The sequence below is a fragment of the Halorubrum salipaludis genome (assembly GCF_002286985.1).
Lineage (GTDB): Archaea > Halobacteriota > Halobacteria > Halobacteriales > Haloferacaceae > Halorubrum > Halorubrum salipaludis.
Window position 1 is genome coordinate 1 of record NZ_NSKC01000005.1, and the last position, 56,417, is coordinate 56,417.

Genomic DNA, 56,417 nt, shown 5'->3' on the forward strand with positions numbered 1-56,417 from the left:
AAGGGCAGCTTACGCTCGCTGCGCGCCTCGTTCAGTCGCTGTCGCTCCTTCACTGCGGTGCTTAGCGTCGCCTAAGCTGCCCTTGCGACTGCCCCTTTGAGTCCCACCCAACCGCAGACCGCAGCCTCACGCCTCCCCAGCCTCGTCGGCGGCTCCCGTTAGTCGCCGCCGACTCCCTCGCGCGTGCTCCTCGCGGCCGCCAGTGGCGGCCACTCGGAGGCACGCGCCACCGCGTTGTTTTATAAGTGGTCGTCGCCGTCGCTCTTGGATGTTTAAATACCGGATCGCCGCTATCGATCTGCAAGACCTACTCCCGATATCAATTACTACAGTACCTGTATTGACCGCAATAGGGACAGAGTGTGTCTCTTCTGAGGGTTTCAACAGGTTCATTTTTCGCGTTTCGATTACCCCGCTAGTGACGGCGGAATCACTTATAAAGACGCGCCGCGTCAGACGGAACCACTTTTCACTAACCACCCGAAGGTACCACTAATGAATCCCACCGAGTGGCGGGCGTATCTCGTGACGCAGGCGAGCCGGTCGGCCGGTCGAGAGACGGAAGCGATCGTGGAGGCGGCGCTCGACGGCGGCGTCGACGCCGTGCAGCTCCGCGAGAAGGGGCGGTCGGCGCGCGAGCGGTACGAGCTCGGGCGCCGGCTCCGCGAGCTCACCGCCGACGCCGGCGTCGCCCTGATCGTCAACGACCGGGTCGACCTGGCCGCCGCGGTCGACGCCGACGGCGTCCACCTCGGGCAGTCGGACCTGCCGGCTGCGGTCGCCCGCGAGCGCCTCGGCGACGAGGCGATCGTGGGCGTCTCGGCGTCGACGGTCCCGGAGGCGCGGGCGGCCGCCGACGCGGGCGCGGACTACCTCGGCGTCGGCGCGGTGTACGAGACGGACACGAAGGACGTGGCGTCGGAGTCGAACGGCGTCGGCCCCGAGCGCGTCGCGGCGATCGCGGAGGCGGTCGACCTCCCCGTCGTCGGGATCGGCGGGATCGACGCCGGCAACGCGGGGGCGGTCGCGGCGGCGGGCGCGGCCGGCGTGGCGGTCGTCTCGGCGATCACGGCCGCGGACGATCCGCGCGCCGCGACCGCGGAGCTCCGGGAGGTGGTCGGCGATGGGCGATGAGCCGGTCGACGACCTGCCGGCCGAGAACCTGCCGGTCGGGGAGACCCTGGCGGCGGTCGAGGCGACCCCGCCGCTGGTCCACCACCTGACGAACGACGTGACGACGAGCGAGACCGCGAACGTCACGCTCCACTGGGGCGGGCTGCCGGTGATGGCCGACGCCCCGGCGGAGGCGGGCGACATGGCCGCCGGCGCCGACGCGGTCGTGATCAACACCGGGACGGCGTCGACGACCGACGTCGACGCCATGGTCGACGCGGGCCGGCGCGCCAACGAGGCGGGCGTCCCGGTCGTGCTGGACCCGGTCGGGTACGGGGCCACGCCGCACCGCGTCGAGTCGGTCGGGCGGCTGCTGGACGCGGTCGCGTTCGACGCCATCAAGGGCAACGCCGGGGAGGTCCGCGGGCTCGCGGGCGAGGAGGCGACGGTCCGCGGCGTCGAGTCGGTGGGCGAGCACGACGCCGGCCTCCCGGACGCGGCGCGGGCGCTCGCGGCGGAGACGGGGGCTGTCGTCGTCGCCTCCGGGCCGACCGACGTCGTCGCCGACGGCGAAAGGGCCTACGAGGTGTCGGCCGGCCACGAGCGCATGGGTTCGTTCGTCGGCTCGGGCTGTATGCTCGCGAGCACGCTCGGGACGTTCGCGGCGGTCGTCGGCGAGGGTGCCGAGCCGCCGTCGTCGACGACAGAGGCCGCGCTCGCCGCGTGCGTCGCGTACGGGATCGCCGGCGAGCGCGCCGCGGAGCGCGACCCCGCGGGGCCGGCGAGCTACCGGACGGCGTTCATGGACGCGGTCGCCGCGCTGGCGTCGGAGCGCCCGGCGCTCGACGCCGCCTCGCGGATCGAGGAGGTCTGACTCCGGCGACTGCGGTCGGATTCGGTCGGTCGCTCACCGTGTCGCCGACTTCCACTCGCGGAGCCCGAGGCGCTCGCCGTTCAGGTCCTCGGCGGGCGCCTCGGTCGCGGCCCAGACGAACAGCGGCGCGACGCTCTCGGGGTCGCGGGCGCGCTCCTTCCCGGTGAGGTCGGTCGCGACGAGCCCGGGATCGACGACCCCTACGGCCGCGTCGAGGTCGGCGGCAAACCCGCGCGCGACCGCCTCGGCCGCCGCCTTCGAGGCGGCGTACGCCCCCATCCCCGGTCGGGACTCGTGGGCGACCGCCCCGGAGGGGACGACGACCCGCGCGTCCGCGGTGAGGTGCGGGACCGCCTCCGCGACCGTCGCGAAGACGCCGCGGGCGTTGGTCCGCATGGTGTCGTCGTAGTCGGCGTAGCTCGTCTCGTCGATCGGGCGCTCGCCCGGGCCGCCGTGGAAGACGGCCGCGTTCGCGAACACCGCGTCGATCGGCCCGGCCTCCCGGGCGACGCCCTCGAAGAACCGCTCTAAGTCGTACTCGTCGCGGACGTCGACGCGGGCGCCCCAGGCGGTTCCTGGCGCGTCGCCGCCGTCTCCGTCCCCGTTCAGCGCCGCGACCGTCCGGTCGACCGCGTCGCCGTCGCGCCCGGAGACGGCGACGAACGCCCCCTCGTCGACGAACGCCTCGGCGACGGCCCGCCCGATCCCGCTCGTTGCGCCGGTGATCGCGACCGTGGGATCCATGTGGGGATCGGTAGGGCGGTCGCCGACTTAGGCGTACTCACTCGCGGTGGCTCGGCCCGCGGTCTCCGCGGCACCCGCTGCCGTCTGGCCGGTATTTATACCGCTGCCGCCGTACGATCGGACATGGACGTGGCCCCGGATATCGACGCCGTGGCCGGCGAATCCGTCGTCGTGATCGGCGGCGGGTTCGGCGGCCTCTCGACCGCGTGTTACCTCGCCGACGCCGGCGCGGACGTGACCCTCTTGGAGAAGAACGAGCAGCTCGGCGGGCGGGCGAGCCGGCTGGAGGCCGACGGCTTCCGGTTCGACATGGGGCCCTCGTGGTACCTCATGCCGGACGTGTTCGAGCGGTTCTTCGGCCACTTCGGCCGCGAGCCGTCCGACTTTTACGAGCTGGAGCGGCTCGACCCCCACTACCGGGTGTTCTGGAAGGACGGAGACAAGGTCGACGTGCTCCCCGACCGCGAGGCGAACAAGGCCCTCTTCGAGGAGTACGAGCCCGGCGCGGGCGAGGCGTTCGAGGCATATCTGGAGGAGTCCGAGCGCACCTACGAGATCGGGATGGAGCACTTCGTGTACGAGGACCGCCCGCGGCTCCGCGACTACGTGGACAGGGACGTGCTCCGCTACTCGTGGGGGCTCTCGCTTTTGGGCAAGATGCAGGGACACGTCGAGGACTACTTCGATCACCCGAAGCTCCAGCAGCTGATGCAGTACACCCTCGTCTTCCTCGGCGGCTCGCCGACGAACACCCCCGCGCTGTACAACCTGATGAGCCACGTCGACTACAACATGGGCGTCTACTACCCCGAGGGCGGGATCGGCGCCGTCGTCGACGGGATCGTCGAGCTGGGCGACGACCTCGGCGTCGAGTACGTCACCGACGCCGAAGTGACCGCCATCGAGGGCCGCCGGGGAGCGTTCGCGGTCGACACCGCCGACGGCGAGCGCTACCTCTCCGACCTGGTCGTCTCCGACGCCGACTACGCGCACACCGAACAGGAGCTGCTCCCGAAACACAAGCGGCAGTACAGCGAGGAGTACTGGGAGTCGCGGACGTACGCCCCCTCCGCGTTCCTGCTGTACCTCGGCGTCGAGGGCGACGTGCCGAACCTCGAACACCACACGCTGGTGTTGCCGACGGGCTGGGACGAGCACTTCGAGCAGATCTTCGATGACCCGTCGTGGCCCGACGACCCCGCCTACTACCTCTGTGTCCCCTCCGAGACCGACGACACGGTCGCGCCCGAGGGGCACAGCAACCTGTTCGCCCTCGTGCCCATCGCGCCCGGACTGGAGGACACCCCCGAGCTGCGCGAGGAGTACCGCGACCTCGTGATAGACGACATCGCCGAGAACACCGGGACGGAGCTGCGCGACCGGATCGTCTTCGAGGAGACGTTCTGCGTCGACGACTTCGCCGACCGGTACAACAGCTATCAGGGGAGCGCGCTCGGGTTGGCCCACACCCTGCGACAGACCTCGCTGCTCCGGCCGTCCCACCGGTCCGACGCGGTCGACGGGCTCTACTTCACGGGGTCGACGACGACCCCCGGTATCGGCGTCCCGATGTGTCTCATCAGCGGACAGCTGACCGCCGAGGAGCTGTCGAAGACGGCGTGACCGGAGCCGTGACCGACACCGCGACCGACCCCGGCCGACGCTCGCTCCCAGACCTCTGCCGGTACCTGCTGGTGCTGTCGCGGCCGCGGTTCTGGCTGTACCTCGCCGGCCCCGTCGCCGTCGGCGTCACCTACGGGATCGCCGACGTGGGCGGGCTGTTCACGCCGATGACGGTCGGGCTCGCGGCGTACTTCCTCGTGCCGGCGAACGTCTTCCTCTACGGCGTCAACGACGCCTTCGACGCCGACATCGACGAGCTGAACCCGAAGAAGGAGGACCGCGAGGCGCGCTGGCGGGGCGACCGGCTCGTCTCGCTCGCGGTGGTCGCCTCCGGCGCGCTCGGGCTCGCCGCGTTCGCGGTCACGCCGCGGGTCGCGTGGCCGTACCTCGCCGGTTTCCTGCTGCTCGGCGCCGGCTACAGCGCGCCGCCGCTCCGGTTCAAGACGACCCCGCTCCTCGACTCCGCCTCGAACGGGCTCTACGTCCTGCCGGGCGCGGCCGCGTACGCCGCCGTGGCCGGGACGCACCCGCCGCTCGCGGCGCTCGCGGGCGCGTGGCTCTGGGCGATGGGGATGCACACCTTCTCCGCGATCCCCGACATCGAGCCGGACCGCGCCGCCGGGATCCGGACGACGGCGACGCTGCTGGGCGAGCGCCGGACGTACGCCTACTGCGCCGCCTGCTGGGTCGCCGCCGCGGTCGGGTTCGCCGCGGTCGACCCCCGGCTCGGCGCGCTGCTCGGCGTCTACCCCGTCTTCGTCGCGTGGGTCGCCCGGTCGTCGATCGCGGTCGACCGCGCCTACTGGTGGTTCCCGGCGCTGAACACCGCCGTCGGCACCCTGCTGGCGATGGGCGGGCTCTGGCGCGTCTACCCGATCACGGAGGCGCTCGCGTGAGCGACTCCCCTCCACCCTCCGCCTCGACGGCGGGCGGACTCGACGCGCTCCGCGCACGGCTCCCCGACACCCGCCGCGAGGCGGAGCGCCTGCTCGACCGGATCGTCCGCGAGAACCGCTTCACCATCGCCGTGCTGTTCCCCCTCGTCGGCGCGCTCGCGCTCGTCGGCAGCGCGGAGGGGTGGGTACCGGAGCCCCTCGCGTTCAACCCCTGGTTCGTCCTCTTCGGCGTGTTAGTGATGCGCTCGCCGCTCGTCGTCGGGGTGTTGCCCGCGGTCGACCGCCGAGCGGTCGGATGGATCGGCGCGCTCGTCGCCTACACCTACGCGATCGAGCTGTTCGGCGTCGCCACGGGGTGGCCGTACGGCACCTTCGAGTACACCGTGAGCCTCGGCCCGATGCTCGGCGGGGTGCCGCTGGCGCTCCCGGTCTTCTTCATCCCGCTCGTGGTGAACGCCTACCTGCTCTGTCTCCTGCTCCTCGGCCCGCGGGCGTCGAACGGCTGGCTCCGGCTCGCGACCGTGATCGCCGCCGTGGTGGCGATGGACGTGGTGCTCGACCCCGGCGCGGTCGCGCTCGGCTTCTGGACGTTCGGCGGCGGCGCCTTCTTCGGCGTCCCCCTCTCGAACTACGCCGGCTGGGTGTTGTCGGCGACGGTCGCGGTGGTCGCGCTCGACCGCGCGTTCGCGGGGACGACGCTCGCCGACCGCCTCCGCGACTGCGAGTTCATGCTCGACGACATGGTGAGCTTCGTGATCCTCTGGGGCGGGATCAACCTCTGGTACGGGAACCTGCTCCCCGCCGCCGTCGCCGTCGCGTTCGGCGTCGGGCTCGTCCGCGCCGACCGGTTCGACGCGAGCCTGTTCACGCAGTGGCGGCGGGCGTGAGCCTGGGCGATTCGCGACCCCTTATGTACGCCCCGTCCGTTTCCGAACGCATGCGCGTTCGCGCCGCCGACACGAGTACCACGGTTCGAGCGGAGGAGACCGAATGAGCGGGCTCGCGATCGAGTACGGCACCCACGAGCGGGTCCGGGAAGTCGTCGACCGGCTGACCTACTGCGCCGAGCACGTCAGCCTCGCGTTCGACGGCTGGGACGAGCCGCACGTCAAGGGGCCGGGGCTCTACTTCGCGGTCGTCGCCGACCGGGAGTACGGCGACTACGCCGACCCGATGGGCGAGAACCGGTGGCCCCGGGAGAGCTGTCCGACCGCGTTCGCGGAGGACGCCTTCGTGGAGGCGGTCGAGTCGGTGAGCCGCGAGCAGGACGGCGGGGTCGTCGTCGCGGTCGACGGCGAGATCGAGGCGCAGATGGTGCGGTTCCGGGACCTGGGCACCCGCAGCGAGGAGACCGATCTGGTCGACGACGTGAGCTACGAGCCGTGGATGGGCTCGCGGCACATGAGCGCGATCGAGACCTCGGTCCGGCCGGAGGTCGTGGCGACCGTGACGCTGAGCGAGGAGACCGGACGGGTGAGCCTGTTCCGCGACGGCGACGCGGAGTCGATGGAGCGCGACGAGCTCGGCGGGGAGTGGCGCGCGGAGTGACGCGCGGAGTGACGCGTCGGCCTCAGTCGTCGTCGATGATCCCCTCCGCGACGGCCATGTCGTCGATCGTCGGGTCGTCGGCGGAGCTCCGCAGGACGAACCGCTTGCGGATCAGGTCCGCGAAGTAGATCGCGGTCCCGAGGATGAGCAGGGTGTCGCCGGGCAGCCGCGCCCAGAACAGCGTCTGGACGAGCTCGCCGTTGTAGAACGCGAGGCTGCGCGCCGCGGCGTAGCTCTCCGTGAACGCGACCTCCAGCTGGAGGAAGCCGACCGGGAGCAGCGAGATGCCGACCATCAGCGCGAGCCCGACGTTCCACAGCCAGAAGGACGCCCGGAGCCACGAGCCGTCCCAGCGCTCGGGGTCGATCGACAGCTGGAGCATGTACGCCACCATCCCCAGCGCGAGGAACCCGAACGCACCGAACATCGCGGCGTGGGCGTGCGCGACGGTGAGGTAGGTGCCGTGCTCGTAGTAGTTGATCAGCGGGAGGTTGATGAAGAAGCCGAGCACCCCGGCCCCGACGAAGTTCCAGATCCCGCTGGCGACGATGAACATGAAGGGGAGCTTGTAGGGGAACCCGCCGGTCTCGGTCATCGCCCGGTACTGCCCGATCGCCTCGTAGAGGATGAAGATTAGCGGGAGCAGCTCCAGCGTCGAGAAGACGCTCCCGATCGGGACCCAGTAGTCGGGCATCCCGACCCACCAGTAGTGGTGGGAGACGCCGATGACGCCCGTGCTCATCACGAGCAGCGCCTGTAGTGCCACCGCCTTCTCGGCGCTGCGGCGCGTGAGGAGGTTCATCGAGACCAGCGTGAGCCCGATGATCGCGACGATGAAGAACTCGAAGGCGCCCTCGACCCACATGTGGACGACCCACCACCGCCAGAACTCCGTGACGGCCATGTTCGTCGTGGGGGTGAACATGAACCCGGCGACGAACAGCAGGGTGATCGAGCCGCCCGCGTAGAGGATCATGTGCGCGAGCCCGTACACCGGCTCGCGGTCGAGCAGCGGCTTGAGCCCGCGGATCGCGAGGATCGCCCAGAGCACGAACCCGACGAGTAAGCCGCCCTGCCACACCTTCCCGACCTCGAGGTACTCTAACCCCTCGTTGCCGAGGAGCCACCACAGCTGCCCGTCGAAGTAGCCGTTCGCGCCGAGCCAGATGCCGCCCATCCCGCCGACGACGACAGTCACTAACGCGCCGAGCAGGACGTTGACGTACCGTGACTGGTGTTTCGGCTCGTGGCCGGTGAGGAGGGGCGGAAGGAACAGCCCGGCGCCGAGCCACGTCGACGCGATCCAGAGGATCCCCAGGTCGATGTGCCACGTCTTCGCGATCGAGAAGGGGAGGATCTGGAGGATGTGGACCCCGAACAGCTCCTCGATCCCGAAGAAGCCGGCCCGTTCGATGTAGAAGTGCGCGAGCAGTCCCCCCAACAGCACCTGCGCTAAGAACAGCCCGGCGGCGATGGGGATGAACCGGAGCGCGGCGCGCTGGCTCGGGAAGACGCTCACGTCGCCCGGCTCGGGCACGGTGATGCCCTCGGCGGACGGCTCCGGGAGCTTCACCGACTTGTAGAGGAGGATCGCGGCGCCCGCCGCGCCGACGAGCAGCACCATCGCGATCACGCTCCACGTCATCGCGGCGCCGGTCGCGTCGTTGCCGGCGGCCGGCGAGGGCGGCCACTCGTTCGTGAAGGAGTTGTCGCCGTCGGGGCGGTCGGTGTGGGAGAACCACGCCGTCCACAGCGCGAAGTCGGCGAAGTCCTCGGCCTCCTCGGTCGAGTCGATCATCTCGACCGGCACGCCGCGGTCGTGGTCGCCCTCGTGGTAGCGCTCGACGTACGTCTCGCGCACCTGCTCGTGGGCGTACGCCTCCGCGGCGGAGTACTCGACGGTGTCGCTCCCGTCGTGTGCGCCGTCGAGGTCGTCGCGGACCGTCTGGTCGATCCCCGCGCGCTCGGCGGAGCTGAGCGAGTCGTAGCCGGCGCCGTACTCCTCTTGCGCGTAGTACTCGCGCATGTGCTCGGCCTTCAGATCCAGCGTCTCGGCGGTGTAGTCCTCGCCGTAGTAGGCGCCGTTGCCGAGTATCGACCCGTGGTTCATCAGCCCGTACTGCTGGAACGCCGCCTTCCCGTCCTGGACCGTCTCTCCCGTGGCGATCGTCTCGCCGTCGGGGCCGACGACCTCGTCCGGGATCGGCGGCGCCTCCTGATACGCGAACCACGCCCCGGCGCCCATCACGACCAGATTGAGCAGGAACGCCGCGACGATGACCTTCGCGATCGTCTTGCGCGTGAGTTCCATCACGTGGGCGTTGTCTCCACACGGACTATCAGTTTGGTGGCAACATGTTCGGACGCCGTTCCCGGAGACTGACACCGCCCGTCGGCGTCCCGGGCGCTCTCCCCCGAGATCGGCAAGGTGAGCCGAGTTACGAACATGTTCGCACGGTGGCTTACCGGGAAACGACGCGTACGGGCGGGTATGCCAACGACCAGCGAGGCGGTGTCGGAGTCGAGGAGCGCAGCGGAGTCGAAGCGCGAACCGGAGTCCACGGGCGCGTCGGAGACGGCCGCGGAGACCACGGTCACGGTGCGGTGTACCGGCCACGTCCGGACGGAGCTCGGGGAGTACGAGTTCGAGTACACCTTCGAGGGCGACACCCTCCGGGCGTTCCTCGACGAGCTGTTCGCGGACTACCCGGAGCTACAGGACATGCTGATCGCGGAGAGCGAGTCGGAGGCGACCCACAGCGGCTGGGCGCCGACGCCCGAGGAGCTACCGGGGACGTGGTCGAAGAACCCGGCCGGCGAGCAGACGATCGCGTACGCCCGGATCCTCGTGAACGGTCACTTCAACGAGAACGAGAAGGGGTTCGACACCGAGCTGGAGGAGGGCGACCGGGTCGCGCTGGTGTACCCGTTCATGTTCTGCTGTTAGCCCGGAACTCGGGGGCTCCGAGACCGGACGCCCCGCTCGGCGAGACCGATCAGCCCTCGTACCCCGCCAGCTCCATCACGGAGGCGAACTGCTCGGAGTCCATTACGCTCTCGTAGACCATCCCGCCGATCATGCCGCCGGGGTAGCTCTCGCCGTTCATCGCGTGGTTCACCTTGTGACAGTGGAGCGCGTAGACGCCCGGGTCGGCGTCGGCGGTGAACTCGATGGTCTTGCGCTCGGCGGGCGCGAGGGGGACCACGTCCTCGCGGTGCCGGGCGGACTCGGGGATCACGCCGCCGTCCTTCTCGACGACGGTGAACCCGTGGTTGTGGGTGTGCATCGCGTGCGACTCGTAGCCGGCGTTGACGTAGTGGATCCGGACCTGGTCGCCCTCCTCGACGATCAGCGGGGATCCCTCCTCGGGGTGGAACGTGTACGGCGCACAGCGACCGTTTACGGTGAAGACGTCCGGGTTGCGGTCGCGGTGACTGAAGTCGACGTCGCCGCCGGCGGTCGACGCCGACAGCCGGCTGTCCCAGTCTTTGATCGTGTGGAAGACCTCCGTGTCCGCGGGCTCGTACCCCTCGGGGTCGACGCGGAGGATCCCGTACATCCCCATGTCGAGGTGGTTCTGGGTCTGGTAGTGGCAGTGGTAGAGGTGCGTGCCCGGCTGGTTCGCGTCGATCTCGTAGGTGTGCTCCTCGCCCGGCGCGACCTGCTGGCCCGTCGTCGTCGGGACGCCGTCGTCCATCCAGCTCTTCGAGAGCCCGTGGACGTGGAAGGTGTGCGGGCGGTTGTGCTCCGAGTTGTCGTAGGTGATCTCCAGTTCGGTCCCCTCGGTGACACGGAGCAGGGGACCGGGGACGCTCGGGTCCGTGTCGGGGGTCTGCCACGCCCAGACCTCGGGCAGCTCCCACGGGCCGCCCTTCGCCCCCTCGCCGAGCAGGGTGTGGCGACACGGCGTCGTGGACACCGTGATCTGTCCGTCGCGCTCGTCTAAGTCGATCGTCGTCCGCGGGGACGTGTACGGGTGGTCCGTCTCGACGCCCGTGGCGTCGCTCCCGGACCACTCCGCCACCTGCTCCTGAACGCCCTCGTCGGTGACGGCGTTCTCGGCGCCCTCACCGGCGTCCGCGCGCGGGGCGCCACACCCCGCGAGCCCGACGGTCCCGAGCGCCGCGGCCGCCGAGAGGAAGCCGCGTCTGGAAGCCGTGCGTCGACCCGTGTTGTCGCCGTCTCTCGTCATATCCGAACATGACCGGGGAACACTTATAAACCGGAATCAGGATCCACGGACCGTGAGAACGCGGTCGGCGGTCGTACGGTTTATATGCAGTCGGATCCGGCCGACGACCGGTATTTATACCCGCACGACCCGACGGCCGACGTGAGATGCGGATCGGCATCGTCTCCGACACCCACGACGACCTCGCCGCCGTCGAGGCGGCCGTATCGCTGTTCGAACGCGAGGGCGTCGACGCCGTCGTCCACTGCGGCGACTTCGTCGCGCCCTTTTCAGTGACGCCCTTCGACGTCGGCGGCGACGGCTCCGACCGGGACGCCCCCGGCGACCGCGCCCCCGACGCCGGCTTCGACTTCTACGCGGTCCGGGGCAACAACGACGGGGAGTGGGCGGTCGAGTCGACCGTCGACTCGTTCGGGACGTACCTCGGCGAGGCGGGGACGCTCTCGTTCGGGGGCTCCGGCGGAGACGCCGAGAGCGACGATGCCGAGAGCGACGGCACCGTCGACATCGCCGTCACTCACGGGACGAGCGGGGTCGTCGTCGACGCCCTCGTCGACTGCGGCGACTACGACTACGTCTTCCACGGTCACACCCACGCGCACGGCGTCGAGGAGCGCGGCGGGACGGTGCGGGTGAACCCCGGCGGCCTCCCCATCCCCGTCGACGGCGCCGACGACGCCTTCCGCGTCGCGGTCCTCGACGCCGACGCCCGCGACGGCTCCGCGGATCCCGACGCGGTGACCCATTACGAGCTCGACGCGTGACGCGGGTGTCGGATGGCGGACGGGCGATCCGAGGGCGCGCCGACGGGACCGGGAGGGACGCGCGACCGGGAGCGATCCGGGCGGCGCGCGACCGCCCCGACACGCAAACGCGAGCTTGTCCTTTCGTTGACCTTTTGCCGGGCCCGCGCCGAGAGTCCGTATGGACAGACGCGCGTTCCTCCGCCGCGCGGGCGGGGCGGTCGGGTCGGTCGGGATCTGCGGCGGCCTCGCCGGCTGTGCCGACCTCGTCGACGGCGACGGGAGGAGGGCAGTCGCGGAGCGCGATCCGCCGGACCGCCCCGACGAGCTCACGGCCGAGTCGGTCGCGGAGTACGTCGCCGCCTACGAGGAGGTCCGCGCGCACAACCGGCAGGCGGCGGCGGGGGCGGTCGAGGTGTCGATCGACGCGGCCGCGACCTTCGATCACGCCTCCGGCGACGACCACTACGCGACCGCACAGCACGCCGGGTCGGTGTATCACGAGACCGACGACGGCGACCGCTCCGTGGGAGAGCTGTACGGCGACCCGGTCCCGTATCTGGTGACGCCGGATCGCACCCTGCGGCTGGACGTGCGGCGCCGGACCGCGGAAACCGACCGTCAGGGCGGTGAGGGCGACGGCAGCGACGGCGGTGCTTCCGACGGAAACGACACCGCCTCGGGCGACGAGCGCGTCTCGCCGCCGCTCGGCGTCCGCCTCCTCAACGTCACCGGGGAGGCGCGCGAGCTCGGGCTGACCGTCACGCGGCGGGAGGTCGGCGACGTGGAGACGAGCGAGACCGTCGCGGACCGCGGCGTCGCGGTCGGTCCGGAGACCGCCGTCGAACTCCGCTCGATCGCGGACGCGCGCGGCGGTTACCGCGTCACCGCTCGCATGGAGGACGACGGGATCACCGGCCAGGGGCGGATCGAGGTCGGGCTCCCGAGCGCCGACCGCGGCCCGAACGTCGACGTCGTGGTCGACGGGGACGGGGTCTCGACCTGGCACCTCCCGTCGTTCGAGGGGGTCTGAACCGACGACGAGAAGAGGGGACCCGGCGACGCCGGGGCCTGGATCTCAGGCGTCGGCGTCCGCGGGCTCGATCCCCCGGAACTCGAACCGCGCGCCGCCGTCGGCGGCGTCGACGAGGTCGAGGGTCCACCCGTGAGCGTCGGCCACCTCGGCGACGATCTTGAGGCCGAAGCCGGTCCCGCCCGGATCGGTCGTGACCCCGGCGTCGAACACCTCGTCGCGGCGGTCCGCGGGGATGCCCGGGCCGTCGTCCTCGACGTAGAAGCCGTCGCCGTCGGGGAGGGCGCCGACCTCAACGCGGACCGACTCGCCGGCGTGAGCGACCGCGTTGGCGAACAGGTTCTCGAGGGCCTGCCGCAGCCGGCTCCTGTCGGCGCGGAACCGGAGGTCGTCGCCGACGACGAGCTCGGCGGCCGCGGTGTCCACGCTCTCCCAGCACTCCGCCGCCAAGTCGGCGAGCGCCACCGCCTCGGTCTCGTCGATCGCGGCACCCTGCCGCGCGAGCGTCAGCATGTCCTCGACGAGCGCCTCCATCCGGCCGAGCGAGCGGGCGACCGTGTCGATCTCGGTCAGATCCTCGTTCTCGTTCCGGAGCCGCTCGCGGAGCAGGTCGAGGTTCCCCGTCGCGACGTTGAGCGGGCTCCGGAGGTCGTGGGAGACGAGGCTGGCGAACTCCTCCAGCCGGTCGCGCTCCCGAGCGATCTCCCGTTCGCGGGCCCGGAGCTGTCGCTCCCGCTCGATCCGGACGAACACCATCGTGACGGTGGCGGCCCAGAGGCGGGCGACGGCGAGGTCGGACTCGTCGAACGCGTCCGGATCCGTGGCCCCGATGTTGATGAGCCCGTACCGGCCCAGCGGGAGGATCAGCTCGCTGCGGATCCGCGAGTCGGGGTTGTGGCGCTCCGGGTCGGCGTGCGTGTCCTCCACGTACGCCGGGTCGCCGGTTTCGAAGGCCTCCCAGGAGATGCTCGGGGAGTCGGGACCGAAGGTCGGGTGGTCGCCGACGAGGTCGTCGGCCGCGTCGGTCCAGACGGCCGGTTCGAGCAGGTCCCGGCGCTCGTCGTACAGCCATATCGCCGCGATCGGGTGGCCGAGCACCTCCTCGACGTACTCGACCGCGGCCTCGGCTGCGAACTCGCGGTCGGTCGTCTTCAGGAGGTCCTGGGTCGCCTCGTGGAGCGCCTCCAGCGTCCGCGTCCGGCGGTGGAGCTCCGCCTGCTGTGCGCGCTCCTCCCTGACGTCGACGATCGTGGCGACGAGGTACGTCTCGCCGTCGCGTTCGAACGGGCCGAGGCTGAGCGTCACGGGCACCTCGCTCCCGTCGGCGCGGCGCGCGTGCAGGTCCAGGCTCGCCGCCATCGAGCGCGGCTGGGGGTCGACGACGTAGCGGTGGAGCTCCTCCCCCGCCGCGCCGCCCCGGGGGTCGTACAGCAGCGTCTCGAAATCTGTCCCTTCCACCTCCGACGGCGCGTACCCGAGGACCGCCTCGACCCGCTCGTTGCCGGCCCGGACGATCCCGTCGTCGTCGACGATCACGACCGCGTCCGGGATCCCGTCGAGGGCCTCCGGGAATCGCTCCATCGCTACTCCTCGCTGGGCTCGTGGACGTGCCCGCACTCGGGGCACCGGACCTCCTCGCCGCGGAGGTCGGCGGAGGAGGCGCGCACCTCGCGCATCACCTCGCTGATCTTGTCTTCGGCCTCCAGTTCGTCGGCGACCGCGAGGTCGACGCCCTCGACCTCCAACAGGAACTTCGCGACCTCCGTCACCTCGTACATCATCTCGTCTAAGTCCTCCGCGGTGAAGAAGCCGGACATCGCGCCGTAGAGGAACGTCGCGCCCGCCTTCGTCACCTTCTCCTCGAAGGAGTAGCGCGCCTGATTGACCGCCTGCGGCGTGTACGTGTCGGTCATGAAGGGGACCAGCTCCGGGAGGTTCTCGCCGATCTTCGTCATCTCGACCCCCGTCTCCGTGCGGAAGTCGGCGCAGAGTCGCGCGATCGCCCACTCGCGGGCCGTGATGTACGTCCGGTCGCGGAGGAACTCGTTGACGCGCTCGTAGCGCGCGCCGTCCATCTTCTTGAACCGCTCGTACTTGCGGACCTCCGGGGGGACCTGGTCTCGCCCCTGCTCGGCGCTTTTCCCGCCCTCGTCGCCCGCGACAGCTCCGCCGTCCCCCGCGTCATCTCCGTCGTCGCCGGGGGCGCGCTCGTCCGCCTCACCATCCACGGCGCTCCCGTCTGTCTCGCCGGCGTCGGGCGCCGAGGGCTCGTCGGCCGGCGCCGACCCCGCCGACGCGGCGTCCGGGGGCTCGGGGGCGTCGTCCGATCCCTCGTCCGACGCGGGATCGGTTGATTCGTTCATGTCGTGAGTAACCTTACCGCCGAACAAAAGGGTTGTCGGTGGCCGTCGCGGGCTCGCGAGAGTGCGCGAATTGGGGGCGTCGCGGCCGGGGACCGCCCGAACCCGCCCGCCGTCACGGGGCCGGACCGCGTCTCGGCGGAGATCCATTTTTGTACCGCCGTGCGGACGGGGCACGTATGAAGGTGCTTTGCGGGATCGGCGGCAGCGACGACTCGTTCCGCGCGCTCGACCGGACCGTCGAGCGCGCGGCGGTCGCGGACGACGACCTCACGGTCGCGGTGGTCGAGAACCCGGACTCGTCGGTGGAGCCGGACGAGATCGCGCGGCGGGCCGAGTCGGCGATCGAGGAGGCGGCGCTCGACGCCGAGGTCCGGCTGGTCGAGGGCGATCCCGGGAGCCGGCTCGTGGAGATCGCCGAGACGGAGGGGTTCGAAGAGATCGTCCTCGGCGGGGGCCACACGAGCCCGATGGGGAAGATCACGATCGGGTCGATCGCCGAGTTCGTACTGTTGAACGCCAAGACGTCCGTCACGCTGGTCAGATGAGCGACCGTGGATACCCGGAGGCGGTGGCCGACGAGTTCCCCGCTCCCCCCACGGAGTTCACCGACAGGGAGGGGCGCACCGTCGAGGTCCGCCCCTACGAGGGCACCGAGGCGGGGTACGAGGCGCTCGTCGAGATGTACGACGCCTTCGACCCGGCCGACCGCGCGCAGGGGATCCCGCCGGGCGGCGAAGAGCGGATCCGCGAGTGGCTGGACGCGATCCTCGGCGACGACTGCCTCAACGTGATCGCGTGGTGCGGCGACGAGGTCGCCGGCCACGCGACGCTGGTGCCCGACGAGGACGCCTACGAGCTGGCGATCTTCGTCCACCAGGAGTACCAGCGCGCGGGCATCGGCACGCACCTCATCCGCGGCCTGCTGGGTCACGGGCAGGCCGAGGGGATCCGGAAGGTGTGGCTCACGGTGGAGCGCTGGAACCGCGCGGCCGTCTCGCTGTACAAGAAGATCGGGTTCGAGACCTCCGACGCCGAGAGCTTCGAACTGGAGATGGGACTCCGGCTGAACCCGGACGGGGGCGGCGAAGAGGCCGGAGAAATCGAGAACGGCGGGGAGCCGGGCGCCGGAGACTCCGGGACCGACGGCGGGTAGCGTTGGCCGGAATCTTCAAGCCTTTAGGGGCGGCGGGAGACCCCTCGGTATGAGCCACCGAATTCTGCTGTTGGGGGCACCGGGCGCCGGAAAGGGCACGCAGAGCACGAAACTCGCCGACGAGTACGGCGTCGAGCACGTCACGACGGGCGACGCGCTCCGCGCGAACAAGGACATGGAGACGGAGTACGGGACGCCCCGCTCGTTCATGGAGGCCGGCGAGCTCGTGCCGGACCCGGTCGTCAACGAGATCGTCGAGGCCGCGCTGGCGGACGCCGACGGGTTCGTGCTCGACGGCTACCCGCGCAACCTCGAGCAGGCGGAGTACCTCTCGGAGATCACCGACCTCGACGCCGTGATCTTCCTCGACGTCGACGAGGAGGTGCTCGTCGACCGGCTCACCGGCCGCCGGGTCTGTGACGACTGCGGCGCGAACTTCCACGTCGACTTCCAGCCGCCCGAGGAGGCGGGGGTCTGCGACGAGTGCGGCGGCGAGCTGATCCAGCGCGACGACGACACCGAGGAGACCGCCCGCGAGCGGCTCGAGGTGTTCTACGACAACACCGAGCCCGTCATCGACCACTTCCGCGACGAGGGCGTCCTCGTCGAGGTCGACGGCGAGGCGGCGCCCGACGAGGTCTTCGACCGCATTCGAGACGTCCTCGACGAGTAAGACCGAGTCGTCGTCGGTTCAGCGGCGGCGATCCGACCGCCGCCCGATCCTGCAAGGTTCTTAACCGTCGGCCGACAACCGGGCGGTAATGAGCAAGGTCGAACGGAGAGTCCGCTCGCTGGTCGGCGACGACGGCGAGATGCGAGACGCAGTCGAGGTCGTCCTCGATAACGCCGCCGACGGCGAGGTTCGGTGGGTCGACGTCCGCGACGAGATCACGAGCGGCCAGTGGGGCCGGCTCATCGAGAAGGAGATCCTCGTCGACGGCGAGACCGGCTTCGCGCTCGCGGACCGCGACGCCATCGAGGCGGGGCTGGAGGACGACGACGACCTGACCGGCGGCGGCGACGTCGACACCCCCGAGACGACCTCCTGGACCAAGTGGGACAAGATCGCCGCGCTCGCGACGGTGGGCGCGTTCGTCGGCTACGCCGTCAACCCGGTCCGCAACGCGATCGCCGGCGCCTTCGACCTCGTGTTGGGGCCGATGTTGAACGTCGTTCCCTTCTACGTCGTGATTATGGTCATCGCGCTCGGGACGGGGCTCTACTCCACCCTGCTGCGTGCGGGGCTCATGGACATGGAGAAGATGAGCATGTACCAAGAGCGGATGAAGGACATCCAGGACCGCCGGAAGGAGGCGAAGGAGCGCGACGATCAGGAAGCGCTCGACGCCATCCAGGAGGAGCAGATGGACGCGATGGGCGACCAGCTTGGCATGTTCAAAGAGCAGTTCCGCCCGATGGTGTGGATCATGTTCCTCACGATCCCGGCGTTCCTGTGGATGTTCTGGGTGATCGGCTACCGCGGCTCCGACGCCGCGTACCCCGCCGTCGCCTCACAGGAGCTCGTCGTGCCGCTCGCCGGCTCCGTCACGTGGGACACGGGGATCGTCGGTCCGATCCAGATGTGGATCCTCTGGTACTTCCTGTGTTCGATGGCGTTCACCCAGCTCGTCCAGAAGAGCCTCAACATCGAGATGTCGCCGTCGACCTCGTAAGCGAGGTCGCCTCGGACGACCCTTCTCCGCGGCGTCGCCTCTCTCCGTCGACGCCGGTGTCGCCCGCGTAGCCAGAAGCGTGTGCCGAGATCGGGTGCGGCCGGTATCCGTGAAACGGCGATCGAGGAGGGGAGTGGGTCTCGCACGGTAGTGGCGTGGCTGTTTATAAATCGGATTGCCGTGGCGCTGGCGGATGCTTATAACTGGTCCTCGCCGTCGCTCCCGGGTTTTAAAAGCCGTCTCGCCGCGATCGATCGGCGAGACTCACACCCGCTATCGATCGGAAAACGGCTCTCGGCGAGACGCCGCTTCAAAAGGCGGAATTCGGCGACGGCCGCCCGTCGCTACGGAGCGCTTACTCCTCTAAGACGCTCGACCACTGGCTGGTGTACGTCGCCTGCGCCGGCTCGAAGGAGACGCGCTCGCCGATCGCCCCTCCGTTGTCCTCGAAGGCGGCCACGTACTGCTCTTCGAGCGACTGACCGTATGCGTCGTTGAGGTACAGCGTCCCGGAGCTCTCGGCGCCGACCATGTCCCCCAGCGCGAGCTCGGCCATCGCCGGGCCCTGCAGGAGGTCGGACGGCGCGGTCCGGAAGACATAGCCGTTGTCGTCCAAGTCGGTCACGTCCGGGCTCGTCGAGGACGGCGAGATCCCGACGACGCCGTTGGGGATGTACACCTGGTCGGCCACCTGGAGGTTCACGTTCGAGGAGGCGGGGCCGACGACGGCGCCGTAGCCGGCGTCGACGAGCGCGTTCGCGCCCGAGATGCCCGCCTGCGGGTCCGTCTGCGTGTCCTCGACGCGGGTGTCGACGGTGATGTCCAGACCGGCGTCGTTGACCTGGGTCGCCGCGAGCAGCGCGCCGTCGCGGATCGGACCCCCGAGCGGACCGAGGTCACCGGTCTCGGGCATCAACACGCCGATCTTCGCCTCGAACTCGCCGTCGATTCCGACGGGGTCCGCGGCCGTCGCGTTCAGGTCCTCGTCGGAGAGCTCGTTCCCGAACTCGAGCGTGTCGAGGGTGACGATCTCGCCGTCTTGGAAGTCCTGCACGTCGTACGCGGCGGTGGCGATGTCGCCGTTGACGTCGAAGTCGACGCTGGAGGACGCCCCGACGTAGTGGACGGGGTCGCCGGCCGCCACGGTCTCGACCGCTTCGGGGAGGTTCTCCGGGCCGAACTCCTCGCCGCCGGGGTTCGCGACGGTCCGGATGCGGTCCCGGATGGCCTCGCCGTCGTTCTCGCCCGCCGCGGTCGCCGCGAGGATCTCGACCGCCATCGCGTCGTACGCCTGCGCGGTGAACACGCCGGGCGCGCTGTCGTACTCCGACTCGTACGAGTCGGCGAAGAACTCGGCGCCCGGGCCGCCCGCGGACGGCGCGGTCCCGATGACGTTGTTCATGTCGTTGTCGACCTCCCCGGGGAGGCTGGCGTCGATCAGCCCGTCGGGCACGACGATGTCGAGGTCGGGCGCGCCGTCGGCGAACTCGGAGTAGAAGTCGCGGAACAGCTGAATGCCGGACTCGGGGAAGCCGACGACCATCACGGCGTCAGGCGCGCTGCCGCCGTCGCTCCCGTCCGAGCCGTCGGACCCGTCGTCGCCGTCCATCCCGTCGTCGCCGTCGCTGCCGTCGGAGCCGTCCTCGCCGTCGCTCCCGTCCGAGCCGTCGCCGCTCTCGGTCGAGCAGCCGGCGAGTGCCGCGATGCCGGCCACTCCGGCGCCCTTGAGTACGTCGCGTCGCTGTATGCGTTTCCTTCGCGTCATTCTGTTACGCTATACCATACGTGTGTTTATAAGTGTATCCACGCCCACAAATACCACAGCGGACCGATACGGTCCCGATTTGAGGGCGGTAGCGCGTTCGAGACGCCGACTGCCGGCGTCTGCGCTCATCGCCGATCACCGCGAAACGGCGGTTAGTTACGGAAATCAGTCATGTCGCAGCGGGAGGTCTCAGTACCCCTGCGCGTTCCCGTCCTTTCGCGGCTCGGTCGCCGCCGAGAGGACGCCGTCCCGGCACCGCGCGATCTGCGCGCCGCCGAACATGGCCGGCGGGAGCGTCAACACGTCGTGTCCCTTCCGAGCGAGCTTCGCGGCGGTCCCCCCGTCCCCGTGCGGTTCGAGCGCTAGCTCGCCGGTCTCGCGGTAACGCCACCGCGGCTCGTCGAGCGCCCGCTGGAGCGGCATCCCGTAGTCGACGAGGTTGGAGATCACCTGCACGTGCCCCTGGGGCTGCATGTACCCGCCCATCACGCCGAAGGCGGCCCAGTCGTCCTCGTCGAAGCGAACGAGCCCGGGGATCAGGGTGTGGAACGGTCGCTTGCCGGGTTCGAGGCGGTTCGGGTGGTCGGGATCGAGCGAGAACGACGCGCCGCGGTTCTGGAGGGCGATCCCCGTCTCGCCGGCGACGAGCCCGGAGCCGAACCCGGCGAACCGCGAGTTGATGTACGAGACGACGTTGCCCGCCTCGTCGGCGACCGTCAGCAGGACGGTGTCGGCGTCCTCGGCGTTGGCGTCGGGGACGCCGAAGCTCACGTCGCGGTTGGCCGTCTCGCCGACCTCGGTCGCGCGGCGCTCCGCCCACTCCGCGGACGCGAGCGGCGGGACCTCCTCGTAGCTCGGGTCGGTGATGTAGCGGTGGCCGTCGTGGAACGCCACCTTCAGCGCCTCCGCGAAGTAGTGGACGCGCTCGGGGCTGTCGTAGTCGTACTCGCCGGCGCCCAGCTCAGCGGCGACGTTGAGCGCCTCCAGCGCGATGAGCCCCTGGTTGTTCGGCGGGAGCTCGTACACCTCCGCGCCGTTGTACGTCGTCGAGACCGGCTCCGGCCACTCGACCTCGAACGCCGCGAGGTCGTCGACTGTCATGAACCCGCCCGCCGCCTGTACCTCCGCGGCGATCGCCTCGGCGATCTCGCCCTCGTAGACCGCGTCCGCCCCCTCTTCGGCGATCAGCTCCAGCGACTCGCCGAGTCGGGGGAGCGTCACCTCCTGCCCGACCGCGGGCGATTCGCCGCCGAAGAGGTACGCCTCGCGGGCGTGATCGCTCTCGAACAGCTCCTCGCCGTGGGTCCACGCGTCCGCGATCACTTCGCTGACCGGGTACCCCTCCGTCGCGTAGCGGATCGCGGGCCGCAGCAGTCGGTCGAGCCCGAACTCGCCGAACCGCTCGGTGGTCGCCTCCCACCCGCGGGCAGTCCCCGGGACCGTCACCGTCTGGGCCCCCGTCATCGGCATCTCCACCTCGCTCGGGTCGTCGCCGTCGATGTCGTCGTCGGCCGCGAGCGCCTCGCGGGCGTTCTCGATCGTCGCGTCGGCGGGAGCGCCGCCGCAGGCGCGCATGGCGCCGACCTCGCCGTCGGCGGTGCGGTACAAGGCGAACACGTCGCCGCCGAGTCCCGTCGACGTGGGCTCGACGACGTTGAGCGCGGCGGCGGTCGCCACCGCGGCGTCGAACGCGTTCCCGCCGTCGCGCAACACCTCGATCCCCGCCTCGCTCGCGAGCGGCTGGCTCGTGGCGACCACGCCGCGCTGTCCGTACACCGTCGACCGTCGGGAGCCGAAGCGGTCCACGTCTGGGTCCATGACCACACGTTCGCCGGCGCGCGGTTAAACGTCCCCCCGGACAGTTCCGGTGTCCCGGGGCGTATTATTTGTGAATAGGTAACGTTTAACGCATTTCGGCGCCTCAGGTAACGGGAACAGATGACCAACCGGACCGAGACGGACGGCGGGGAGTCGAGCGCCGAGAGCCCGCCGACCGACGGGTCTCCCGACGATTCCGGCCGTGGTCCCGACGATTCCGGCCGTCGTTCCGACGACTCCGACCGTCTCCCCGACGACCCCGACCGCCGCCGCGTCCTCGGGTACGCGGGGCTCGCCGCGCTCGCGGGCACCGGCGTCGCCGGCGCCTGGTACGCCTCGCGGCCGGAGCCCGACGCGGAGCCCGGCGACGGGACCGACGAGGGCGACGACACCGACGGATCGGAGGATCCCGTGGAGGCCCCCGACGACGAGGTCCCGGCGGTGGTCACTCGGTACGCGCCCGACCTGTACTTCGGCGCGTTAGAGAAGTGGTACCCCACCGACCCGCGGCCGTACGTCGTCGAGACCGATGCGGGGGCCGTCGTCGACGGGTTCACCGCGCTCGACGAGTACTCGGCGGCGTTCCGCGAGACCGGGACGCCGCCCGCGCCCACCGTCTTCTACAACGTCGTCGAGGCGGCGCCGGGCGTCGACGCGGTGCAGTACTGGCTCTACTCGGCGTTCGACCAGTTCACGGTCAACTTCCACTGGCACGACTGGGAGCTGCTGCAGGTGTTTGTCGACCGCGAGAGCGGCGACCCGATACTGCTCTCCGCCAGCGCCCACTCCCGGGCCAGCCCGAACAACGAGTTCCTCGAGCCGGAGATCCCGGACGGCTCGCGGCCGGGGATCCTCTCTGAGGTGGGGTCGCACTCCAGCGCCAGCGAGGTCAACGGGCTCGTCCCCAGCTTCGAGCGGCTCCCGGTCGGCGACCTCGTCTCCGACGTGACCAACGACGCGATCGACGTGTCGGCGGCCCTCCGCGCGCCCTTCGCCTACGGTCTCCCCCGAGACGAGGGCGCGCGGCTCCCGTTCGTCCTGCCGGAGCTCGACGGCTCCCCGCTCCACGAGCACCCCTCGCTGTCGATCGAGCGGAGCGACCTGATCGACGAGCGGGTGACGGTCGGGTCGTGGCGCGGGCTCCCGACCCCTCCCGAGGACCTCCCCCTGCGCGAGCCCGGGCTCGTGATCGCCCACCCGGACAGCGCCGTCGACGCGGACGCGACCTACGCGCTCGAACCCCTCGCGCCGCTCGGCGACGAGATCGACGACTTTGTCGGCCCGCAGCTGAGCTTCGAGTTCGCGATCCCCGGGTTCGTCGAGGACGCGCTCGCGAGCCATATCACGTCGGTCGGCATCCCCTGGGAACAGGAGCGGTTCGCCGACCCCCTCTCGGACGTCACCGACCCCGCGCACCGGCGGCAGATCGACGGCGCGGAGCCCGACGGGCTCTCGAACCGCGTCGTCGGCCGGGTGCGACAGCTCCGGGCCGGGACCGCGGGCGCGCTCGACGGAGTCACGGACGGGGCCGCCGACGCGGTCGCGGACGTCGCCGGCGTGTCGCTGTTCTCGCTCCCGACCGAGTTGGCCGTCCGGCTCGCCAGCGAGGACCCGACCGCGACGGTCACCCGAGGCGGGGTGTTCGAGTACCTCCGCGTCGAGCCCGGCCCGCACCTCCTCGTCGCCAACGGGCCGGGGATCGCGCCGGTCGCGTCCCGGTTCGTCCACGAGGGCGGGCTCGCGCGGGTCGGCGGCGACGGAGAGCTCGCGGTCGTCGCCAGCGAGGACGCCGGCTGGATCCGGGGCGACGGCCGGGAGACGGACGGGATCGAGCGCGTGCGCGTCGTCGAGGACTACGCCGGCGTCGTCTACGACGGCGAGCCGGTCGAGACCGACCGGTTCGCGGTCGCGGTCCACCGCGAGGGCCGCTACACGGTCGAGGTGGTCGACAGGGCGGGAGTGCGCGGGGCGTACCGCGTGACGCCGGATTCCTTCGACGAGAACGGCGAGGCGGTCCGCGAGCGGGTCGAAACCGGCAAGGCGGCGCTCGTGCGGACGCTCCGCGACGAGCTCGACGAGCTGTACGCGCTCGCGGCGTCGCTCGCGCCGGACGACGAGGACGACGACTCCGAGAACGAGACGGACGAGGACCGCGACCGCGACCGGACCGCGTCCGACCCGGTGCTCGACGGGATCTCCCGCGCCCGGGAGTCGGCGGCGGGGGCGGTCGACGCCGCGGAGAGCGGCGAGGAGCGAGCGGCGGACGACCGGCTCTCCGCCGCGACCTCGTCGCTGTGGGACGTTCGGGACGCGTTCCTGACCGACGATCAGGCGGGATACAGCGACGCGGCCGTGGAGGCGATCGATCCGAAGGCGCTCGCCGGGATCGACCGCGCGAACGACGCCATCGACGCCGATCTGTGAGGGATCGCCGGCTCGTCAGGCGGTCACAGCCGAACGTCGCGGGCCGGCGGTTCGACCCCTCGTCATCGTACATGTATCGGTAACCGCTATACAAAATCCGACTCAGCAGTCGATCGCCGTTCGCGGTGCCGCGGCTCAGGCGCCGGACGTTCGACGCCGGACGAATCAGCCTCGACCGCTATCTCACGGAGAAAGCGTGGCCTCGGCACTCGAACCAGTAATTATTACCGACTTACGAGATTGTTTATAGAAAAGCTCGATCCCCACTAAAACGATAGATGGCGCAGGGATGATATCTAAGATGCGCCCCATGTAGAGGAATTCTATCGCTCAGTCGCTCTCTTCAAAGTCATATCCAGGATTGAGTTTGAACGTTTTGTCTCCGACTTGCAGTAGCGGTTCATTTTCACCAGCGAAGTTTCGAGCGGGGAAGCGATATGCCTCATACAAGTCCCGGTGGAGAGCAAAGAGCCGTTTCTTAATCTCGTCGCGTGTTAGCTCAAGGTCATACGAGTCTTCGAATACCAACGGGAGTGCCGTTTTATAGTAAACAATTGGTGTACCGATTCGATTCGGTTCTTCCTCCCCGATAAAATTCGAAAACGCAGTTGACAATGACGACATCAATAGTTCTCGAAGTAACTTTTCAGCTAGGCCTGCCTTTGAAGGAGCATCATCTATTTGCATTCCCTGGTGGACAATCGCATTTCGGGCGTTATAGACCGTTTCAACGACTTCTTCAATCTCATCGGAGAACTGGGATTCATCAACCTGTTCTTTCGCCACACGAAGAACAGCCTCATCGTCACTTTCCGTATTAGACCCAGATAACAAGCTACCGAAGTGACCGCCCACCCACCTTCCCACCTGACTGTCACCATCAAAATCCTGCATAAGCTGCTCCTTTGCTGAAACAATTGCGTCCCTCTGAGAATCTGAAAGGCGCATATCCTCCGTCTTTTTGTCTACGAGCGCTTCAGAACCGGTCCAAAATGCAACAAGTCTGTCTTCGGATGCCTTTGTGGACAAACCATAGCTGTACCAGTTGAGCGCACGTTTGAGACTTTCCTCATTCTCAATTGACTCTGCGATGTTGGCATGTACTTGCTCTGCAATTGAGAGGACGTATCTACCGGCCTGTAGGGTAGAGTCAATCCGTTCCTTGTATGCTGCGTCGGCAGTAGTAACTTTGTACCGACTACCAACTGAAATCCCCTCTTCGAAGGTAAACGACAACGCTCCAGTAATTATTCTTGCTTTGTCCTCAAGCTTGGTGTCTGCAATTTCTTCTGCCTCTTCGCGGTTCTCCGCCTCGTACTCGAACTCAAGAACACCGGAGATCTCGTCGACATTGTTTTTTGGTACGAGAGTTACGTCGAGGGTAGAGTCTCTGAACTCATACTTGGTGTCAATTTTTGTAGGACCATGAAGGCGGAAGGCGGCTTGATACCTTTCCATAGGAATTTCAGCAGACTGTGGTTGCTTAAACCTCATCACCTAGCTTGACTTCCAAAAGGATCCAACCAGAATACGATGACATCCGGAGAATAGGGCTTGTCCTGTTCCGACCCCGATTAATTTGGAGTACATTGCTCTGTTGAATCCGCAGAAGGCGTCGGGATCGGATCACCATACGGTCGGTTCAGTGTCGCTATCGAGCGGATCCTGAGAAGCAATCTTGCTAGAGAGGTGAGAAGAGAGACAGCATCGGGGAGATCGACCCAGCACATCAACGGTGAAAAGCAACCGAGTCGGTCCTTCAACAGTTGTGATCCCCGTGCCGTCGTTGGATTCAACAGAGCAGAGTACATAGATGTCGTGTACCTTCGGGATTCTCTCTCATCTGTTCGAGGTTCCTCTGACTCTCGATGTTCTCAACCAAAGTGAGTAGTTCTCTCCCTCGTAATTCAAGCCACGTTGTCCCGAGTTGGCTCCGCTCAGACTCGGTTGCAGGAATCCAATAGCAGTCCCCGATGAATTCTTTGCTCCCCTTAGACGCGAACGCGAATGCTGTCGTCTCTTCCGGTATCGAGGTTAATGCGTCCTGAGCAGCAATCAGATACTTCGTCCCTAATGCGACGAAGACCAAGTCGTAGCCTTTGCCAAGGATTTGCCGGAGGTCCTGAGGGATATTCTTCTCCTGTCCAACAGCTGCTACTAACTCGTTGTTGGTCATTGTATTTACGTCAAGGTTCATCCGTTCTGCCCGTTGTCGAACCTGCTCAATCTCGCTGAACGTACACTCGTAAGAAGGGATCTCTGTCCCAGCAGGGAGGACACCAAACCCGGCAGAGATGATACGCCAATCAACATTGGCGAACTCCGAAAGCTGTTGTACGGCTGATTCGATATGCTCGTGCTCGCGTCCCGTGTACATCTCAGCCGCCGAAGCGACAGCATCAGGATACTCCATCAGTAACTCTGTCCGCTCTCTCGAATCTATCTCTTCGGGGCCGATTACGGCGTCAAATCGCTTCGTTCCGGAGCAAGGTGAGATAACGAGCACATCTAATGCCATCGGTGTATTCTTATTCTGAATGATTACTCAGAGAACGAAACTCTTTGTGTGCGTACCGGAGTAGCATATGCGAAGAACACAGATGACACGACGCGAGGATATAGATCGACTCTACAGACTCTTTGAGGACTTGGAACAAGCCGTCGACGGGAAACAGAAGCTCAAGGACTGCACCGGCTACATGGACTGGCCAGACCGTGGCGTCTACATATTCTTCGCTCCGGACGAATACCGAGAATCGCGCGACCAACGCCGGATTACCCGCATCGGAACTCACGCTGTTTCCGAGGGAAGCAGTACGTCGCTCTGGAACCGACTGAGAACGCACCGGGGAGCACAACGCGGAACCTACGAAGGCGGTGGGAACCACCGAGGCTCCGTGTTCAGAAAACGAGTCGGCGAGGCGTTCGTTGAGAGTGATTCCCTGAATGATGAGTATCCCCATTGGGGCGAGGGCTCAAGCGCGAAGCGGGAACGCCGACTTGATGAACTCAAGATGGAGCGGCGAGTAAGCGACTATCTCCGGGACCTGCCGTTCCTCTGGCTGAACATTGACGACGAACCAAGCGCCGATAGCCAACGGGCCTACATCGAACGAAACACGATTGCACTCCTCAGTAACTACCAGCGAGAGGCTGTTGATGCTCGTTCAGATGATTGGCTGGGCCATCATAGTCGGAGCAAGAAAATCCGCGAATCCGGACTGTGGAACGTGAACCACGTTGATGAAGACTACGACCCCAAATTCCTTGAGCTACTCAAAGACCAGATAGAGCAAACTTCGCCAGTCTGAGAACCGACTGCCATCGTAGTGACAGGACACAATTATAACGTAATGTCTGTACAACAATAGTATGGCTATCTATGTCGACGACCCTCTCAATGCGAGTGACGAAGACTGGGATATAAGCAAGTTCCACAGCGATAGCGAATACTTCGTCAAGCGGCCACCTTATCAGCGAAAAAGCGTTTGGGATACTCAGAAACAAAAAGAACTAATCGACAGCTTTGTTCGCCAACTCTACGTCCCGCCCGTCGTCATCCGTCAAGTTGTTCTCGACGGCAACGACCTCCGTTTAGAAGTCGTCGACGGCCAACAGAGAATCACCGCGATTCAAGAGTTCTTCGAGGACGAATTCGCACTCCCCGATAGCGCGGAACTCCGCGAACTCAACCCGGACCACGAGATTGCGGGGAAGCGATACTCCGAACTTAGCGAGGACGTCCAGGAGTATATCGAATCTCAGTGTTCGCTCAAGGTAATCAAGCTGCGCGGAATCGATGATCCCGACGATAAGCGCCACCAAGAGTTAGCGACCAAGGTCTTCTGGCGGCTCCAGCAGGGAGAACACCTAACCAACATCGAGAAGAATCACAGCAAGACCTACAGCCCCGTTCGGAACTTCATCGTCCAAACTGCCGACGACATCAGTTTTGACCGAGAGAACTACGAGAGCCGTGACAACAATCCGAATCGCCACGAGTTCTTCACGCTCCTCGCTCGGAACAACGATCGACTCCAGCAACTCTCACTTCTCGCTCGCTTCATTCTGATTGAGATTGATGAAGGCCCGACGAAGGTCACCGGGAAAGAGGTCACCAAACTATTCGACTGCAAGCGTGAGGGATTCACCGTTCACGAGGACCTAGAGGAATTCAAGCAGCGCGACGAGATTCAGCGCGTTCAGCGGATGCTCGATCTCCTTACGGAACTCTATCGGGATACCGACCTCAAGAACTCGAATGGCGAGATAGAGTTTCTGAACAAGGAGTACTTCATCCTCAGCCTGTACTCGCTTATCCGCGAGTTGGAGTTTGAAGACTACAACTTTGGGCGAGACAACTACGACGAAGTCCGGAATTTCACCGAGGAGTGGTTCAAACGATTCGAAATCGAGGATACAGACGACAGCGAGATGCTCCAATTTAAGGAAGCTCGCCAGCAGAACCGGGGAGCGGTCAACAAGCGACACTACATCCTCGAAAATGCGTTCTGGGAGACGGAGCCTGATATTCAAGAGACCGACAGTCAACGGGCATTCTCCCGAGCGCAACGAATTAAGCTCTTCATCGAGAGTGATCGCATCTGCGAGATGTGCTTGGAGGAAGAGAAAACCGAAGAGGAGGCAAAAGTCTCGTGGAGCAATTGGGACGCCGACCACATCGAGGAACATTCACAGGGCGGCCAGACTATACTCGAAAACGCACGGGTACTGTGCCCCCATCATAACCGGAGTCGATAGCGTCCTGCAGTATCATTAATATCCTGACAGCCATCCAATTAGATGGCGATTCTCGATGACTGATGCACCATTAGCGCCGCGTCGATCGATGGACGACAACAAAGGATTAGGCGAAGGAATGACCAGCGTCGATATCTACTGTCACCGTCAGCACAAAGGCCAATGGCAGCAAGAAGCCGACAAACAAGGCCTCAGTCTGAGTCGCTATCTGGTCGAACTCATTCAAGAAGCTCGCTGGCAGCGCCATAACAACGACTGAGACGGCGAAGTCTAAACATTCGTTTTCCTCCGAAATCGGGACATAGACCGCGTTTCTACCGGTAATATCTTTAACCTAACAATCGAATGATTATTTGGAGGATTCTAGCATGACAGAGACGTCTATGGACAGCCCCAGCGACGGACCGGACTTTCAAACACTCCACGAAAATACGACCCGAGCAGAGCTTTTCCCCGCGAAACAGCACAAAGAGGAATGGTGGGAAGAAGCCGGACACGAAGGCTCCAGTCTCAGCCGGTACCTCTACGACCTGATTCAGGAAGCCCGGATGTACCGGGACAGCGGCGCACCCTTCATCCAAACACAGGACCAGACAGTCAAGCAGCTTCAAAACAAAATCGACGACCTCGAAGACCAACTCGACGACGCCAGACAAGCTAGCGATGGTCGAACCCACCTCAGTATCGATGACCTTGTCACCCGAGTTCTAGACCAAAAATACCAATCACTAGATGAACTTACCGAACGAATCTCTGCCAGCGACGATGTCGCCCAACACCTCCAACGACAAATCGAGAATCGGCTGTACACCTTAGCCGAAAACGGACGTGTTGAATTCCAACGTGGACACGGCTGGCGGCTAAACGAGGGGAACTGAGATGCCCGCAGAACCCGGTTCCTCGAAAATCTACGAGAACAAGCACGACGGAGTCAACTACTTCCTTAGCCGGAAGGAGGCATCCGGCCGTAGCACGCGAACACTCAACTCGTACAGCCGCGTCCTTCGCGAGTTCTTTCACGACCAATTTCCCGATCTCGAACCCGGCGATGTCGAGATTCGCCACGTCGAAGACTACCTAATGGCGCTCACGAAACGGGATGTCTCCCAGAACTCGAAGAAGAAGTACCTCGAAGTCCTCTCCAGTTTCTACAACTACACGCTGAAACGCCCACAGTTCGAGGACATCACCAGCAATCCCGCTGCGGTCGTGATGGAGGAGATTCCGCGAATCCGTCCCGATCGACCAGATTGCGCGACGTGGGAGAATGCCTGTAAGCTGATCGACGCTATCCCCGATCCACGAGACAAGACCGTCGCCATCATCCTCGCCAAGACTGGATCGCGTTTGCTGGAAGCTCTCTCGATCGAAACCGAAGACGTCGATCTCGAAAAGGGACTTATCCGTCTTCGAGAGCGGAAAGGCGGGAAACAGACCGTCGTCCCGATCGACGACGAGACAATATACGCAATCAAACGCTATCAGTTCGTCAATGCCGATTCAGATTCGCCATATCTCTTCACAAGCAACAAAGGAGGTCGTCTCAGTAAAGAGCGGATTCGACGTGAAGTGAAAGCCGCCGCCGACCGTGCCGGCGTCGCCTCCAAAGAAGAACGCCGGTTCGAGAAGAAATTCACACCTCACACGTTCCGTACAGTATTCACGACACTAATGCGGAAACAGGGAATGAAGCCGTACATTCTGAAGTACATTCGTGGGGACGCTAAGACCGAGACGATGGATATCTACACTCGCGTCGATCGGGAGGAGGCAAAAGAGGAGTATCTGGACTGCATCAAGGAAATCGGACTCTAGCGAGGATCGACAGATGATCGAAGTCATTATCTACAAAAATCCGTGGGAAGACCCTGAGGAGGTAGCCCGAGTGACGATTGAGGGGGAAGTAAAAGGCGAGACGCCGACGGCAACATCTCTTCGAGACCGTATGCAGGATGAACGCGATCCAATCATTAGCGAGTACACGGATGGACGGGAGCTGCTTCGATATGTGACCGCTTCGTACTCGAACGGATACGTGATGGCTGGTTACGATAGCGAAGAGTCTCAACAAGTCGTCGAAGACCTAAATGACGAAGCATATCGGGACTGGGTCAGAGATTCCGGGCTCGACACCCAACTCTGAATCCCTCAGACTGTACGCTCGTAGTAGCCTCTCAACTTCTCACGCATTTCTGAGCGAATCGAATAGATTGACTCTCGGTTGTCCTCAAACGGCTCACTACCTCCGATAAGTAACACTCATCTTCTGTTGGCACGGACCTGGAGTACCGAAATTACTCTATCAGTTGATGGGTGTCCGCTGATGTACGTCATTGCTTCAGAGACCGTTTTGTTGTTCTGGATGATGACTACTGTTCGATTGTTGATGGACTCGTTCTCTCTCCTCTCAGCTAGGACCTCCACGCTGTTACAGACCAAGAGAACTTGAATCAGTCCTCTACTCGGGAGTCTTATGATGGAACAGGGCGAGTATTTGATACGGTGATTTGACGTGGGATTGCTCTTTCTGGGACTCAACGAGGATCGAGACGACTGGGACATCCTCGGGAAAGTTGTTGATGGTGAGATAGTTGAGGACCCAACCGGCGAGCTTGAGGAGACAGTACAAGGAGCGTACGATTTAGATGATGAAGACCACTTGAGACGAGCGTTCAATAACCACTATATCAACGCCGTTCCGCTGGCGGAGAACGAGGAGTAGACCAGTGCGGATACTCTTTCAGATGTACAACGCTGGCGGGCTACACGACCTCGGAATCATCAAAGACGGCGACGTGGTCGAATGTATCGAGAAGGGGTTCGAAGACTGGATTCGCTGGGAGCTAAGCCAGCCGACGACTCCGGATCTCGATGACCCAGATGGAATTTTGGAAGCGTATGAAGGACCATATCTGATTGCGAAGGTAGTCGACGAGTGACCATTCATAATATAGTATATATAAGGGAATCAACGGAGGCTCCAGCTCTGGGAACGTCACCTTGTGTGTTCTCCGCATCTATAAGGAAATATACACTATGTACAGCATCTACAGGGTAGAATTATTATTGTATCCTAGTCAATCAGAGAATAGATGTCTAGAAGCAATGGTGGAGGTATTCTATTTGAGACATTCGCTACTGTCCTTAGAGCCTTCCAAGAGTTAGATGGTAACGCTAGAACGGTGGAGATAGTTGAATCAGAACACACGAATCGAGAAAAACGTCAAGTCCTCAATGTGCTTCAAGAACTCCAGCGAATGGGTTATACTCGATACGAGCAGCGCGGAATGTATAAATATTGGATATCGGATGTGCGGGAACTCGACTCGTTCTATATTAGAGAGAAAGAATACCTAGAGGAGCTATTAAAGAATGAAGAATGGACCGAGCAAAAGAGAGAATATCTGCTACAGAAGTCTCACAATAGTACCAGTCCTGAGTCAGAATAACCAAAATTAGAGAGACATGATGTCTGGGTCCCCCCTCCCTATACTATTATAATATAATATATTTGCATTTCGTCACCCTATCGTGGTGTCCCGATTTTCGAGGATACAAGATACCAGCATTTGGAGAAGAGGCCGTTCCAAGTCAGAGTTAGCAGCGTTGTCGCGCAAGGACTACAGCTATTAATACATTCTCTTCATGTATGTTTATAATTATATTTCGAATGCTTGTAACCCTTGGAATGTGATTTTCTCTATCCCAAGGGTTACAAACTAACTTCCAAACGTTTGGGCTTCAAACTCGGCATAACACTTATACTATTGTGTATCTGACGAGTGGTGCTATGAATTTCATAGTTATTCGATGGGATCGGCCGCATCATGTGAACTCGGTTGACGATTGGAGAACTGAATAATGCATCAGTCACCATGGGATCGTCATCTCACTCGCAAATGGATCCAAATGCAGACCGATGACGAGCATCTGTACGGCGAAGATGTCGGTACTGGCGACTCAGTAGAAGATAAAAACGCGAAAGCAATTGAGCAATTCGAGAAGAGATATCAGGACTATCAGGAACGGGATGCAAGCGAGGAGTTGAGCAACGTCACAACGACTGATATCAACACCGGCGAAGAACTCCCGTACTTTACCTGGGTCCCGTACAAAGGCCCACAAGGCGGCCGAGGCTGGGAAAACACTCGAACAGGAGACATTCGCTACGAGCTCAGAAAGCCGGGACCGCGAGAATCCGATATTCCGGAAGGAACCTACAAGGGAATTTGAACAGGATATCAATATCACCAGATGTCCGTTTTTGCTCCGTATAGACGGTTCTATTCTCGAATAATAGAGACTCCCAGAAATGGCTCTGTTGAAATCTTATTCTTCAGATATATACCGCCTGAGACAGCCGCTCGATGAAAACTGCGTATTTGCCAGAGATGAATCGAGACTTATCACTTCTTGAGGATTCCAACAGAGCCACAATTAGTTATTCCTCAACTGGCGGTATCTGTCTCCGAGTGTATCTGCTAAATCAAATACAGCATACATTGCCAGCAGAATCGATCCAGAGCCAATGGCTAATGCTATAACTGCTGATGAGTCGTAAATCACCGGGGACAAATTGGACGTTGAAAATGGACCTGGTCCAATGAGTTCTGGGTTGGATCGCAGGTACTCAGTGTATTCATCCGTACCAATATAGCAGATTCCAGATATAATTATCAGAAACACATCCCTCTGAATCTCATCTTCCGGCAAGACCTGCTTAACTCGTAGCATAATCCTAAATACAACTGCAATCAGAGATAGTATAATGAGGATCCCCATGATATAATATAAAGCTAATAATTGCTGAAAAATAGGTGTGACAAGCGACGGTAGCAGCAGTATGACGCCCCCCGTGAAAACAACTAGATCCCAATTTTGAACTTCAGTATGGGCTTTGAACAGATCGCCAATTGAACCAATCTGATTGACCAGTTGCCGATATATGAGTAATATCAATAAAATGGTTAGGAGGAGAGCACCACCGAAACCGATCCGGATCTGACTTGCGGCATCTCCGACCGACCCTCCACCTCCCAAATCCGATATGTAGATTGCTAGTGCTGAGAAAACACCCAAGATAACAAATAATTCTGAGTTCGATTTTAGAAAATCGGCCATATCTATATTATCATTCTTCTGATCATCTTCATTCATTGTGTCTGTTAGTATATTTGTACCAGTAAATATCTTACACAGAATATTTCGTATTGACCGCAACCGGGTCAGAAAATATCATTTGCTGAGTATTTCAACAGGTCCTCTGAAATCGAAAGAAGCCATCTTCTGATCTACTCACGGTATGCTCGTCCCAATCATAGACCTCCTCACGCTGATAGAGACTGGATTGATCGAACTCTAATGCAGACGAGCTATCTCGATGTTGCCTTCTCCGAACCAGCCTGACTAGAGACCGATATGATGTCGTCACCTTGTTCGATCACTCCGTTTTCGATGAATCTCTCAACACGATCTTTTGCAACACCCAATTCGAGACCGGTCGCCCGATGAATGTGTAAGACGAGGTGATTGAAATGGAGGTCATCGACACACGCTTTTTCAGATGCTCGGCGAATGAGCTGTGGAGCATCGATAGAAATCGTATCTTCTCCCCACGGGAGCTTGGTAACGCCGTCTCGTTCAATGTTCTTAGCGAACGTTAGCCACTCTGGGTCTTCCTGATGATCAATGTGATCGACACCCTCAAAATATACTGGTCCGGCGGCTGAGAGAATGTCATCCTTTCTTGATCCAATCACGATGTATCTTGCTGCAAGAGGTGGAATATCTTCTTTGTCAACAATACGATCGACAAGATTAAGATTGATGTGCGGTCCCCTCCAATTCTTCTCCCCCGGAAGAACCTCTCGCCACCAGTATTCTCGGCAGGGAGCAATCATTAGAATGCCCCCCAGAGCGACTGTGATACTGTAGTTGTGATATCTGTTGCAGTAGTCTTGATGTGATGCCAATCGTCTGTAGTGCAGTTAGTTGGTTTCATAGTGTATCTCCTGTGACCAATACTCAGAGAATTCTCTACCTGTCGTCTTCTCTCTAGCGTGCCTGCTATCGCATCTCTGAGTTACTCGCTTTCTTGCGGTTGCGAGTCGGTTTGTGGCCCATCATACACTATGATAGTATAGACAATAAATATTGCGGCGTAATAGAATACAATACGTTTTTGCCCAAAATAGCAAGTTCAGTAGGTTAATTAGAATCGACATAATAGAATAGAGTATGGATAGTAACTCAGAGCGAGAACGGGGCATCCTCAGCGTCAAGGATCGTAACTACCTCCGGGATGGTGCTGGCATCGCGCCAAAAAGCTCAGCTGAACGAGTCACCCGGTCCCGAATTCGAAAGCGGCTCTACAGTACCTACTTAGATTTCAAGCTCCTCAACAACAAGTTAGAAGAACGCGATCGGAAGACTGTTTTTGAGGATTTGCCTGATGACCGAGACCTCCATCGAGGAATCACTGCTGCGCTCGAATTCACATACCTTGCTCTGAAAGAACAGAACCTCGATTTTAAAGACTACCTAGAGGAAGCGATCACAAACGCGGAGGAGAAACTAGCCCGAAAGGAATCCGAAAATCGCGTGGAGGTAGACGTAGAGCTCAATGTCGAAACGAGACTCGTCCTCGATGATACGCGAGACATCAGTGAGTACAGCGATGAGGAAGTAGGTGAGCTACTGATGAACGGCGAGATAGATGGTGAGCTCGCAGCCCATCTCCTACAAGAGCAACACAGAGATGATAAGAGCAGAGATATCGCGTAATCAACGTTGAGTACCTATACAGTACCTCTGGCAAAGATTTTCCAGAGGTCTTCATTAGTCGTCCTCTCACGCAGTCCTCGCAGCATTCGATAGAGATGGTTCAGTCAGGTACAAACGAAACTATAGCACTGAGTATGGGGACCTCCGTACAGTCTTCGACCCTCCAAGCGTGAATCAGTCCTCAGAACTTTCCTCCTTGTAGCCAGCTTCGTACTCCTTGCGTAGCGTCTGTGACGCCTTCTTTGAGACTTTGATAATACCCTTGTTGAATCGCCTGATTGCGATGTAGATATACAACAGGAGGAGATACGGCCAGAGGAATAGTCCGATGACAGCGTAGACGGCGAGTTTGAGAAATCGGTACTCTATCGGGCCGATGTGGATGTCCCCTATCTGGATACTGCTCGGTTCGCCTTGCTGGTCGCTGTCTGAGTCAGTCATTATAGGCTCCCGGCTACGTCGTCGCTGCTGGACGCAGGACGACAGTAGGACCTATTCAGAGAGACGATAGGCACCAATATCAAATTACTTACTTTTATCGGTGATGCGAATTTTGTTCGATCACATCTGTAATATGAACATATTTGTAGCTCTGATTGATTGGTTACAGTCGACATGGTAGATGCCGCTCAGATTGGCGTCGTTCAATGCAAAGAGGACGGTGATTACGACATCCTCTTGAACATCAGTCAGTCTGATATGGACGACGAAGACTTCGAGGATGCCACAGAGGCGACACAAAGTATGCTCGGGTCTCTCGCCGAAAAAAGTTTTTCAGCAAATAAGCCGACTGCTCGACTTCACGAATTTGATTATAGTGATGTTGATGAGGACGATGAACATCCTGCAAGATCACTGTTGACGAAACTCAAGGACGGGGAAGAGTTCGAATCTAACCTGAGAAATCTAGCGGAACGATATCTCAGAGCGGCAAATTCAGAGCCGGGAATTCTTATTGCAGTCCAGTTCTCTCACAAGGGCCACGAGTTGCTCGCGATAATCAAAGCACCATATGAGGATGTTTACGAACCGGATGATGAGGTAGGACTTTCTCAAATTAGTGAAATTATCGAAGACGAGCTAAAGAAAGGTGTCCTCTATCCTAGAGTCAACTACTCACTTGACGAAGTACGTCCGGATGAGGCCGGTATCTACCAGAAAAGCTACTATGCTCAGCACTGGTGGAAGTTCCTCGGGCTCCAAGACACTAAGACCAATAACGAAGTCCTGAACGAATGGATAATCGAAGACGTTGAGGAAGGCGACGACGACAACCCTCTATCCGAAGCCCAGAGCGTCGATGACTTCGATGAAATCCGACGGAACCTCGATGATGAGAAATTGGAAGGTCAAGTTACAATCACAATATCTGGCATCGATATTCGTGTGCGCCTTCGAGACGTATTAGAGCGTAACATCTTCCTCGTCAACGATGGGTCGTACTACGTTGTCATCCCCAGAAATGAACCGAATATCGCGGTTACAGGCCATAGTGGCGGAGACTACCGGAAAGACGTTCTAGAGAACTTGTCGGAGTACGATTCGTTCGATGACATTCAGTAATGACCGAAATAGAAGACCACCTCTCTCAGCTTTCCCCATTATGGGAAAGTCGAGAGATCACGGAAGAGCCTCGGATAATCGATATCGATAGCCCTGTCTCCGGTTTTTCAGAAGACGCACTTAGTGAAATTCTTCAGTTAGCTCACGAGGAGGGAGCTTATTTCGATGATTTTGAAGTGACATTCCATACGGATAGAACCGGAGAGCAGCCGATTATCCAATCTGGCGGGAGCCTCCGAGTACACGACTCTGGTTTCGACACCCTCCAAAGAGCGTACGATACTGAAGACGTAGAGATTCAAGACTGGCGTCAAGTCGTCGGCGACATCCTCCATGATGATGAAGCTGGGAGACTTGCTGATTTTCTGCTTGAATGGTCCGGGACAGCCTCGATATCCCTATACGTAGATTGTATCGTAGACAAATCAGAAATTGGTGACCGCCTCGAAGCTGAGTTAGACAGTGTTCCCTCTATCTCAGTATCCTTCTGGACAGAGGAGGAGTGGCTTCGAAGTTGGCTAGACCAACATAGCTCCGATTACGCAACTGTGGCTGACGTGTTCTTTGAAGAGCAAAACCTCCCCGTCTTTGTATTCTACGAAGAAATCGAACCAGAGTACGAATCACTACTTCAGTTCCACTCTGTTAGATCCTTGCTCAACTTGGAGCCGGAAAATCTCGATTTTAACGTGAGTCAGTATCGAACGCTCATGGACCGAGACCGGGATATGCTCCAAGCCGGACCCGAGCTGTCGGTAGTGTCTCCCTCACTCTTTAGCACACCTAAGGCACGAGATTTGTTCTCGTCGGTGTTCGTGTACAGTGTCTTCGCCGGAGTCGCAAAGCGAGTCAGGTTAACTGAGGATGTCTTGGAACTCGAAATCAAAACACGGCGCAAGACGATCAGCGACGAAATAGACGGAGAGACATTTTCCGATGTCGTTCGAGGATATACAGGAGACGAACTAACGGCTCTCTACCAGTTCTATGAATCGTTCGTAGAGAAGGGAACACGGACTACGTATCGGGATTTCTGGCACCGTAGTATCGTGGAGGAGTGTGATTCATTCGAGGACCTTCCTCGGAGAACAACGCAGATTCGTGAGTTCTACACATTCCTAGAAGAGGAGGCTATCGAGAAGAACTTCGATGACCTCAATGATGCCATCCAAGATGCTCACGTATTCACTGCCGACGTTACGAGTACTGTCTCAGAGACGACGCGGAGCCTGACTTCTGAGATTCAGAAAGTGGTGATGGCGCTTCTCGGGGCAGTATTCGCTAATCTCTTTCTCGTAGTCCGGTGGTCCAACGTGGATATGGTTCTTCCCTTCTCGATATTCGTCATCTCAGGTATTCTGCTGTTCTACTTCCCAACAATCCAAACGCGTATCGACGAACTAGATGACCTGATAAACGAGAGCAATGATGATTTCGAGGTCTATTCCGAGACGATTCAGGAGTTTTCGGGTCATCTATTCGACTTCAGTCGCTTTGATGATCGTCGAGGAAGCTACGTCGACTATGCTGAAAAGCGCCGAAAGTGGGCCGTTGAGAAACTACAGTTAGCCTTCTGGCTACTCATCGCCGTCTGGGGAGGATTAGCAGTCGTCTCAATTCTGGGTTATCCGCGCTCTTCCGGACAATTTCTCATCGCGGTAGCCTCAATAGTAATCACTGGCATCATTTGGTCTCGACACGAGAACGCAGATTATTACCCTGAAAACATTCAGATTCCGATTATTGGGAAAGAGCTTTCTCCAGCAATTGGACTTGCAATACTCATCTTAGTTGTGACTGGTATTCGATTGTGCATCGCACCTCTCACCATCGAAGACATCACATCCGGCCAAATTTTACAAGATATCCTACCGTGAGCTAATATTGCCGCCGCTACTCAGGTGTAGTCTCTCATCTGTTGACCGAGTTCACCACCCAGAGAATGATTGGTATTCAGAATCGGGAGCGATGCGTTGGCGTCTGAGTCCCGTTATGCTCCACGCCATCTGAGACAAGTAGGGTGCCTACAAAGCGGGCAACTTGCTACAACAATTCAGAGATCGTCTCAGTCAAGTCCGCTAAGATATCTTCGGCTGCCTCCAGAGTCCGGCAACCCGTGATAACCACCTTACCCGTAGCGAAGAGCAAGACAACGCCATCCGCACCCTCTGGTCGATGAATCAGACCGGGGAACTGCTCAGGCTCGTACTCGGTCTTCTCAAGACCTAACCCAATCGCGAGAGCGTTCAAATTGAGGTTTTGTCCCAACTCAGCCGTACAGACATAATTCTGAATCGAGAACCACTCATCCTCGGGCTCCTCGATGACGTTCATATCGGAGAACAGATTCAAAAATCGCTCTCGGAGCGAGTAAGATTCATCCTCCGAGTCTGCGCCGGTGATGATGAATTTCCCCGTTCTGTAGACCGTTATCAGCGGCGCGTCTTCCTCGAACCGAAGGTACATACCCGGATACTTGTCTGGATCGTACCGAGCAACTGGCTCTCCAATATCGCCAGTGAGACGATCTAAGTCAATCTCAACACCGAGGTCACCAGACCCAACAGCGTTTACGACTTTTAGAGGTGGCATATGTGTATGTTAGCAAGCCTTAGTCAACTCAAACCCATATTCAGCTAACCTCATGTCTCACTCACGGTATATTCTACATCAAACTCGTCTTCGAACCAGATCATCACACCACGATCTACCTCTTCCATCGAAATGCAACCTATGCGCTCCAGTTCTTGTATCGCCTTTTCAATTGCTTCCTCAGTTATTTCGTCAATCATCGCGCTGTCCCTACTTGCATCTACGGTTTTGCTGGTCAGGTCATCCTTATATATGAAGGCCCCTTGTTCAACTGATTCCCAACCTACAGCATAGGTAAACGCTTGATGTTTCGTGATCTTCTCTTCGCTAGGTCGGGCGATACATTTGAGAATGTAGAGGGCAATCAGTGCTGCTGTCGGATCAGAGGTTATCTTCCCTGTGAGCAGAGATGAACTTACTGTGAGTGCGTCTCTAACGTTGATTCGAGCAGTGATTGGTGGCTTTCTCTTCGTACTCCTGACCGTGGATCCGGTCATTATGGAGTAAGACTCCTGAATCGCAGATCTGCTAAGAGCAAACTCTTCAGCTGCGCCCGATTTGTGAACTTCGACTGTGACGCTGTTTTCGAGAATTCGACTGAGCTGCTCCTCGTCGATTTCCAGATTCTCTGCCTGGAGTTCGTCAAGGAGCTCCTCTTTGAGCCTCTCTCTTACGCGGTTCGACGCAAGGATGTTTTCGAGATTACTTGGATCAGAGATGGTATTGCCGATTAGACTGGAGAGATGCGATCTAAATTCGTCAATCAGCTCCTGCGGACGAAGCGTGGTGAACTCTTTGTTTGCCCTCTTAAGTCCACCAATGTTGCTAAGCGGAGGATCATAGAAATCAGAACTAGACACTCCATTTGGCGGTTCGGCGGTAGCCGCCATGAGCTCGACATATTCCTGCTCAACTTCGGTGAACTCGTACTCGTCCAGAACTGTGCGGGTGTGTTCTACCCTCTCGCTGAATTTGGGAAGCCGCCCAGTCAATGCCTCGTTCACGAAGTCGATGAGCAGATGTTCCTCGCCTTCGGTAATCGGCTCGTACGCTTTCTCGAGGAAGACTGGAACGAAGTACCGCGAAAGCTCCTGCAAATGGGCCCGAAGAGCGTTATTTGCCGTTTCGATATCCGGTGCCTCCTCTATCTCTTGCTGGAATTTTTCTGCTTCGGCACGAACGTCACTACGGAACGCTCTACGGAACCCCTCTGCGGTTAATCGCTCACCGGTCTCTGTTGGGAAGACTGGCTCTGACCGTAGCACTTCGTCCGGGACATCAACAATAGCGGGGCCCTCTTTTTCGTCTGACCCATCTCTTTCCCCCGAGGATTCGCTACTGCTTGCAGGACTTCCATAGTCTAGTGTTCCGAAGGGAGGTACTCCCTCAAAATATTCCAGAGCACCCACACAATCGTAGATATTGAAGTGGGTCTTGTCGTCGTAAACACGGGTCCCCCTCCCCAGCATCTGATTAAACAACACGGGAGATTTCACCGGGTTGAGAAGAACAACGTTTTTCAGCGGCCGGATGTCAACTCCGGTGCTCACCATCTGAACAGTCACTGCTATAGCTGGCGATGGATCGTACGGATCAGAAAACCGAGATAGGGTATCGTTTGGACGGTCAGACTTGTACGTGATTTTTTGGATGTAGTTATCGGGTTTATCTGAGAAGACGGTCTCACGTAAATCCTGTACGATTCGAGTAGCATGGTTGTCGTTCCTCGCAAATATAAGCGTTAGTTCGTTCTCATCTTCCATCTGGTTTCGGATTTCTTGTCCGACTTTTCGATGAGTATCGGGGACAAGTACCTCACTACCGAGGGCATCGGGTGGATAGTACTCACCCGTCTTGTCGTCGATTACCCCACTCATAGTGATTTCTGTCTCAAGAGCGTACATTTGGAACGGAACAACGTGGCCATCAGAAACCGCGTCCTCGTAGCCGTATTTGAGGATGAGATTATTATCAAAACGGGCTACTGTTCGCTTGGTCGGTGTTGCTGTGAGACCAATCTCTATGGCATCGAATTGCTGAAAAACGCCCCCATATCCTTCATTCTCGTAGACAGATCGATGACATTCGTCGGAGATTATTACATCGAAGTCGCCCGGCTGGAAATCCACCTCGTCATTATCGAGAAGGTAGTACATCTTCTGCAACGTGGTGATTACCACCTCTCCACGATTAAGCCGATCCGCTTCCTCTTCTTCTAGATTCACAATACGGTAACGGTCACGGAAAGGCGGTGCTCCAGTGGGATCGTAGCCCGAGAAAGAATCGTACGCATCTTCAGCAAGCTTTCGCGTATCTGGAACGAACAGAATCCGATCTGCGAACCCGGACTGAAGAAGTCGATATGTAATTGCTTGAGCTGTACGGGTCTTCCCAGCACCGGTTGCCATCTGTATTAGCATCCGCCGCTTTCCATCACTGATATTTTTGTCAACGGCGTCGCTACACCTTTTTTGGTGATCCCAGAGATCGGGGTCAAATTCTGATGCAGGATGATCTTGAAGCCATTCCTGGGCACCGTGATAATTTCGCGTTACAAGCCGATTGAGGCCCTCTGGAGTGTGAAAACTTGAAATCGAACGAGAAGTTGGAGCGTATTTACGGAAATCGTACAGATATGTCTGGGAACCAGTCGCAACATATGCAACTGGAATTCCATAATCTTCTCCGGTAGCGTGTGGTCCCTCTACAGATTTTACGTATCGTTCTGCTTGCTGAAAATGCCCGGCGGCACTTTCCAATTTAGGCTTTGATTCAATTATCGCAGTAAGATTACCGTCAATCAGAAGACCATAGTCCACAGGACCCGTTTCTGTTTCAAGTTCCTCAATATAGCCAGTGCCACTGGCAGTACCTAATTCGTCATAATTGATGTGCTTTCCAAGGTATTCCCACCCTGCTTTCATCAACTGTTGGTCAATCTGATTTCGGGCCTGTTCTTCTGGAGTAATAGAGCTCATTTGTTTCCACTCCCGTAATGTGACAAGGTATTCTGTAATTCCACACTATCCTTACCCCCCCGTTCAACAGTACCTTCATTAATTGGTGAATTTATGAGATCGCCGCGGAACGCATAGTAGAGAACAGAGCTCCGGTACTCGTTTAACATGTTTTCCACCGCATTGATATCTTCACGACACTTATCAATTTGCGATTTTTCACCTTCGAATTTTCCGATAATATCTTTTTGCTCTTTTATCGGTGGTACTGGTATCTCAAGTTCAGCGAGATCGCTTGTTACTATCCCTTTTGTTGTTCCTCCTCGTTTGATTGCATCGAAATAGTCAGACAGGCTAGTCAAGTAATAGGCAAGGAACTTAGGCTCAACGGAATTGCAACAATGTATAACCTTGATATCTTGATTAAATGCTGTTTCATTTCTGACTAAGGCAACTTTTCCAGTATGTGCACCCCGACAAACGATTAGTACATCGCCTTCTTTGGCGACTCTGGATTGCTCTTTTCCAGACTCAGTGAGAAACTGTTGAGTGTCGCTAAGCTCCAGAGTGTTTAGATTGAAATGTTTGGAACCACGCCAGGGAAGGTCTCCTCCCCAGAACTTGGGCTCACTTTTTTTAGGAGTCCCGCCGGTACGAATCTCCTCCGCAACCTCTTCAATCGTAAGTAGATTCCATGATGGAGGTATATTCGATTCATCTCGGATGTCGGTGACAATTTCAGATGTATAATCTTTCTCACCCGACAACAAAAACGCAAGTATAGAATCCTCATATTCATTCATTTTTGAAGTTACGGCACCAATCATATTCTCTAGAGCAGAAACTGCGTTCAATTGATCCTCAATTGTTTGAACAATTGAATTTTGAACCTCCAAAGAGGGCACGGGGATTTCCGTATCAGTGATTATACTCTGGTTAAGATTTTGTTGGCTAGCAGTTGCACCTCTTCCCTTGCTTGCTAATATTTCCCGAATGTTCTCTAGCCAATAGTATAAAAAATCCTCAAAAATAATTCCGGTATTAGGAACTAATCCGCAAATAGCTTGATTACCAGATATAGTTGTGTTCGTGATTGCTGGCCTACCAATAGTCCCCCTTCCATACATTGCAACTAATACAGTCCCTTCTGGCCAAATATTTGCGCTAGATTCATCTAGACCCTTTTTAGTGATATATTCTTCTGGATGGTTTGTAGTGTATTTTCCTCTTACTTCACTAGAAGAAAGCCACGGGATTTCTCCATCCCAGTATTCCGGATTGGAACGTTTTGGTGTTCCGCCATTAACAGCTTTATCAATCACATCATTTATTTTCATCACTCTCCAGCCGTCAGGTACGTCTTCTTCGTCTATCATTGTGAGTCGCTGAGCAGAGAGTCAATTGTCTCATCAATAGATGACATTTCATGTCGGATCTCTTTTGCAATTTCAGCAGGAGGCCGATGCTGTGTTGCAGAAAATTCTTGATATTGGCTATGGTTTAACTGATAATCATTTTCCACCACATCTTCAACGGGAACGCTAAAGAAGCGATCGACTAGATCTCTATCTGACCCAAAGTCACGAATAAAGTCGTCAAAATGAGACTGTGTAAGTGGATTTGATCCTTTTATACTTTCAACAGTTGATCGCAGATCATAATACCAGATCTCATCTGTCCCTCCAGCATCTCGTTCGAAAAATAACACGTTTGCGTCTACACCAGCGTAAGGATGAAAAGAGTTCTCGGGAAGCACAAGAATACAGTCCAGCATATATTGATCTAACAACCGTTCTCGGACTGATTTTTCTGCACCACCTCGAAATAAGACCCCTTCTGGAACGATAACGGCTGCTCGCCCGGTTTGAGAAAGCGATCTCATTATTAATTGTAGAAAATTCGTCTCTGGAGCAGTTGTTTCAGCCCAGGCACCTGGGAACTTATCGGAACCATTCCCGCCATAAGGTGGATTTGCGAGAATGACATCGTATTCTTGATCAACCTCACGGGTGAGTGAATTTCCCCGCAAAGAAGTCATCTCTGTGGGGTCAATATCGTGGAGTATCAGATTCATCAGACCAAGCCGGTAGGTTTGACTTGTTAATTCTCGTCCGGTGAGCTGCTCGGCGTAGGAGTTAGCGCCTTCCTCTGGCGTATTCAAGAATTTGCGTTCTTTTCCGGCTATCTCACCAGCTGTTTTTCTGCCGACGTGGTTGTAAGCAGCAATAAGAAACCCATTTGTCCCGCTCGCAGGGTCGTACACCGACTCCGTGTACTCCGGGTCAACGACTTCGACCATCGCATGAATCAGCGGCCGTGGAGTAAAGTATTCACCTGCACCGTCTGCTTTGTCAGCATACTTCTCTAAGAGAAACTCATACGCATCTCCAAAGAAATCCGAATAACCCTCATAATGATCCCAGAACTCAAGAGATTCGATGTCGTCAACGGTGTTCTTAAGCGTAGTCTCGCTTCCAAACTTATTATTGAAATTGTTGAAGGCGTTTCGAGCTAGTTCTCCATCAGTCTGGAGCTCATTAATCATCTCATCGTATGTCTCCAGAATGCTCTTCTCCCGCCGCACCTCGTCCGATACTAATCGCTCCCATCGAGCTGACTCTGGAATGTCAAGATCGTCTTGGTTGATTCGAGGACTTTCTTGGCACGCTTTGAGGAAGAGAAGGCCAGAGAGTTGCTCAATATAGTCCGAGATTATCATCTGGTCGTTTCGCATCCACTTACAGACTTGATAAAGGACTTTTTCGTCGAAATCTGCGCTCATACTTCGGCTTGTACACGGGGATATTAAATACCATTTCCTGCAGCTTGCAGGAGTACGTCAATTGCAATCACAACGCCATGGCTCTGGCCGGAAAATAGCAATAGAGCCGCGATAGATACTGCTCCTTAGATAGATTTTACCAAGCGATTCTGCTGTTCCTATCCTATCGTTCCACAATTGCAGAGCGAGCTAATGGGTCGGTAATAGATTGGCCTCGGCACTCATAGGGCTCGTCATCGCCGGTGCCGAGGCGGCTCGGAGCGGTGCATCGTCATCGGCCGGTGGCTCGTAGTCGGTTCGTCGCCTAAAAGGGACGGGTGCGTCGCGCCGAGCGCCGCGGCTCGGACGCGCCGCTCGCCGGTCGAAAAATCGCGGGCGGGGTCGGTCACTCGCCGTCGTGACACGACCCCGCGTAGGCGTTCCAGCGGCCGGTTCCGTTCGGGATCCGCGCCGTGTCTGCGGCGTCGAACGTCGCCGCGCACTGCGCGACCGCCTCGGCGGCGGTCGGCAGGTCGGCGGACTCCTCGCAACCGCCCGGCGCGTCGTCTCTCGACGTCGCCGGTTCCGTCTCGATGCTCGTCTCGCGCGTGCTCGGGCCCTCGGGACCGACCGCCGCCTCCGATTCCGAGCTCGGGTCAACCGTGTACTACGGGTGGCACGATTCACCCGACGAGCGCATCCTTAATAATTGTTCATGTTTGTTCGAGCGTTGCGGGCGGCGGACTCACCGCCCTCCCGCCTACTCGAACGACTCGGGTTCGATCCCGGAGAGCCGCATCGCGTTGCCGGTGACCCCGAGGCTCATCCCCATGTCGCCGACGACGACGGCCATCGCGACGCTCACAAGCCCCAGCGGCACGCCCAGCGCGAGCAGGGCCTTCACGCCGAGGCTCGCCCAGACGTTCTGTCGGATGACGCCGTTGGCGGCGTGCGAGAGGTCGTACAGGTACGGGAGCTTCGCCACGTCGTCGCCCATCAGCGCGATGTCGGCGGTCTCCAACGCGGTGTCGGTCCCCGCCGCGCCCATCGCGACGCCGACCTCGGCGGTCGCCAGCGCGGGCGCGTCGTTGATCCCGTCGCCGACCATCGCCACCTCGCCGTACGCCGCCTGCAGCGACTCGACCGCGTCCACCTTCTCCTCCGGCAGGAGGTCGGCCCGGTACTCGTCGACGCCGACCGACTCGGCGATCGCCCGCGCGGTCCCCTCGTTGTCCCCGGTCAGCATCACGACGCGCTCCACGCCGAGCTCCCGGAGGCGCGCGACCGCCCGCTTCGAGTCGCGGCGGACCTCGTCGGCGACGGCGACGGCCCCGGTGAGCTCCGTCGCCGTCCCGACGAGCACCACCGTCTTCCCGTCGCGTTCCAGCGCGGCGAGGGCGCCGTCGGCGAACTCGTCGGGGGCGGACCCGTCGCTCCCTCCGGTCGCCCCCTCGGTCTCGTCGTCCTCGGCGACGACCCCGCCGTCGGTCTCCGCCCGGGCCCGCGAGAGGTCGAACCCGAGCTCCTCGAACAGCGCCGGCTTCCCGGCGTAGTACGTTTCCCCGTCGATCTCGGCGCGGATCCCCTTCCCGGTCAGGCTCTCGAAGCCCGCCGGCTCGGGGAGGTCGGACACGCCCGCACGTTCGGCGCGGTCGAGGACCGCCGCGGCGATCGGGTGCTCGCTCCGCCGCTCCAGCGCCGCGGCGAGCCGCAGCAGCCTCGCCTCGTCGGCGTCCCCGAGCGGGAGCAGGTCGGTGACGGCCAGCTCGCCCTTGGTGAGCGTCCCGGTCTTGTCGAGCGCGACGGCGTCGACCTCGCCCATCGCCTCGAGGTGGTTGCCGCCCTTGATCAGCACGCCGTTCTTCGCCGCGCTCGTGATCCCGGAGACGACGGAGACGGGCGTCGAGATGACGAACGCGCAGGGGCACGCGATCACGAGCAGGGTGAGCCCGCGGACGAACCACGTCCCCCAGTCCGCGGCGAAGACGAACCCGTAGCCGGCGACGTCGACCGCGATCGGCTCCGCGATGACCAGGGGCGGGACCGCGGCCGTCAGGATCGCCAGCGCGACCACGACCGGCGTGTAGTACCCCGCGAAGCGGTCGACGAACCGCTCGGTCTCGGTCTTCTCGGCCTGCGCGCCCTGCACCAGCTCGATGATCCGCGCCAGCGTCGAGTCCCCCGCGGTCGAGGTCACCTCGATCTCGAGGTACCCCGTCTCGTTGATCGCGCCCGCGAACGCCTCGTCGCCGGGGGCCTTGTCGACGGGGACGCTCTCGCCCGTGATCGGCGACTCGTCGACTGCGCTCTCGCCCTCGAGAACGGTCCCGTCGAGGGGGACCTTCTCGCCCGGCCGGACGATCACGGTCTCGCCGACCGCCACGTCGTCGGTCGGGACAGTCGCCTCCTCGCCGTCGCGCCTGACCGTCGCCTCGTCCGGCGACAGCTCCATCAGCTCGCGCAGCGAGTCGCGGGCGCGGTCCATCGCGTAGTCCTCCAGCAGCTCGGCGACGCTGAAGAGGACCGCGAGCGTGGCTGCCTCGACGAAGTAGCCGATCCCCGTCGCCGCGACGATCGCCGTCCCCATCAGCAGGTCGATGTCGAGGCTGCGGTTGCGTGCCGAGTAGTACCCGCCGCGGACGATGGGGATCCCGCTGGCCGCGACCGCGCCGAGGAACAGGACGCCGGAGAGATGGATGGGATACCCGAGCACGCTCGCCACCGCGGGGTTCCGCGCGGTCAGGACGAACTCGAACAGGAGCCCGAGCGTCACGAGCGCCGCGCCCAGCCACGTCTTCTTTGCGCGCGTCGTCGTCCAAACTTCGGCGGGCGGCGCGACCGCGACGCCGCCGGAGCCCGCGTCGGCGTCGTTGTCGGTAGCAGCCCCGGCGTCGGTCCCGTCGCCGCCCGTCCGCCCGCCGGTGACCTCGTAGCCGGCGCCCTCGATCGCCGCGACCACGTCGCTCTCGCCGACGAGGTCGGGATCGTACGTCACCGTCGCCGTCCCGGCGGTCGGGTTGAGCGCTGTGTCGGTCACGCCGTCGAGGCGTCCGAGCGCGTTGTCGACCTTGCCGGCGCAGGAGGGGCAGTCCATCTCCGGGACCGCGAGGCGGGCGGTCAGCTCCCGGCGCCTCCCGTTTCCGTCGGGTTCGACCCCGGGTGTCGTCCCGTCGTCGTTCGAGCCGTCACTCATTACGCGGAGAGAAGAGCCGTATCTCGATAAGCCTTGGTTGGAGTATTCCAAGATTCGCGGACCGGCCGGGCCGGGCGACGGTCGGCCCCGCCGCCTCACTCTTCGGGCGGTCCGGCGTCGACGACCCGTCCCTCGGCGACGTGCGCCTTCGCGAGCCGCTCCTCGGCCCGACGGAGCCGGTAGGTGAGCGTCGACCGCGGCACGTCGAGGTGTTCGGCGAGACCGCCCACGTCGACCTCGCGCGGCGACTCGTAGTAGCCGTGTTCGACGGCGGCCCGCAGGGCGGCCTCCTGCTCGGGGCTGAGGCCGATGTCGTCCCCGTCCGTTCCCGGTCCGCCAGTCGCGCCCGACGCGCTCGCCGTCTTGAGCAGTTCGGTCCGGGCGGCGTCGCCGACGGCGTCGCGGAGCGCGTCGAAGAACGCGCCCACGTCCCCCTCGCCGGAGTGGATGAGCCGCCACGTGTAGTGGCGCCCCTCGTGGCGCGTCTCGAACAGCACGCTCTCCCCGAGGTGGTCGCGCGCGATGTGGGGGACGGACGCGCAGACGGGCGTCGGCTCCCAGTCGGTGTACAACACCAGCGCGTCGTCGGTGTGATCGAGGACGCGGGTGGTCTGGACCGCGCCGCAGTCCTCGGCAGCGAGGCAGTCGGCGTAGTAGTCGCCGTCGAGGAAGGCGGTCTCGAGCGCGTCGAGCGCGGCCGGGCTGCCGGCCGCGTGGTCGACGCGCCAGAGGTGGTCGTCGGTGGCGTGCACCGACAGCGACCGGACCCGGGACCCGGGGTGGTCGGCCAGCGCGTCGGCCACCCTGTTGCGCCCCGGCTCGTACTCGAGGGCGAAGACGAGTTCGCGCATGCCAGGGGGTAGGCGCTCGGCGGACATTAACGCGCGGCCCGATCCGACGCCGAGTCTGTGCGCGCCGCGCGACCCGACTCCGCTCCGCGAACCCGATTTTCTATAGCGAGAGTCAGTTTATACGATCGACAACCGAACGTGTTCGGGCGCGTTTCGCGGCCGTGGGAACCCTCGAAAACGGGTTCGGTGGGCCCTGTGTATCCGGGGTATGGTCGAGAAGACGGACCGGACCGGCGGATCGAACGGGGCGCGCTCCGCGGACGGTCGGCGCTTCGAGGTGTTCGTCCGCGAGGAGGAGGCGGACCCGCTCCGACACGTCGGCACCGTCGCGGCGCCGACGCCAGACGCCGCCCACGAGGAGGCGAGCAAGCTCTTCGCGTGGTACGCCCGCGACGTATGGGTGTGTCCCGCGGAGGAGACCCACCGGTACTCCGCCGAGTCGCTCGCGGACGAGGCGGGCGACGACGCGGGTACCGGGGAGTCCGGAGATGCCGACGAACCGCGCGTCTACGAGGAGACCGAGGGCACGCCGACCGTCTCCTGCGGCGGGGCGCCCGCGGCCGACGCGGCCGACACCGACGGCGCGGAGGGGTCGCGATGATCTCCGTTAGCAAGCTCCTCTGTGACCTCGACGCCGAGAGCGACGGCCTCCGGTACGACGCGGCCGACGGCTCGAAGGAGCCCCAGATCACGGACGACAAACAGGAGCGCCCGGTGGTCGTCTGGAACACCACGAAGCGGTGTAACCTCTACTGCGAGCACTGCTACGCCGCGGCCGACCAGGAGGGGGCGCCGAACGAGCTGTCGACCGCGGAGGGGAAGGCCCTCATCGACGACCTCGCCGAGTTCGGCGTGCCCGTCCTGCTCTTCTCCGGCGGCGAACCGCTCGTCCGCGAGGACCTCCCCGAGCTGGTCTCCCACGCCGCCGACAGCGGGGTCCGCCCCGTGCTCTCGACGAACGGGACCCTCCTGACCCGCGAGCGCGCCCGCGAGCTGAAGGAAGCGGGCCTCAAGTACGCCGGCGTCTCGGTGGACGGCCTCCCCGAGCGCAACGACCGCATCCGGGGCGAGGAGGGCGCGTTCGACGCGGCGGTCCGGGGGATCGAGGCGTGTCTCGACGTGGGGCTCAAGACGGGGCTCCGCTACACGATCACCGAGCACAACGTCGAGGATCTCGCCGGCGTCGTCGACCTGCTCGTCGACGTGGGCGTCGACCGGTTCTGCTTCTACCACCTCGACTACGGCGGCCGCGGCGCCGACATCTCCGACGTGGACCTCTCTCCTGAGGCGACCCGGAAGGCGGTCACCGACCTGTGCGACCTCACCCGCGAGTACCACGAGGCGGGCGAGGAGATCGAGACGCTCCTGGTCGGCAACTACGCCGACGCGGGCCACCTCGTCGAGTACGCCGACCGCGAGATGGGGACCGACCGGGCGCGGCTGATCTACCGGTACCTCCAGCGCAACGGCGGGGACCCGACCGGCGAGCGCGTCGCCGACGTCGACCCCGTCGGCAACGTCCACCTCACGCAGTTCTGGCAGGGGTACTCGCCCGGCAACGTCCGCGACCGCTCGTTCGGCGCGATCTGGTCGGACGAGTCGAACCCGCTGCTCGGGGCGCTCCGCGAGCGCGAGGACCGCCTCTCCGGGCGGTGCGCCGACTGCGCGTACAAGGGCGTCTGCCGCGGCGGCTCGCGGCTCCGGGCGCTGGCGGCCCACGGCGACCCGTTCGCGCCCGACCCGAAGTGCTACCTCACCGAGGCCGAGCGGGACGGGAACGCGGCGCTGAGCCGGATCGGCGGCGACGCGGCGGCCGACGCGGACTGAGCTACCCGTCGGACCCGCCGTCGTCGGGCCTTCCACCGCACGCGCCGGGCGGCTCGTCCGCGGTGCCGTACTTCTCGGAGAACCGCTCGTCGGAGAGCTCGCCGCGCGCGACGCCGATCGCGTCGCGGACCAGTTCGACCGTCGCCTCGTCGTGCGCGGGGCGGGGAACGAGCGCGTCTCCCCCCTCCGCCGCGTCGCGTCCCGTCTTGTCTTCGGGCGGGGATCGGGGATCGGTTTGGGAGTCGCTCATGGATCGATTTACGGGCTCCGGCACCCTCCGTGCGGCGCTTTACCGGTAGATGATTTTAAAAGCGGACCGCGCGGAACTTACCGCTCGACCTCGTCGAACACGTCGGTGACGAGCTTCGCCTGCGCGGTCCGGAGCCGCTGTGAGAGCGCGGACTTGCTGATGTCCAGCTCGGCGGCCAGCTCGCCGAGCCCCACGTCGCGGTCGTCGTCGAAGTAGCCGCGGACCACCGCGAGTTCGAGGCCCTCGCGCTGTTTCGGCGTGAGCGCGGACAGGTCGAAGGTCGCCTGCTCGCTCGCTTCCGGCCCCTCGACGACGGCGAGCCGGACCAGGCGGACGTGATCGAGGTCCTCCCTGAGCCTGCCGACCACGTCGCGGACCGTGTCCCGGTCGTCGACGTAGGTAGTCACGAGCATCGTTCCGTCCTCGACCCGCCGGACCTGCGGGACGCAGCCGAACTCCTGGAAGATCCGACAGAGGCAGTCGTCGGAGACCTCGCCGCGGGCGCGCACCAGACCGTCGTCGTCGGCCGGCTGCACGTCCACGGTGCACTCGTGGCCCACCGCGTTGACGGCAACGTCGCTCGCGTCGGGGGTCTCGGAGACGATCGGGCACTCCCAGTCGTCGCTGGGATCGATGTCGAGGTCGACGCGGAGCCGCCGTCCCTCCCCTGCGGCATCGGCCATGGGGTCGCTTCGCGGCCGGGCGGCTTAGTGGCTCGGCGGATCCTCAGTGTCCGGGAACGCGGGTGGATGGGGCTGGCTCGGTCCCTCGGGTTCTCCGGATCCCGCGCCGTTTATGTGCCGCGCCGCGGTTCACGGAGACGACGTGCGCGAGACAGCACGCGGAGCCCTCGAACTGGCACGCCCGGGGAACTGCGTCGCCGCCGCGGTCCTCACCGCGACCGGCGCGTTCGTCGCCGGCGCCGGCGACGCGCTCGCCCCGGCGGCGATCGCCGCGGTCACCACCGCCTTCGCGGTCGCCGCCGGCAACGCGATCAACGACTACTTCGACCGCGAGATCGACGCGATCAATCGGCCCGATCGCCCGATTCCGCGCGGCGCGGTGTCGCCGCGGGGCGCGCTCGGGATCGCCGGCGTCTGGTTCGCGGCCGCCGTCGCGCTCGCGGTGGCGCTCCCGCGGCTGGCGCTCGCGATCGCCGGGATCAATCTCGTGGCCCTCGTCACCTACACGACCGTATTTAAGGGAACGCCCGGGCTCGGCAACGCCCTCGTCTCGTACCTGGTGGGGTCGACGTTCCTGTTCGGCGGCGCAGCCGTGGGACGGCCCGAGGCGGTCGTCGCCCTCGCGCTGCTCGCCGCGCTCTCGACGTTCGCCCGCGAGGTGATCAAAGACGTCGAGGACGTGGTCGGCGACCGCGAGGAGGGGCTCCGGACGCTCCCCGTGGCGATCGGCGAGCGGCGGTCACTGTGGGTCGCGACCGGATCGCTCGTCGTCGCCGTCGCCGCCAGCCCGCTCCCGTACCTCTCCGGAACCTTTGGCGGGGCCTACCTCCTCCTCGTCGCGGTCGCCGACGCGGTCATGCTGTACGCCTGCTACGAGGCGTTCGCCGACCCGACCGCGGCACAGCGGCGGTTTAAATACGGGACGTTCCTCGCCGCCGCGGCGTTTGTCGTCGGCCGCGCCGTGCTGCTCGTCTGAGCGATCGGGGATGAGCGCCGACCGTGACGCCTTTCGCCGATTTCCGGGAACAGGACCGCTGATCGATATCCGGCGCGCCTGCTCGCGCCCTTAAAAGGGCGCGAGCAGACCGCGAGGGAGGGCGGCGGCGGCCGCGCTGCGGTGCGGTTCCGCGGCCGCCGCCGCCCGAGGTTGGGGAGGCGTGAGGCTGCGGTGTCGTGCGGTGCGGGGTGGGACTCAAAGGGGCAGCCGCGAGGCGGGCGCAGGCGACGGGAGGACCACAGCGAGTGAGCGCAGCGAACGAGCGAGGACCGCCCCGAGCGTGCGCCCGCCTCGCGGCTGGGGCTTTGACAGTGTTCTCCGCGGGGGTTTCGATCGCGTATCGCCTCGCAGCTGGGGCTTTGGCGGTGTTCGTCATCGATCAGAAATCAACGACTTATAAGCGAGCGGCTGGGGCTTTGGAGGAGTTCGCCATCGATCGCCGTTTATAAACAAAACGACCGAATCGCTCCACAGCGCGGCCGCTCAACGAATCAGCGTATCGAAAAACGCTCGACGGCGGACAGTTAGGTGACGGTCACGCGACGTTGAAGCCCTTGTCGCGGAGGAAGTCCTCCACGCGACCCGAGTGGTTCCCCTGCAGCTCGATGGCGCCGTCCTCGACGGTGCCTCCGCAGGCGAACTTCGACTTGAGATCCGACGAGAGGGAGCTCATGTCGACGTCTTTCGGGTCGAATCCTTCGATGACCGTTACCTCCTTTCCGTACCTGCGCTCGTCGATGCGGATGCTGATCTGCTGGGACTCCTTCGCGACGTCCTCGCAGACGCAGAGTTCCTGGGGCAGTCCGCACGTCGAGCAGACTTCCGACATTACGACCGAAACTACAAGACGCCTGTATTAAATAGTGTCGGGAGTGCGGCCGGCGCGCACGCCGAGCGCGGCCGCGTCTCGCCCGCGCTCCGCTCACTCGCGGTCGAACAGCCGGCCGATCACGGGCGTCCGCTCTAAGGCGAGCCGGCGGACGACCCGCCGCGCCTCGTCCGCCTCCGCGCGCGTCACCGAGCCGGCGTACGCCGCACGCTCGTACGTCTCGCCGACCGCTCGGGCGCGCTCGTCGCCGTCGCGGAGCGGGAGCGCGTCGAGGTACGCCCGCGGCGTCTCCCCGGGCCGTCGCTCGCGGTAGCGCCGCGCGAGCAGGCGTTCCAAGTCCGCGAACGCCCGCTTCGCGTCGGCGACCGGATCGCCGCGGCCCCACGCCCACGGAACCCGAACCCGGACGGCGCGGCGCGCGCGCTCGGCCACCCCCAGCCGTCGGGCGCCGGCGACGCCGACCGTCACGACGAACAGCCAGTACGCGACGGCCTCTCGCGAGGGGATCGGGAGGCCGCCGTCCTCGCCCCCGCGGGCTCCCGAGTCGACGCCGCCGGCCGGCGTTCCGTCCTGGACGAGCCGCTCCTGAGAGAACCCGTCCTCGGTGATCCCGGTGCCGATCCCGGTGGCGTCGCCCGTCCCGCCGGCGGTCCCGTTGCTCCCGTTCGCAGCCGGAAGCGTCTCGTCTTCGGCCCCGACGGACGGGTCGTCTTCGGGGTCGGTCGTCGGGTCGTCGCCCGGCTCCGACGCCTCGGTGTCGACATCGGCCTCACCGGTCTCGCGGGCCTCGGCGAGCCGCCGGCTCCGGGCCTCGTCGCGCTCGCTCGGCGGGGTCGGGTCGAACGTGACCCAGCCGTGCTCGGGGAAGTACACCTTCACCCACGCGTGGGCGTCCTGTCCGCGGACGACGTACCGGTCCTCGCCCACCCGCTCGCCCTCGGAGTAGCCGGTCGCGAACTGCGCCGGGATCCCCTGCGAGCGCACCATCGCGACCATCGTCGTCGCGAAGTACGTGCAGTAGCCGGCGTCCATCTCGAAGAGGAACGCGTCGGCGACGTCACCCTCCGGCTCCTCGACCGCGAGCGAGTAGTCGTACTCGGTCCGCAGGTACCGCTCGACCGCGGCGGCCCGATCGTAGGGGTTCTCGGCGTCCGCCGCCGCCACGATCTCTTCCGTGCGCTCGCCGACGCGGTCGGGCGTGCTCTCCGGGAGCTGGGTGTACCGCTCCTCGATCGCGGAGTCGTACTCCGTGCTGGCGTTCCGGAGCGCCGCCGGCTCCGCGTCGAGCACCCGGCTCTCGACGGTCGTCTCCTCGCCGGGGCGTAGCGCGGCCCCGAGCCGGATCGCTCCCCGCTCGTCGACCTGCGCGGTCGAGGCGCCCGCGCCGCGCACGTCCACGGCCTGCCACGGCGCGGGCAGCGCGGTCGACTCGGTCCGCGCGGTGACCGTGACGTTCGCGGTCGTCGTCTCGCCGGGCGGACCGTCGAGCGACCCCTCCAGGTTCGACCGCTCGCCCGACCGCACCCAGCCGTCGCCGGTGTAGGTGTCGTAGGCGGCGACGTGCCAGTTCGACGCGACCGGGCTCTCGATCTCGTACCGAACCTCCGGCGAGAGCCGCGTCGGACCGACGACCTCGACCTCGTCGCCGGCGCCGAGCGACGACTCCAGCGTCTGGCCGCGGTCGGCGGCCCACGGCTGCGCCGCGCCCGCCGGCAGCACGGTGACCGTCGCGCTCACGAGGATCATCGCCGCCAGCACGGCGGCGAGCTGGTCGCCGTGGCTCCGGAGCGCGCCCGGCGTCGACAGCGTCGAGAACCCGGCGGCGGTAGCGGCGCCGACGACCCCGACCAGCGCCGCCAGTCCCCCCGCGTCGCCGGTGCAGACGAGGAACCCGAGCGTCCCGCCGGCGACCGCGGTCGCACCGACGTGGCGCCCCCGACCGGCGAGGTACGCGACGAGGAACGTCGGGACCGGCGCGACCGCGAGCACCCACACGTCCGCGACCGCGAGCCGGAGGATCGAGAGCCCGGTCAGCAGCGACACCACGTCGAGCGCGACGCTCTCGACCGAGAACAGCGCCCGCCGGCTCGCGGGGACCGCGAAGTAGTACCCCGCGAGCCCCGCGGCGAAGAGGGTCGCCGTCAGCCGCACGGCGGTGCGCTCGGTGACGACCCGCGCGAGGACCGCGCCGGCGACCGCCGCGATCGAGACGGCCGCGGCGGTCCGCGCCGTCCCCCCGACCACGTTCGTCGCCTCGAAGAACACGCCGAGGTACGCCGCGGCGACGAGCGCGACGCCGACGACCGCGGGGTCCGCGAGCCCGCTCCAGTCCTCGGCGGGCTCGTCGGCCTCCTCGCGGCCGAGGTCCGGCAACGCGCCCGACGCGCGCCTGCTCGCGGCCGCGACG

At 62.5% G+C, this 56,417-nt stretch carries 52 protein-coding genes (1 of these 52 running past the window's edge); 30 read left to right on the forward strand and 22 right to left on the reverse strand.

Translation table 11 applies throughout. From position 1 onward, the window contains the following. Positions 1 to 495 precede the first annotated feature (495 nt). Together thiE and thiM are read left to right on the forward strand one after the other, a co-directional pair. Positions 496 to 1,134: a thiamine phosphate synthase gene (gene thiE, locus CK500_RS09870; RefSeq protein ID WP_095637073.1), complete on the forward strand. Its 639-nt coding sequence runs from the start codon at positions 496 to 498 to the stop codon at positions 1,132 to 1,134. Further along, positions 1,124 to 1,987 (forward strand): hydroxyethylthiazole kinase, encoded by an 864-nt coding sequence (thiM, locus tag CK500_RS09875; RefSeq protein WP_095637074.1) that lies wholly within the window; start codon positions 1,124 to 1,126, stop codon positions 1,985 to 1,987. Before thiE ends, thiM begins: the two co-directional genes overlap by 11 nt. 33 nt (positions 1,988 to 2,020) lie before the next feature. Here thiM and CK500_RS09880 read toward each other — a convergent pair whose 3' ends face one another. Next, entirely contained in the window at positions 2,021 to 2,731 is a 711-nt protein-coding gene (locus CK500_RS09880; RefSeq protein WP_095637075.1) for an SDR family oxidoreductase, read from the reverse strand. 123 nt (positions 2,732 to 2,854) lie between these two features. On the opposite strand from CK500_RS09880, the gene CK500_RS09885 reads away from it, so the two are divergent. From CK500_RS09885 to CK500_RS09900, 4 genes are all read left to right on the forward strand, one after another. Continuing rightward, positions 2,855 to 4,354: a phytoene desaturase family protein gene (locus CK500_RS09885; RefSeq protein ID WP_095637076.1), complete on the forward strand. Its 1,500-nt coding sequence runs from the start codon at positions 2,855 to 2,857 to the stop codon at positions 4,352 to 4,354. A gap of 8 nt (positions 4,355 to 4,362) precedes the next feature. Next, positions 4,363 to 5,250, forward strand: a complete 888-nt coding sequence (locus CK500_RS09890) for a prenyltransferase (protein ID WP_233139073.1) — start codon at positions 4,363 to 4,365, stop codon at positions 5,248 to 5,250. Beyond that, positions 5,247 to 6,137, forward strand: a complete 891-nt coding sequence (gene cruF / locus CK500_RS09895; RefSeq protein WP_095637078.1) for a bisanhydrobacterioruberin hydratase — start codon at positions 5,247 to 5,249, stop codon at positions 6,135 to 6,137. Before CK500_RS09890 ends, cruF begins: the two co-directional genes overlap by 4 nt. Positions 6,138 to 6,240: 103 nt before the next feature. Beyond that, a complete protein-coding gene (locus tag CK500_RS09900) occupies positions 6,241 to 6,798 on the forward strand; it encodes a diadenylate cyclase (protein ID WP_095637079.1) in 558 nt (185 codons plus the stop codon). Between the two features lie 22 nt (positions 6,799 to 6,820). On the opposite strand, the gene CK500_RS09905 is transcribed toward CK500_RS09900, so the two are convergent. Next, a complete protein-coding gene (locus tag CK500_RS09905) occupies positions 6,821 to 9,109 on the reverse strand; it encodes a nitric-oxide reductase large subunit (RefSeq protein ID WP_095637080.1) in 2,289 nt (762 codons plus the stop codon). Between the two features lie 180 nt (positions 9,110 to 9,289). On the opposite strand from CK500_RS09905, the gene CK500_RS09910 reads away from it, so the two are divergent. Continuing rightward, positions 9,290 to 9,745: a MoaD/ThiS family protein gene (locus CK500_RS09910; RefSeq protein WP_095637081.1), complete on the forward strand. Its 456-nt coding sequence runs from the start codon at positions 9,290 to 9,292 to the stop codon at positions 9,743 to 9,745. Between the two features lie 49 nt (positions 9,746 to 9,794). Here the strand turns inward: CK500_RS09910 and CK500_RS09915 are convergent, their stop codons facing one another. Further along, positions 9,795 to 10,991, reverse strand: a complete 1,197-nt coding sequence (locus CK500_RS09915) for a multicopper oxidase domain-containing protein (RefSeq protein ID WP_095637082.1) — start codon at positions 10,989 to 10,991, stop codon at positions 9,795 to 9,797. Positions 10,992 to 11,137: 146 nt separating this feature from the next. Here CK500_RS09915 and CK500_RS09920 point away from each other — a divergent pair, with 146 nt between their 5' ends. Both CK500_RS09920 and CK500_RS09925 read left to right on the forward strand, forming a co-directional pair. After that, on the forward strand, positions 11,138 to 11,755 hold the full coding sequence (locus CK500_RS09920) for a metallophosphoesterase (protein ID WP_095637083.1): 618 nt from the start codon (positions 11,138 to 11,140) through the stop codon (positions 11,753 to 11,755). A 160-nt stretch (positions 11,756 to 11,915) separates the two neighbouring features. Further along, positions 11,916 to 12,767: a hypothetical protein gene (locus CK500_RS09925; RefSeq protein ID WP_095637084.1), complete on the forward strand. Its 852-nt coding sequence runs from the start codon at positions 11,916 to 11,918 to the stop codon at positions 12,765 to 12,767. A gap of 45 nt (positions 12,768 to 12,812) precedes the next feature. Here CK500_RS09925 and CK500_RS09930 read toward each other — a convergent pair whose 3' ends face one another. Both CK500_RS09930 and CK500_RS09935 read right to left on the reverse strand, forming a co-directional pair. Then, complete coding sequence (locus tag CK500_RS09930) at positions 12,813 to 14,348, reverse strand: PAS domain-containing sensor histidine kinase (protein ID WP_095637085.1); 1,536 nt, start codon at positions 14,346 to 14,348, stop codon at positions 12,813 to 12,815. 2 nt (positions 14,349 to 14,350) lie between these two features. Then, entirely contained in the window at positions 14,351 to 15,130 is a 780-nt protein-coding gene (locus CK500_RS09935; protein ID WP_095637086.1) for a DUF5806 family protein, read from the reverse strand. A 176-nt stretch (positions 15,131 to 15,306) separates the two neighbouring features. Between CK500_RS09935 and CK500_RS09940 the strand changes: the two genes are divergently transcribed. The 4 genes from CK500_RS09940 to CK500_RS09955 all read left to right on the forward strand — a co-directional run bounded on the left by CK500_RS09940 (position 15,307) and on the right by CK500_RS09955 (position 17,956). Then, the gene (locus CK500_RS09940) at positions 15,307 to 15,675 is read left to right on the forward strand and encodes a universal stress protein (protein ID WP_095637087.1); all 369 of its coding nucleotides are present in this window, start codon (positions 15,307 to 15,309) and stop codon (positions 15,673 to 15,675) included. Then, positions 15,672 to 16,283, forward strand: coding sequence for a GNAT family N-acetyltransferase (locus CK500_RS09945; protein WP_233139080.1), 612 nt, complete (start codon positions 15,672 to 15,674; stop codon positions 16,281 to 16,283). The genes CK500_RS09940 and CK500_RS09945 overlap by 4 nt, the downstream gene beginning before the upstream one ends. Positions 16,284 to 16,332: 49 nt before the next feature. Continuing rightward, the gene (locus CK500_RS09950) at positions 16,333 to 16,956 is read left to right on the forward strand and encodes an adenylate kinase (protein ID WP_095637088.1); all 624 of its coding nucleotides are present in this window, start codon (positions 16,333 to 16,335) and stop codon (positions 16,954 to 16,956) included. Positions 16,957 to 17,044: 88 nt separating this feature from the next. Beyond that, positions 17,045 to 17,956 (forward strand): DUF106 domain-containing protein, encoded by a 912-nt coding sequence (locus CK500_RS09955; protein ID WP_095637089.1) that lies wholly within the window; start codon positions 17,045 to 17,047, stop codon positions 17,954 to 17,956. A gap of 355 nt (positions 17,957 to 18,311) precedes the next feature. Here the strand turns inward: CK500_RS09955 and CK500_RS09960 are convergent, their stop codons facing one another. Beyond that, a complete protein-coding gene (locus tag CK500_RS09960; protein WP_095637090.1) occupies positions 18,312 to 19,721 on the reverse strand; it encodes an ABC transporter substrate-binding protein in 1,410 nt (469 codons plus the stop codon). Between the two features lie 189 nt (positions 19,722 to 19,910). Beyond that, positions 19,911 to 21,539 carry a gamma-glutamyltransferase gene (gene ggt, locus CK500_RS09965; RefSeq protein WP_095637091.1) on the reverse strand — a complete coding sequence of 543 codons (1,629 nt, stop codon included), beginning with the start codon at positions 21,537 to 21,539 and terminating at the stop codon, positions 19,911 to 19,913. Positions 21,540 to 21,659: 120 nt separating this feature from the next. On the opposite strand from ggt, the gene CK500_RS09970 reads away from it, so the two are divergent. After that, positions 21,660 to 23,963 (forward strand): hypothetical protein, encoded by a 2,304-nt coding sequence (locus CK500_RS09970; protein WP_095637092.1) that lies wholly within the window; start codon positions 21,660 to 21,662, stop codon positions 23,961 to 23,963. Positions 23,964 to 24,293: 330 nt separating this feature from the next. Here CK500_RS09970 and CK500_RS16855 read toward each other — a convergent pair whose 3' ends face one another. Then, the gene (locus CK500_RS16855; protein ID WP_144049542.1) at positions 24,294 to 25,421 is read right to left on the reverse strand and encodes a HEPN domain-containing protein; all 1,128 of its coding nucleotides are present in this window, start codon (positions 25,419 to 25,421) and stop codon (positions 24,294 to 24,296) included. Positions 25,422 to 25,755: 334 nt separating this feature from the next. Then, a complete protein-coding gene (locus CK500_RS09975; RefSeq protein WP_233139090.1) occupies positions 25,756 to 26,376 on the reverse strand; it encodes a hypothetical protein in 621 nt (206 codons plus the stop codon). A 187-nt stretch (positions 26,377 to 26,563) separates the two neighbouring features. Here CK500_RS09975 and CK500_RS09980 point away from each other — a divergent pair, with 187 nt between their 5' ends. The 10 genes from CK500_RS09980 (at position 26,564) to CK500_RS16865 (ending at position 32,957) form a co-directional block, all read left to right on the forward strand. Further along, positions 26,564 to 27,274 carry a hypothetical protein gene (locus tag CK500_RS09980; protein ID WP_095637093.1) on the forward strand — a complete coding sequence of 237 codons (711 nt, stop codon included), beginning with the start codon at positions 26,564 to 26,566 and terminating at the stop codon, positions 27,272 to 27,274. Between the two features lie 61 nt (positions 27,275 to 27,335). Beyond that, entirely contained in the window at positions 27,336 to 28,724 is a 1,389-nt protein-coding gene (locus CK500_RS09985; protein ID WP_095637094.1) for a GmrSD restriction endonuclease domain-containing protein, read from the forward strand. 88 nt (positions 28,725 to 28,812) lie between these two features. After that, complete coding sequence (locus CK500_RS17210; protein ID WP_158224038.1) at positions 28,813 to 28,983, forward strand: hypothetical protein; 171 nt, start codon at positions 28,813 to 28,815, stop codon at positions 28,981 to 28,983. Between the two features lie 124 nt (positions 28,984 to 29,107). Further along, entirely contained in the window at positions 29,108 to 29,602 is a 495-nt protein-coding gene (locus CK500_RS09990; RefSeq protein WP_233139098.1) for a hypothetical protein, read from the forward strand. 1 nt (position 29,603) lies between these two features. Then, on the forward strand, positions 29,604 to 30,539 hold the full coding sequence (gene xerA, locus CK500_RS09995) for a site-specific tyrosine recombinase/integron integrase (RefSeq protein ID WP_095637096.1): 936 nt from the start codon (positions 29,604 to 29,606) through the stop codon (positions 30,537 to 30,539). Between the two features lie 13 nt (positions 30,540 to 30,552). Further along, complete coding sequence (locus CK500_RS10000) at positions 30,553 to 30,867, forward strand: hypothetical protein (protein ID WP_095637097.1); 315 nt, start codon at positions 30,553 to 30,555, stop codon at positions 30,865 to 30,867. 369 nt (positions 30,868 to 31,236) lie between these two features. Further along, positions 31,237 to 31,446, forward strand: a complete 210-nt coding sequence (locus tag CK500_RS10005; protein ID WP_095637098.1) for a hypothetical protein — start codon at positions 31,237 to 31,239, stop codon at positions 31,444 to 31,446. Between the two features lie 4 nt (positions 31,447 to 31,450). Further along, positions 31,451 to 31,663, forward strand: a complete 213-nt coding sequence (locus tag CK500_RS10010; protein ID WP_095637099.1) for a hypothetical protein — start codon at positions 31,451 to 31,453, stop codon at positions 31,661 to 31,663. 153 nt (positions 31,664 to 31,816) lie between these two features. Further along, positions 31,817 to 32,173, forward strand: a complete 357-nt coding sequence (locus tag CK500_RS16860) for a helix-turn-helix domain-containing protein (RefSeq protein WP_144049543.1) — start codon at positions 31,817 to 31,819, stop codon at positions 32,171 to 32,173. Between the two features lie 460 nt (positions 32,174 to 32,633). After that, on the forward strand, positions 32,634 to 32,957 hold the full coding sequence (locus CK500_RS16865; RefSeq protein ID WP_158224039.1) for a hypothetical protein: 324 nt from the start codon (positions 32,634 to 32,636) through the stop codon (positions 32,955 to 32,957). A 204-nt stretch (positions 32,958 to 33,161) separates the two neighbouring features. Here CK500_RS16865 and CK500_RS16870 read toward each other — a convergent pair whose 3' ends face one another. Next, complete coding sequence (locus CK500_RS16870; protein ID WP_144049545.1) at positions 33,162 to 33,881, reverse strand: hypothetical protein; 720 nt, start codon at positions 33,879 to 33,881, stop codon at positions 33,162 to 33,164. Between the two features lie 215 nt (positions 33,882 to 34,096). Then, positions 34,097 to 34,624: a hypothetical protein gene (locus CK500_RS16875; protein ID WP_144049546.1), complete on the reverse strand. Its 528-nt coding sequence runs from the start codon at positions 34,622 to 34,624 to the stop codon at positions 34,097 to 34,099. A 337-nt stretch (positions 34,625 to 34,961) separates the two neighbouring features. Here CK500_RS16875 and CK500_RS10015 point away from each other — a divergent pair, with 337 nt between their 5' ends. Then, positions 34,962 to 35,507, forward strand: coding sequence for a hypothetical protein (locus CK500_RS10015; protein WP_095637100.1), 546 nt, complete (start codon positions 34,962 to 34,964; stop codon positions 35,505 to 35,507). A gap of 174 nt (positions 35,508 to 35,681) precedes the next feature. Here CK500_RS10015 and CK500_RS10020 read toward each other — a convergent pair whose 3' ends face one another. After that, positions 35,682 to 35,948: a hypothetical protein gene (locus CK500_RS10020; protein WP_095637101.1), complete on the reverse strand. Its 267-nt coding sequence runs from the start codon at positions 35,946 to 35,948 to the stop codon at positions 35,682 to 35,684. Between the two features lie 174 nt (positions 35,949 to 36,122). Between CK500_RS10020 and CK500_RS10025 the strand changes: the two genes are divergently transcribed. Together CK500_RS10025 and CK500_RS10035 are read left to right on the forward strand one after the other, a co-directional pair. Further along, positions 36,123 to 37,070 (forward strand): hypothetical protein, encoded by a 948-nt coding sequence (locus CK500_RS10025; protein ID WP_095637102.1) that lies wholly within the window; start codon positions 36,123 to 36,125, stop codon positions 37,068 to 37,070. Then, positions 37,070 to 38,947, forward strand: coding sequence for a hypothetical protein (locus tag CK500_RS10035; RefSeq protein WP_144049547.1), 1,878 nt, complete (start codon positions 37,070 to 37,072; stop codon positions 38,945 to 38,947). The genes CK500_RS10025 and CK500_RS10035 overlap by 1 nt, the downstream gene beginning before the upstream one ends. A gap of 166 nt (positions 38,948 to 39,113) precedes the next feature. Here the strand turns inward: CK500_RS10035 and CK500_RS10040 are convergent, their stop codons facing one another. The 6 genes from CK500_RS10040 to CK500_RS10065 all read right to left on the reverse strand — a co-directional run bounded on the left by CK500_RS10040 (position 39,114) and on the right by CK500_RS10065 (position 49,424). Beyond that, positions 39,114 to 39,662: a TATA-box-binding protein gene (locus tag CK500_RS10040; RefSeq protein ID WP_095637105.1), complete on the reverse strand. Its 549-nt coding sequence runs from the start codon at positions 39,660 to 39,662 to the stop codon at positions 39,114 to 39,116. Between the two features lie 50 nt (positions 39,663 to 39,712). Next, complete coding sequence (locus tag CK500_RS10045) at positions 39,713 to 42,640, reverse strand: DEAD/DEAH box helicase family protein (RefSeq protein WP_095637106.1); 2,928 nt, start codon at positions 42,638 to 42,640, stop codon at positions 39,713 to 39,715. Next, positions 42,637 to 43,995 carry a restriction endonuclease subunit S gene (locus CK500_RS10050; RefSeq protein ID WP_095637107.1) on the reverse strand — a complete coding sequence of 453 codons (1,359 nt, stop codon included), beginning with the start codon at positions 43,993 to 43,995 and terminating at the stop codon, positions 42,637 to 42,639. Before CK500_RS10050 ends, CK500_RS10045 begins: the two co-directional genes overlap by 4 nt. Beyond that, a complete protein-coding gene (locus tag CK500_RS10055; protein ID WP_095637108.1) occupies positions 43,992 to 45,401 on the reverse strand; it encodes a class I SAM-dependent DNA methyltransferase in 1,410 nt (469 codons plus the stop codon). The genes CK500_RS10050 and CK500_RS10055 overlap by 4 nt, the downstream gene beginning before the upstream one ends. Before the next feature lie 739 nt (positions 45,402 to 46,140). Next, positions 46,141 to 48,573 carry a heavy metal translocating P-type ATPase gene (locus CK500_RS10060; RefSeq protein ID WP_095637109.1) on the reverse strand — a complete coding sequence of 811 codons (2,433 nt, stop codon included), beginning with the start codon at positions 48,571 to 48,573 and terminating at the stop codon, positions 46,141 to 46,143. A gap of 95 nt (positions 48,574 to 48,668) precedes the next feature. Then, a complete protein-coding gene (locus CK500_RS10065) occupies positions 48,669 to 49,424 on the reverse strand; it encodes a helix-turn-helix domain-containing protein (RefSeq protein WP_095637110.1) in 756 nt (251 codons plus the stop codon). Positions 49,425 to 49,632: 208 nt separating this feature from the next. On the opposite strand from CK500_RS10065, the gene CK500_RS10070 reads away from it, so the two are divergent. Together CK500_RS10070 and CK500_RS10075 are read left to right on the forward strand one after the other, a co-directional pair. After that, positions 49,633 to 50,025: an Htur_1727 family rSAM-partnered candidate RiPP gene (locus tag CK500_RS10070; RefSeq protein ID WP_095637111.1), complete on the forward strand. Its 393-nt coding sequence runs from the start codon at positions 49,633 to 49,635 to the stop codon at positions 50,023 to 50,025. After that, the gene (locus CK500_RS10075; protein ID WP_095637112.1) at positions 50,022 to 51,251 is read left to right on the forward strand and encodes a TIGR04347 family pseudo-SAM/SPASM protein; all 1,230 of its coding nucleotides are present in this window, start codon (positions 50,022 to 50,024) and stop codon (positions 51,249 to 51,251) included. Before CK500_RS10070 ends, CK500_RS10075 begins: the two co-directional genes overlap by 4 nt. A 1-nt stretch (position 51,252) precedes the next feature. On the opposite strand, the gene CK500_RS10080 is transcribed toward CK500_RS10075, so the two are convergent. Then, the gene (locus CK500_RS10080) at positions 51,253 to 51,501 is read right to left on the reverse strand and encodes a hypothetical protein (RefSeq protein ID WP_095637113.1); all 249 of its coding nucleotides are present in this window, start codon (positions 51,499 to 51,501) and stop codon (positions 51,253 to 51,255) included. Between the two features lie 77 nt (positions 51,502 to 51,578). Then, positions 51,579 to 52,184 (reverse strand): helix-turn-helix domain-containing protein, encoded by a 606-nt coding sequence (locus CK500_RS10085; protein ID WP_095637114.1) that lies wholly within the window; start codon positions 52,182 to 52,184, stop codon positions 51,579 to 51,581. 112 nt (positions 52,185 to 52,296) lie between these two features. Between CK500_RS10085 and CK500_RS10090 the strand changes: the two genes are divergently transcribed. Then, positions 52,297 to 53,160 (forward strand): geranylgeranylglycerol-phosphate geranylgeranyltransferase, encoded by an 864-nt coding sequence (locus CK500_RS10090; RefSeq protein WP_198951544.1) that lies wholly within the window; start codon positions 52,297 to 52,299, stop codon positions 53,158 to 53,160. Positions 53,161 to 53,716: 556 nt separating this feature from the next. Here CK500_RS10090 and yciH read toward each other — a convergent pair. Both yciH and CK500_RS10100 read right to left on the reverse strand, forming a co-directional pair. Further along, positions 53,717 to 54,010: a stress response translation initiation inhibitor YciH gene (gene yciH, locus CK500_RS10095; RefSeq protein WP_004046732.1), complete on the reverse strand. Its 294-nt coding sequence runs from the start codon at positions 54,008 to 54,010 to the stop codon at positions 53,717 to 53,719. 93 nt (positions 54,011 to 54,103) lie between these two features. Then, a protein-coding gene (locus tag CK500_RS10100) for a transglutaminase TgpA family protein (protein ID WP_095637116.1) crosses the window boundary here: on the reverse strand, positions 54,104 to 56,417 show its 3' portion. 32 nt of this gene lie beyond the right edge of the window; only the last 2,314 of its 2,346 coding nucleotides appear in the window; its start codon lies off the right edge, out of view; its stop codon occupies positions 54,104 to 54,106.

Bases quoted from the DNA above. Each gene is read 5' to 3' on its own strand.
- thiE (WP_095637073.1), top strand. From the start codon at position 496: ATGAATCCCACCGAGTGGCGGGCGTATCTCGTGACGCAGGCGAGCCGG.
- thiM (WP_095637074.1), top strand. From the start codon at position 1,124: ATGGGCGATGAGCCGGTCGACGACCTGCCGGCCGAGAACCTGCCGGTC.
- CK500_RS09880 (WP_095637075.1), bottom strand. From the start codon at position 2,731: ATGGATCCCACGGTCGCGATCACCGGCGCAACGAGCGGGATCGGGCGG.
- CK500_RS09885 (WP_095637076.1), top strand. From the start codon at position 2,855: ATGGACGTGGCCCCGGATATCGACGCCGTGGCCGGCGAATCCGTCGTC.
- CK500_RS09900 (WP_095637079.1), top strand. From the start codon at position 6,241: ATGAGCGGGCTCGCGATCGAGTACGGCACCCACGAGCGGGTCCGGGAA.
- CK500_RS09905 (WP_095637080.1), bottom strand. From the start codon at position 9,109: ATGGAACTCACGCGCAAGACGATCGCGAAGGTCATCGTCGCGGCGTTC.
- CK500_RS09910 (WP_095637081.1), top strand. From the start codon at position 9,290: ATGCCAACGACCAGCGAGGCGGTGTCGGAGTCGAGGAGCGCAGCGGAG.
- CK500_RS09915 (WP_095637082.1), bottom strand. From the start codon at position 10,991: ATGACGAGAGACGGCGACAACACGGGTCGACGCACGGCTTCCAGACGC.
- CK500_RS09920 (WP_095637083.1), top strand. From the start codon at position 11,138: ATGCGGATCGGCATCGTCTCCGACACCCACGACGACCTCGCCGCCGTC.
- CK500_RS09925 (WP_095637084.1), top strand. From the start codon at position 11,916: ATGGACAGACGCGCGTTCCTCCGCCGCGCGGGCGGGGCGGTCGGGTCG.
- CK500_RS09930 (WP_095637085.1), bottom strand. From the start codon at position 14,348: ATGGAGCGATTCCCGGAGGCCCTCGACGGGATCCCGGACGCGGTCGTG.
- CK500_RS09935 (WP_095637086.1), bottom strand. From the start codon at position 15,130: ATGAACGAATCAACCGATCCCGCGTCGGACGAGGGATCGGACGACGCC.
- CK500_RS09940 (WP_095637087.1), top strand. From the start codon at position 15,307: ATGAAGGTGCTTTGCGGGATCGGCGGCAGCGACGACTCGTTCCGCGCG.
- CK500_RS09945 (WP_233139080.1), top strand. From the start codon at position 15,672: ATGAGCGACCGTGGATACCCGGAGGCGGTGGCCGACGAGTTCCCCGCT.
- CK500_RS09950 (WP_095637088.1), top strand. From the start codon at position 16,333: ATGAGCCACCGAATTCTGCTGTTGGGGGCACCGGGCGCCGGAAAGGGC.
- CK500_RS09955 (WP_095637089.1), top strand. From the start codon at position 17,045: ATGAGCAAGGTCGAACGGAGAGTCCGCTCGCTGGTCGGCGACGACGGC.
- CK500_RS09960 (WP_095637090.1), bottom strand. From the start codon at position 19,721: ATGACGCGAAGGAAACGCATACAGCGACGCGACGTACTCAAGGGCGCC.
- ggt (WP_095637091.1), bottom strand. From the start codon at position 21,539: ATGGACCCAGACGTGGACCGCTTCGGCTCCCGACGGTCGACGGTGTAC.
- CK500_RS09970 (WP_095637092.1), top strand. From the start codon at position 21,660: ATGACCAACCGGACCGAGACGGACGGCGGGGAGTCGAGCGCCGAGAGC.
- CK500_RS16855 (WP_144049542.1), bottom strand. From the start codon at position 25,421: ATGGAAAGGTATCAAGCCGCCTTCCGCCTTCATGGTCCTACAAAAATT.
- CK500_RS09975 (WP_233139090.1), bottom strand. From the start codon at position 26,376: ATGGAGTATCCTGATGCTGTCGCTTCGGCGGCTGAGATGTACACGGGA.
- CK500_RS09980 (WP_095637093.1), top strand. From the start codon at position 26,564: ATGACACGACGCGAGGATATAGATCGACTCTACAGACTCTTTGAGGAC.
- CK500_RS09985 (WP_095637094.1), top strand. From the start codon at position 27,336: ATGGCTATCTATGTCGACGACCCTCTCAATGCGAGTGACGAAGACTGG.
- CK500_RS17210 (WP_158224038.1), top strand. From the start codon at position 28,813: ATGGACGACAACAAAGGATTAGGCGAAGGAATGACCAGCGTCGATATC.
- CK500_RS09990 (WP_233139098.1), top strand. From the start codon at position 29,108: ATGGACAGCCCCAGCGACGGACCGGACTTTCAAACACTCCACGAAAAT.
- xerA (WP_095637096.1), top strand. From the start codon at position 29,604: ATGCCCGCAGAACCCGGTTCCTCGAAAATCTACGAGAACAAGCACGAC.
- CK500_RS10000 (WP_095637097.1), top strand. From the start codon at position 30,553: ATGATCGAAGTCATTATCTACAAAAATCCGTGGGAAGACCCTGAGGAG.
- CK500_RS16860 (WP_144049543.1), top strand. From the start codon at position 31,817: ATGTCTAGAAGCAATGGTGGAGGTATTCTATTTGAGACATTCGCTACT.
- CK500_RS16865 (WP_158224039.1), top strand. From the start codon at position 32,634: ATGCAGACCGATGACGAGCATCTGTACGGCGAAGATGTCGGTACTGGC.
- CK500_RS16870 (WP_144049545.1), bottom strand. From the start codon at position 33,881: ATGAATGAAGATGATCAGAAGAATGATAATATAGATATGGCCGATTTT.
- CK500_RS16875 (WP_144049546.1), bottom strand. From the start codon at position 34,624: ATGATTGCTCCCTGCCGAGAATACTGGTGGCGAGAGGTTCTTCCGGGG.
- CK500_RS10015 (WP_095637100.1), top strand. From the start codon at position 34,962: ATGGATAGTAACTCAGAGCGAGAACGGGGCATCCTCAGCGTCAAGGAT.
- CK500_RS10020 (WP_095637101.1), bottom strand. From the start codon at position 35,948: ATGACTGACTCAGACAGCGACCAGCAAGGCGAACCGAGCAGTATCCAG.
- CK500_RS10025 (WP_095637102.1), top strand. From the start codon at position 36,123: ATGGTAGATGCCGCTCAGATTGGCGTCGTTCAATGCAAAGAGGACGGT.
- CK500_RS10035 (WP_144049547.1), top strand. From the start codon at position 37,070: ATGACCGAAATAGAAGACCACCTCTCTCAGCTTTCCCCATTATGGGAA.
- CK500_RS10040 (WP_095637105.1), bottom strand. From the start codon at position 39,662: ATGCCACCTCTAAAAGTCGTAAACGCTGTTGGGTCTGGTGACCTCGGT.
- CK500_RS10045 (WP_095637106.1), bottom strand. From the start codon at position 42,640: ATGAGCTCTATTACTCCAGAAGAACAGGCCCGAAATCAGATTGACCAA.
- CK500_RS10050 (WP_095637107.1), bottom strand. From the start codon at position 43,995: ATGATAGACGAAGAAGACGTACCTGACGGCTGGAGAGTGATGAAAATA.
- CK500_RS10055 (WP_095637108.1), bottom strand. From the start codon at position 45,401: ATGAGCGCAGATTTCGACGAAAAAGTCCTTTATCAAGTCTGTAAGTGG.
- CK500_RS10060 (WP_095637109.1), bottom strand. From the start codon at position 48,573: ATGAGTGACGGCTCGAACGACGACGGGACGACACCCGGGGTCGAACCC.
- CK500_RS10065 (WP_095637110.1), bottom strand. From the start codon at position 49,424: ATGCGCGAACTCGTCTTCGCCCTCGAGTACGAGCCGGGGCGCAACAGG.
- CK500_RS10070 (WP_095637111.1), top strand. From the start codon at position 49,633: ATGGTCGAGAAGACGGACCGGACCGGCGGATCGAACGGGGCGCGCTCC.
- CK500_RS10075 (WP_095637112.1), top strand. From the start codon at position 50,022: ATGATCTCCGTTAGCAAGCTCCTCTGTGACCTCGACGCCGAGAGCGAC.
- CK500_RS10080 (WP_095637113.1), bottom strand. From the start codon at position 51,501: ATGAGCGACTCCCAAACCGATCCCCGATCCCCGCCCGAAGACAAGACG.
- CK500_RS10085 (WP_095637114.1), bottom strand. From the start codon at position 52,184: ATGGCCGATGCCGCAGGGGAGGGACGGCGGCTCCGCGTCGACCTCGAC.
- CK500_RS10090 (WP_198951544.1), top strand. From the start codon at position 52,297: ATGTGCCGCGCCGCGGTTCACGGAGACGACGTGCGCGAGACAGCACGC.
- yciH (WP_004046732.1), bottom strand. From the start codon at position 54,010: ATGTCGGAAGTCTGCTCGACGTGCGGACTGCCCCAGGAACTCTGCGTC.